Here is a 56,170-nt window from a genome sequence, read left to right on the forward strand (position 1 = left end):
GGTGCGTCCAGCACGGCGGTCTGGTTGCGTGAGCGACTGCGGTTGACCGTTCCCGCGGCCCGTCGGTTGGTCGATCTCGCGGCGTGCGTCGACGCGGCCCCGACGGCCGTGCGGGGCGCGCTGGCGGCCGGCGCGGTCAGCGTGGAGCAGGTGCGGGTCATCGCCGACACCGTGAGCATTGTGCAGTCGGCCGCTGGGTCGGAGGTGGCCGACAAGGCCGTCGGTGTGCTGGTCGACTGGGCCGGGCAGTTCGATCCCATGCTGCTGCGCAAGCTCGGCACCCGCATCCTCGACCACGTCGCCCCCGACATCGCCGACGCCGCCGCGGCGGCGGCTCTGGAAGCCGAGGCGGCCCGGGCGACGCGCGACCGGCACCTCACCATCTCCGAGCAGACCGACGGTCGGCTGCGCCTCACCGGCACCCTCGACGCGGAAACCGCCGCGCTGCTGCGCGCCGCCATCGACCCCCTCAGCGCACCCGCCGGCCCCGACGACAACCGCTGCGCCGGCCAGCGCCGCCACGACGCCCTCGCCGACGTGTGCCGCCTCGCCCTGCGCACCGGTGAGCTACCCGACAGCGGCGGCGACCCCGCCCAGATCGTCGTCACCACCAGCTACGACACGCTGACCCGGCAACTGGGCGACGGGGCGCTCGACATCGGCCTGCACCTCACACCGGAAACGGTGCGCCGACTCGCCTGCGACGCCGCGATCCTGCCCGCCGTGCTCGGCGGCACCGGTCAGGTCCTCGACGTGGGCCGGCAACGCCGCCTCATCACCGGCCCACTACGCCGGGCCCTCGTGCTGCGCGACGGCGGCTGCGCCTTCCCCGGCTGCGACCGACCACCCCGCTGGTGCGACGCCCACCACATCCACCACTGGGCCGACGGCGGCCCCACCAACCTCAACAACGCCGTCCTACTCTGCGGCCACCACCATCGACACCTCCACCACAACGACTGGACAGTCCGACTCGGCGACGACGGCCATCCGGAGTTCGTGCCGCCGGCCTGGCTCGACCCCGACCAGCTCCCGCGCCGCAACCACTACCACCGACGGACGTAGGCAACCGGCACCGGTCACCGGTGATCTGCGAGTGCGAGGTTCTCGTGGCTCATCCATGCATCCGAGCGCGTGCCTGCTCGATGTCGGAGGCGTGCGCGACTGCCCATTCGCCGACGGCGATGACCAGTGGCAGAAGTGAGCGGCCCAGGTCGGTGAGCGCATATTCGACACGCTCCGGTGTCTGTTGACGGCTGATCAGCCCGTCACTCTCCAGGGTGCGCAGTGTGCGGGTGAGGATGCGTCGGCTCAGACCGTGGATGGTGCGGTCGAGTTCGTTGAAGCCGTGGGGGCGTTCGCGGAGCACCGCGAGAACGAGAACGCTCCACTTCTCGCCTACGCGGCGCAGCACGTCGGTTGCCGGACACGCCGCGCGGTCGGCCGGGGTCACGGGTAGCTGCAGTGCCGGTGACATCGATGTGCCTTCTTTCGAGTGGGCCGACAGAAGCCAACGATGAAGTATGCGCACAGTGGTGATTGCGGGCGGGACACGTGGCATCGGCGGTGCCCTTGCCGACAAACTGCGGCGAGCCGGAGATCGGGTGGTCGCGATCGGCAGTGCCGACGCCGACCTCACCTCGGTCCGGCAGACCTCCGCACTGGCAGACCGGTTACCGGACAAGATCGACGTGTTGGTACTGGCGGCAGGGCGTTTCGACCAGCGGCGGATCGTCACCGGTGAGGGCTTCGAGCAGACCTTCGCGATCTACGTCCTCGGTCGCTATCTGCTCGCCGAACGGCTCCGCCCGGCATTGGAACGTGCTCAGACACCGGTCATCCTCAACCTCAGCGGCACCGGCGGAATCCGGGCCGGCCGAATCCACTGGGACGATCTGCAGCTGGTCAGCGGATACACCATGTTCAAGGCGACGATGCAGGGCGCGCGCGCCAACGACCTCCTCGGCGCCGGCTTCGCCGCGCACAACCCGAACAGCCCGATCCGATACGTGCTGTACAACCCGCTGTTCGTCGACAGCGGTATGCACCGCCAGTTCCGCCAACCGATGCGCGCCCTCGTAGGGGCGTCCGCCGCGCTCTTCGGATCCTCCACCGCTGACGCTGCCACCCTCCTGGCGGCCCTGCTGGCCGAGCCGCCGGCCGCTCGGCTGACGGCGCTGCGGCGCGGCGCGCCAGTCCCTCTCACGCGACCGGAGTTCGACCAGTCGGCGGCTGCCCGGCTCTACACGGTCCTTGCCGAGCTGACCGCTGCCGCGTGAGTCGCCCTCCAACGCCCGACAGCGCCCCGGCTCGCCGATTGACTTTCGATAGGTAACGAGCGAAACTCGATGCATGGTTACGGAGCATCGAGCGGTAGCCGCTCTCAGAGTCTTTCTCGTGGTGCTGTTCGGGGTGCTGGTCGTGTTCCAGACCCTCTCGCTGCCGGGGCAGTTCGCGTACATGGCCCAGGAGTCGCCGGAGGACGCCTACCTGCGATGGCCGGCGACCATCGTGACGGTGTTCTGGGTGCTGTGCGTGCAGGTGGTCATCGTCGCGACGTGGCAGTTGCTCAGCCTCGTCAAGAACGACCGCATCTTCACCGAAGCGTCCCTGAAATGGGTGGACGCGATCGTGTGGGCCATCGGCGCCGGGTGGGCTGTGCTCGTGGGCGTCTTCCTCTACGTCGGCTTCAACGCGGATGACCCGGGCGTGCCGCTGCTGCTGTTCCTGCTGACGGTGGGCGTCACCGTGCTGGGGCTCCTGATGGTGGTGATGCGTGCGCTGCTGCGGCAGGCGACCACGCTGCGGACCGACATGGAAGCGGTGATCTGATGCCCATCGTCGTCCGCATCGACGTCGAGTTGGCCAAGCGCAAGATGAGCGTCGGCGAGTTCGCCGAACGCGTCGGGCTCACTCCGGCCAACGTGGCGGTGTTGAAGAACGGCCGAGCCAAGGCCGTCCGCTTCAGCACCCTGGAAGCGATGTGCCGGGTGCTCGACTGCCAGCCCGGAGACCTGCTCGAGTGGGTTGAGGAGGAAACCTCATGAGGTACGTCCTGACCGTCGTCGCCGTCCTCGGCGTCGCGCTCGGTGTCGCCGGCATCGTGCACGGGGAGGCCGACGACTCGCCGGGGCTCCAACTCCTCGGCGTCGTGCTCGTGATCGGCGCGGTGGCGTTCGGCATCCGCAACGTTAGGGGCGGTAGCTGACCGTCCGAGGCGCACGGGCCGGCGTGAGCTGACCCTCTCGTAATAACGATCATGTAACGGGCGCGAACCTTTCCCGGGGGGTGGCCTGTCTTGATGGTCGTCGGCCCACCGGGGCCAGGGGAGGCGTCGGATGAAGCTGGTGTGGAGGCGGGCCCGCGAGGCGCGAGGGCTGCTGGTTGCCGCGGTGATCGCCGCCCTCGTCGCCGTCGCGTTGGTTACCGGGCTGTCCGACTACAACCGCCGGGCGGTGGACGCCGGGCAGCGTGCCCTGGTCGCCGCCTCGCCGGCCGAAGAACGCGGCCTGTTGGTCAATGGCTCAGGTGGGCGTGACGCGGCCGAGTTCGCCACCCGGGACCAGGCGGTCCGAGCCGAGTTCGCCAACGGGCTCGCCGGTGCCCCGGTCAGCGTCGCCGCCGCCCGCTACGGCACCGGCCGGGAGCTGACCGGCGATCTCGGGCAGGTCACCCGTCCGGACGACGAACCGGTCTTCGCGAACCTGGCCACGCTCGACGACCTCGCCGCCCACGCGGAGCTGACCAGCGGAGCCTGGCCCAGCCCGGGCGCGAACCCCGTCCAGGTGAGCCTGCCGGAGCGGGTCGCCGGCACGCTGGGCCTCAGCGTCGGCGAACGCATCCCGGTGCGTGACCGGGCCACCGAACGACGCGGTGAGCTGGTCCTCGCCGGCACCTGGCGGCCCCGCGACCCGACCGACGCGTACTGGCTGCTGGCCCCCGGAGTGGGGGCGGGCAGTGCCGGTTCCGGCACCTCGTACGGGCCGTTCACCCTCGACCCGGCCGACTTCGTCGCCACCTCGTCGGGGTCGGTGTCGGCGTCCTGGCTGGCCGAACCGGACCTCGCGGGCGTCGACACCGCCGATCTGCCCGCCGTGCGGAAAGCCCTCACCGAGGCGACCTCGGCCGTGCCCGAGGCCGCTCAGCTCGGTAGCTCCGGGCAGACGGTGACCAAGATGGAGACACTGCTGGACCGGATCGCCCGCGCCGACCTGGTGGGTCGTTCCTCGCTGGCCACCCCGCTGTTGCTGATCCTGGTGCTCGGTGGGTACGCGCTGGTGCTGGTCGCCGCGCTCCTGCACGAGGACCGGCGCCCGCAGACCGCGCTGCTGCGAGCCCGCGGCGCCGCCCGTCGGCAACTGGCCGGCCTGGCCGCTCGCGAGGCGACCCTGGTGGTCGCCCCGGCCGCCGTGCTCGGCCCGCTGATCGCCGGCGAGGCACTGCGGTTCGTCCGACCCGGCGGGTCGGCCGACCTCTCCACCGCCGGTGGCAACACCACACTGATCTGGGCGGCAGCGGCGGCCACCGCGGCCGGTTGCCTCGTCGCCATGGTTCTCCCGACGCTGCGCAACGCCGGCACGTACGTGGCCGACATGGCCGCCCGGTCCCGGCCGAACCGGTCGGCGAGCATCCAACGTGCCAGCGTCGACCTGGTCCTCGTGGCGCTCGCCGTGCTCGCCTGGGTGCAGCTACGCCGGTACGCCTCCCCGCTGGCCGGATCCGGCGGTCGACTCGGGATCGACCCACTGCTGGTCGCCGCCCCGACGCTCGGCGTGCTGGCCGGCGCCGTGCTGGCGCTGCGGGTGCTTCCGCCGCTCACCCGGTTCGCCGAGCGGTTCGTCGACCGGCGGCCCTGGACGGCCACCATGTTCGGTATGTGGCAGGCCGGTCGGCGTCCGCACGCCGGCCCGGTGCTCCTGCTGGCCCTCGCCGTCGGTGGCAGCACCCTGGCCTGGTCCCTGATCAGCACAGGGGAGCGGTCCCAGGTCGAGCAGGCCGGACACACGGTCGGCGCCGACCTGCGGGTCACCGAACGGACCGGCGCCGCTCCGCCGACCCGGGGCGACCAGCTCGCCGCTCTGCCGAGCGTCAAGCGGGTGCTCCCGGCGTGGCGGGACGAGATACGGGTCGGCCGGGAGGACCTCCAGGCGACCGTGATCGGTGTCGACGCGGCCAGCGCCGCCGGGGTCGTCCGTCTCGCCGACCGCCTGAGCGACGGAACCGCGTCGACACAGTTCGAGCGGATGGTCAAGGCGCGGGGAGCCTTCGCAGGCGTCGAGCTGCCCGCCGACGCGCGCGCGATCACCGGCACGGTCCGTACCCCGGTGAGCAACGCGAGCCGGCCGGTTCAGGTCGCGGTGACGCTGCTGGTCACCAGCTCCGACGGTCTCGCCCTGCGGCTGCCCGCGGCCAACTCCGCCAGCGACGGCCGGACCACCCGGTTCACCGTGCAGCTGCCCGACGCCCGCGGGGCACGGCTGCGGCTGACCGGATTCGAAGCTGACGGTGGGTTGGCGGCCGGCAACGCCTACCGACTCCAGATCGACGGGCTGACGGTGGTCAACGCCGACGGCACCACAGCGCCCGCCGGTCTGAGCGGTAGGTGGACGATGACGGCCCCCCGCGAGCAGCAGCCCACGCCGGTGCGGACCACTCCCACCGGGTTCGCCGCGGTGCACCCGGTGGACGTGATTCCTGGCGGGCAGTTCCTGTACCAGCCGCCGACCCGGTTCACGATCGTGCCCGGCGGGGAGAGCGAGCCCATCGCGGTCCTGATGACCCCCGGGGTCCGTGAGGCGCTGAGCCTGCGCGTCGGCGACACCGTCGACCTGACGCTTTCCGGGACGACGCTGCCGGTCCAACTGGTGGGCGAGCTGAGTGCGGTGCCGACCACCACCGGGGAAGGCATGCTGCTGGACCTGCCCGCGGCCGTCGACGCGCTGGTCCGGGGCAATGGCACGATGCGACCCGTACCGGAGTGGTGGATCGGCGCCGACGACGCGACGGCCGCCGCCCAGGCGGCCGGCGAGCTGTCGGGCGTCACAGTGCTCAACCGGGAAGCGGTGTACGAGTCGGCCGCCGACGACCCGTACTGGCAGGGCTCGCGTACCGGAATGCTCGCCGCCGCGCTCGGCGCGGTGCTGCTCGCCCTCGTCGGCCTGATGGTGGATGTCTGGGCCACCGCGCGACACCGGCTCGGCGAGTTCGCGGTGCTGCACACCCTCGGCGCCACGCCTGGGCTGCTGGCCCGGGCGTTGCTGGCCGAACAGACGTTCCTCGCCGGCATCGGCGTGGGGGTCGGGTTGTTACTCGGTGCCGGAGTCGGCGCCACCATGGCGCCACTGGTCATCCTCACCTCGGCCGCCGATCGGCCGATCCCTCCGGCGACGTTCGCGCTGCCCTGGGTGCCGATCGGCCTGACCGCGGTCGGCCTGTTGCTGGCGGCGCTCGCCTTCAGCGCGTTCATCGCCGCCGGCATCCGTCAGCGGGTGGCGGCGGTGCAGCTGCGAATCGGGGGAGAACGATGAGCGTCGGCGCGGCCGTCCGGCGGGTCCGGGCGTACGGCGGGCAGTTCCTGCTGCTGGCGGTGCTGACCCTGGTGGTCACGCTGCTGATCAGTGGGGTGCCCCGGTTGGTCAACCGGCTCGCCGAACAGGGCCTGCGGGCGCAGCTGAGCAGTGAGCCAGCCGCCCGCAGGGACATCTCGTACACCACCGGGGTGGTGGCCGCGACCTCCAGGAACACGGCCATGGGCGGCGCTGCCGAGCGGTTCGACCGCCTGGCCGCGGAGATGCCGCCGCAGGTGCGGTCGGCGGTGACCGAGCGGTGGTACAACGTGGACTCCCCGGCGGCCCGCGTGGTCGGCCCGGATCTCGCGGCTCGCAACCTGCTGGTCGACCTGGGCCTACGCGCTGTGCCGGACATCCAGGACGCGGGCACCCTCGTCGAGGGGGCGTGGCCGAGCGAGACCTACATTCCCGACCGGCCGATCGAGGTGGCGCTCGACGTCGACGTGGCCGGCAGGCTCAACCTGCGCGCCGGCAGCCAACTGCGTATCGGCAACGCCGATGACAAGGGAAAACTCTCGGACGCTGCCCCGATGGTGGTGTCCGGGCTGTTCCGCCCCGTCGACCCCGCAAACGGCATCTGGGACGGGCTGCCACAGCTGCTGCGGATCATCGAACCGCCCGGTGACGCCCAGGCGTTCGTCATCGTCGGCGTGGTCGCCCAGTCGGCCCTCAACAAGCGGGTCGCGGCGGGCTGGCCGGTCCAGTACAACTGGCGATACCGCCTGGGCGCCGACCGGATCGACGCACGCGAGCTGGACCAGATGATCGACGGTCTGCAGACGATGCAGCGCACCCGGCCGCAGGACCTCACGTTGACCCAGGGCGTCGACGTCCCGTTGCGCGCGTTCGCCGCCCAGGTCGATGCCGCCCGGACCCTGCTCGCGGTGATCGCCGCGGGGGTACTGGCCACTCTGGCCGGGCTCATCGTGCTCGCGGCCAGCCTCGCCACCCGACGGCGCCGTTCGGAGTTCGTGCTGCTGCGGGCCCGTGGTGGCGCGGCCACCGCCGGTGCTCGGCGCAGCCTCGCCGAATCGCTGCTGGTGGTGCCGGTCGCCGCCGCGCTGGGCTGGTGGCTGGGCACCCTGTTCCCCGGCGAGCCGGACCCGACCACGCCGTACGTCATCGCGGCGACCGTCCTGGTCACGCTCGCGCTGCCGTTGGCGACGCTGGCCGTACCGGTCGGTGCGGCGGCCCGCCGTGACCTGATCCGGGTGCGCCCCTCGGCCCGCCGGCTCACCGTCGAGGTCTCCCTGCTGCTGCTGGCCGGGCTCGCCGCGGTGCTGCTGCGCCGACGTGGCCTCACCCTCGGCGAGGTGGACCCGCTGCTCGTGTCGGTGCCGGTGCTGCTCGCGGTAGCGGCGGCAGTGCTCGCGCTGCGGGCGTACCCCTGGCCGTTGTTGCTGGTCAGCCGGCTTGCCGCGCGGACCCGGGGCAGCGTGGCCTTCCTCGGCACGGCGCGGGCCGGCCGGTCCGCCGTCGCCACCCCGCTGGTCGTCGTGGTGCTGGCGATCGGCACCGCGGCGTTCTGCGCGGTCGTCGCCGCCGGCGTCGACGCGAGCCGGGAACGGGCCGCCGAGCAGATCGTGCCCGCCGACGCGGTGATCCGCGGGGAGCGGTTCGCGCCCGACACCATCGACGAGTTGGGTCGTCTGCCGGGGGTTCGGGCCGTCACCCGGGTGCTGTACCAGGCGGACGAGCGGCTGGCGGTCGACGAGATCGGCACCGACGCGTGGGTCGCGCAGACGGACGTGCTCCTGGTCGACGGTTCGGGGCTGGATGCGGTGGCCCGCGAATCCGAGGTCGACCTGGCGGTGCCGCCCGCGCTGCTCGCCGCCCGGCCCGGGGCGGGTCCGCTGCCGGCGATCGTCTCCCCGGCGGTCGCCGCCGACCTGGCCAAGGCCGGGCTGAACGACTCGGCCTTCATCTCGGTGCAGGGCCAGCGGTACGAGTTCCGGGTGGCCGACACCCAGGAGGGTTTCCCGCTGTTGTCGGCGAACACCAGCCGGTTCGTGATCCTGCCCTGGCAGGCGCTGCCGGAACGCACCACCACACCCGTGCCGACCAGCCTGCTGGTCGCCGGGGACCCGCTGGACGCCGAGGCGCTGCGCGTCGCCGGTGACCAGGGGCAGGCACGCTACCAACGCGACGGAGCGGTCACCGGTCGGGACCGCCCACTCGGGGTCACCGTCGACACCCGCGCGGACGTCCGCCGGGAACTCGGTGACGGCGGTGCGAACGGGGTGCTGGCCTTCGGGTTCGTGGCCGGCGCCGTCGGCGGCACCGTGCTCGGGCTGCTGGCCATCGCGTTCACCGTGCTGGCCGGGGCGCGTGCCCGGGGTCAGGTGCTGTCCCGGCTGCGTACCCTCGGCCTGTCCCGCCGGCAGTGGCGAGGGCTGCTGCTGGTCGAGTTGACCCCGCTGGTCGCGGTGTCGGTGCTGACCGGTGCGCTGGTCGGTGCGGTGCTGCCCCTGCTGCTCAATCCGGTGCTCGGCCTGTCCGCGTTCACCAGTGGTGTGCCGGTCCAGGTGGCTTTCGAGCCCAGCCTGGTCGCCGCGGTGCTCGCGCTCGGGGCGGTCGCCCTCGGCTTCGCGGTCGCCGTCGAGGCCCTGAACAACCGCCGGTTGCGCCTCGGTGAGGTGCTTCGGCTCGGAGAGGAGAGCTGAGATGACCGCTACCGCCCAGACTCCACTGGTGCCGGACCTGGCCGCCCTGCAACAGCGCGCAGCGCAACGCGCCGCCGAGCGGGCCGGCGGGCAGGACCGCCTGCGCGGGCACATCGTCTGCGACGGCCTGGTACGCATCTTCAAGACCGAGGGGGTGGAGGTGGTCGCCCTGCAGGGGCTCGACCTGGTCATCGACCGGGGTGAGCTGGTCGCGATCGTCGGCGCCTCCGGCTCGGGCAAGTCGACCCTGCTCAACATCCTCTCCGGCCTGGACACGCCGACCGCCGGCATCGCCCGGGTGGCCGACTACGACCTGCTGTCGCTCTCCGCGAAGCGTCGGCTGAGCTACCGGCGGGAGCTGGTCGGGTTCGTCTGGCAACAGACCGGCCGCAACCTGCTGCCGTATCTGAGCGCGCTGGAGAACGTCGAGTTGCCGATGCAGTTGGCCGGCAAACTCAGCGGCAAGGCCCGTCGGCAGCGAGCCCGGGAACTGCTCGACATGGTCGGCGTGGGCTACTGCGCCGACCGGCGGCCGGGGCAACTCAGCGGCGGCGAGCAGCAGCGGTGTGCGGTCGCGGTGGCCGTGGCCAACGACCCGGAGGTGCTCTTCGCCGACGAGCCGACCGGCGAACTGGACGAGGCGACCGGCGCGGAGGTCTTCGCGGCGCTGCGCACCATCAACGCCGAGCTGGGCGTGACCATCGTGGTCGTCACCCACGACCACGCCGTGGCCACGCAGGTCCGCCGGACCGTCGCGATCCGCGACGGCCGGACCGCCTCCGAGGTACGCCGGACCGCTCGGGTCGGCGCGGACGGCAACACCGAGCTGGTCAGCGAGGAGTACGCGGTGCTGGACCGGAACGGCCGGATGCAGCTACCGGCCGCGTTCGTCGACGCGCTCGCGCTGAAGGAACGGGTCCGGCTCGACCTGGAGCCGGACCATGTGCAGGTACGGCCCGGCGATCGGGCCTCGGACGAGCGGGGGGCACGGGCATGAGCCAGCAGGACATGGTGGTGACCGGCGCGGCCGGGTTCGGCGGTGTGCCCTCGGCGCACCCCGCAGAGGTGGTCCGGGTCAGTGACGTCAGCCGGACCTTCGGCCGGGGCGAGCACGCCGTCCACGCCGTGCAGAGCGTCTCGTTCACGGCCAACCGGGGCGAACTGGTCGCCATCCGGGGCCGGTCCGGAGCCGGTAAGACCACCCTGCTGAACGTGATCGGCGGGCTGGACCGACCGGACAGCGGTCAGGTGGTGGTGGCCGGGCACGAGGTCACCTCGGCCGGGGAGGCGGAGCTGCTGCGGCTGCGCCGGGGCACCGTCGGGTTCGTGTTCCAGACCTTCGGGCTGGTGCCGATCCTCTCCGCCGCCGAGAACGTCGGAGTGCCGTTGCGGCTGGCGCAGGTGCCGGCGGCGGAACGGGAGCAGCGGGTCGCGGTGCTGCTGGAACTGGTCGGCCTGGGCGGGCACGCCCTGCAGCGCCCGTACGAACTCTCCGGTGGCCAGCAGCAGCGGGTCGCGGTGGCCCGGGCGTTGGCCAACGAGCCGGACCTGCTCATCGCCGACGAACCCACCGGTCAGCTCGACTCGGAAACCGGACGCTCCATCATGGACCTGCTGCGCGCGGTGGTGCACGCCCGTGGCATGACGGCCCTGGTGGCGACGCACGACCCGGCCCTGATCGACCTCGCCGACCGGGTGCTCGTGCTGCGCGACGGTCGCCTGGTCGACAGCTGACGCTGCCGGATAGTGGCCCGACGTTGGCCCACGCCGTCGCGGTGCGGCGCTTTGGCGCGTTGGTACGGCGGTAGGGCGAGGGCGTTCCCTACTGCGTCCGGTCGGGCCGGTCGTGCTCGGGCCGGTCGGCGCGTCTCTGGCCGTCAGGAAGGGACCCGGCGAGCGGGATCAGCAGGTAGCCCAGCAGGGCGAGGAGAAGACCGGCGCCCGGCCTGGTCGAGATCAACTCGTGTTTGACGTAGGGGTCTTCGGCCTCGAAATACCAGTACGCCCCGGTGAGGCTGCCGCAGGCGAGCACGTTGGAGATGAGCATTCCCAGGCTGGCTTGCCGCCAGACCCAGCGGGCCGGGCCGGTGTTGGCGAGCGACAGCACCGCGAACACGGCGGCTATCACCGCGAACGGTAGCGCCCAGACGAGCATCGTCGAACCCGGAGTGGTCTCCGTCCGAACCAGGTAGACGCTGTGCCACGCGGGCAGCCAGAACGCGACGACGACCAGGAGGACGCCGACCGCCAACAGCGCCGAGCCAGTCCGCCACCATGCCGGGCGCGATGCTGCGGCGCCGGGAATCGTCGGCCTGCTCATGGCAGCGAACGTAACCCGGTCGGGGCGACTCCCACTGCCCCGCCGGGTGAACGCGACGCCGGGTCAGAGCGCGAGCTTCATGCCCTCGTGGCTGGCCACGAAGCCGAGGCTCAGATAGAAGCGGTGCGCGTCCTCGCGGGTCTTGTCGGTGGTGAGCTGCACCAGCGCGCAACCCCGCTGCCGGGCCTGGTCGACCGCCCAGGTCATCAGCTCCCGGCCCAACCCCTGGCCACGCCGGTCGGAGCGGACCCGGACCGACTCGATCAGCGACCGCTCGGCACCGTGCCGGCCCAGCCCGGGGATGTAGGTGATCTGGAGGCAGCCGACCAGCTCGGCGTCCTGCTCGGCCACGATGAGCTGGTTGCGCGGGTCCGCGCTGATGTCCGCGAACGCCCTCTCGTAGGCCTCGTCGACCTCGGTGAAGTCGCGGGCCTTGCCCAGGACGTCGTCGGCGAGCAGGGCGATGACGGCGGGCAGGTCGGCCCGGACCGCCTCCCGGTAGGTCACGTCGGTCATGCCGACGAGCCTGGCACAGCGACGTCGACGGATGGGTCGGCGGCGGTTGCCACCACGGGGCAGCATGAGCGGCATGGAAGTCTTGCTGCTGCCGTTCCGGTGGATCTACCGGGCGTTGGTGTGGTTCGCGAACTCACCCCGAACGCTGATCACCTCGTACCTGCTGATGATCGTCGTGGCCGGGGTCATCTACGGGGAGGTCGAGCAGCGCAGCCCGGCGGACGCCGTCTGGTGGGCGGTGGTCACCGCCTCGACCGTCGGGTACGGCGACATCTCGCCGACCACCTGGGCGGGTCGTACGCTCGCCGCGCTGCTCATCTCGACCATGGTGCTGCTGGTCATCCCGCTGATCACCGCGCACTTCGCGAGCCGGCTCATCGTCGACGACGACGCGTTCGTGCACGAGGAGCAGGAGCAGCTCAAGACCGACGTGCGCCGGATGCGGGCGCTGCTGGAGGAGTTGGCCGCCCGGCAGGGAATCGAGGTGCCACCGCTGCCGCCGGTCCAGCCGGTCAACGGGCAGGGCAGCGCAGGCCCTCGCGGGGGACGGTCAGGTCGATCAGGTACGCGTCGACCGCGTCGGTGATGCAGGACGTCTGCGGGTAGGCGGTGTGCCCCTCACCCTCCCAGGTGAGCACCCGGCCGACGCCCAGCATCGAGGCGAGCCGGGGCGTCTGCTCGTACGGTGTCGCGGGGTCGCCGGTGGTGCCGACCACCACGATCGGCGGGGCACCGTTGGCTTTCCCGGTCGGGTAGGGGTCACGCCCGCCCGGCCACTCCACGCAGCTCAGCATGCCGACCGCCAGCGCCGGCCCGAACAGCGGGTATTTGCCGCGCCACTCCGACTGCAACTGCCGGATCTGCTCCCGGCTCGGCTTCTCCGTCTCGTCGGCGCAGTTGATGGCCAGGTTGGCGTCGAACAGGTTCGAGTAGTGCCCGTCGTCGGCCCGGCCGGCGTACGCGTCGGCGAGCCGGAACACGTCCTTCGGGTCACCCTCGCCCAGCCGGTCGATCGCCTGGGCCAGCTCCTGCCAGCCGGATTCGGTGTAGAGCGACGAGATGACCGCGTAGAACACCCAGCCGGCGGTGGCCTCCCGGCCGTCGGCGCCGCGGACCGGGGAGGCCTTGGCCTTGTCGATGGCCGAGGTGACAGCGGCGCGCGCGTCCGGGGCGATCGGGCAGCGACCGGCGTTCGCCGCGCACCAGCGGGTGAAGTTGGTGAAGGCCCGCTCGAAGCCGCGGGCCTGGCTCTCCGAACCCTCGACCAGCCGCTGCTGCGGGTCGACCGCGCCGTCGAGCACCAGCGCACGCACCCGCTGTGGGTAGAGCTGGGCGTACGTGGCGCCGAGCAGGGTGCCGTAGGAGTAGCCGAGGTAGGTGAGCTTGTCGTCGCCCACTGCGGCGCGCACCGCGTCCATGTCGCGGGCGGCCTGCTCGGTGCCGTACAGCGGCAACTGGTCGCCGTAGCGGTCGCCGCAGCCGCGCCCGATCCGCTGGCTCAGGCCGACGAAGCCGTCGAATGCCGACTGGCTCGTCGGGTCCGGGTCGAAACCGAAGCTGGCGTCCAGATTGGCGTCGGAGATGCACTTCACCGGGCTGGACCGGGAGACCCCACGCGGGTCGAAGCCGACGATGTCGAAGCGCTCGGTGATGGAGGCGGGCAGCCCGCCGAACTGAGGGCCGAAGGAGAGGTAGACGGCGGTGTCGACACCGGAACCGCCCGGGCCACCCGGGTTGACCACCAACGAGCCGACCCGGTCGCGCTGCTTGGTGGACCGGGCGCGCAGCAGGGCGATCTCGAACGTCTCCCCGGCGCCCGGGCCGGTGCTCGCTCCGGCCCCGGTGCCCCAGTCGCGGGGCACCGCGATGCGCGCGCACTCGTAACGCATGTCCGGTGCGCCACGCCCGACCAGCTCGTCGGGCACCTCCGGGCAGGGCCGCCACGTCGGGGTGCTCCCGGTCGGCGCGGCGGCACCCTCCACCTCGGTGCGCGGCGCGAACGCCGGCAGCGTGCAACCGGCGGTGAGCAGCGCGGCCGCCACGAAGGCGGCCAGGTGCCGACGGACCCGGCGAGTGGTCGCCATCCGGGGCTGACGGTCGGTGCGGGTCACGTGGTCCTCCGGGATCGGGTCGACGGCCAGGTTACGCCGGGCCGGTGGCGGCTCGGTCCACGGTGGCCGTCGGGTCGCCGCGCAGCACCTGGTCCACATCGAAGCGGATCGGGCGCTCAAGCTGGTCGTAGCGGCAGGAGCGGGGGTCGCGGTCCGGGCGCCAGCGGACGAACTGGGCGGTGTGCCGGAACCGCTCACCCTCCATCGCGTCGTAGCCCACCTCGGCCACCAGCTCCGGGCGCACCGGCTCCCACTCCAGGTTCTTCGTGCCGGTCCACCGGCTCACCCCGCCCGGGATGCGTTGGCCGCGTTCGTGGTCGCCGTGCACCCACGGGTGCTCGCCTCCGGTGTCCCGGTATGGCGCCAGCTCGTCGAGCAGCTCGGCGCGGCGGGCCATGCTGAACGACGCGCTCACGCCCACGTGGTGCAGGACCCCGGAGTCGTCGTACAGGCCGAGCAGCAGCGAGCCCACCACCGGGCCGGACTTGTGCCAGCGGAACCCGGCCACCACGGCGTCCGCGGTGCGGGCGTGCTTGACCTTGAACATCAGCCGCTTGCCCGGCTCGTACGGAAGGTCGGCCGGCTTGACGATCAGCCCGTCCAACCCGGCGCCCTCGAACACGTCGAACCAGCGGCGGGCAGTGTCCGGATCGGTGGTGACCTGGGTGACGTGCACCGGCGGACGCACCCCGGCCAGCGCCTCGACCAACCGCTCCCGGCGGCGCGGGTAGGGCTGGTCGAGCAGCGCCTCGTCGCCGATCGCCAACAGGTCGAACGCGACGAAGTCGGCCGGAGTGGTCTCGGCCAGCATCTTCACCCGGGACGCGGCCGGGTGGACGCGCTGGGCCAGCAGCTCGAAATCCAGCCGCGGCTGGCCGCTCGGCCCGTCACGCCGGATCACGATCAGCTCGCCGTCGACCGCGCACCGCTCGGGTAGCTGCCGGCGGGCCTGCTCGACCACCTCGGGAAAGTAGCGGGTCATCGACTTGCCGCCCCGGCTGGCCAGCTCGACCTCGTCGCCGTCGCGGAACACGATGCACCGGAACCCGTCCCACTTGGGCTCGTAGGTGACGCCCGGGGTGGTGGGCAGCTTGGGCACGCTCTTGGCCAGCATCGGCTCGACCGGCGGGTTGATCGGCAGGTCCACGGCGCCAGTCAATCAGACGGTTCCGACAGTCGTGAGGCAGATCACCGTGGGCGCCGGGGCGGCGTGTCCGCCGCTGCGCTGCTCGTCCCGACCGACCGGATCGGATAACCGCAGGTCAGAGCTACTTTCGCGGGATGTCCGAGTGGGTCTGTGACTGCTGTGGGCGGTGGCGGGTCAGCGTCGAGCTGATCCGGGGCCGCTACCGCTACCGGCTGACCCGGCGATACCCGGAGCGGTTCGGTGGCGGTCGCAACGTGCTCGGCGAGGTCGGTTCGGTGCCGGAGCTGGAGGAGCTGTTGCGCCGGCGTACCCCGCTGAGCCTGGCCGACCTGCGCGAAGCGGCCTGATCCCACCCAGCTTGCGCCCGGGTGTCACGATCCACCCGGAGGCCTCGTCCGCACCCTGGCGGTGCCGGCCGGCGCCGCCGGGAGGAGACACGATGCGGTTCGAAGCGGATACGGAAATCGCCGCCGACGTCGAGCAGGTCTGGGCGGTGCTGGTCGACGTGCCGCGCTGGCCGGAGTGGACGGCCTCGGTGTCGCGGGCCGAGCGGGGAGAGCCGGGACCGCTCGCCGTGGGCGCGACGGCCCGGCTGACCCAGCCGAAGCTGCGGCCGGCCGTGTGGCGGGTCACCGACCTGACCGAGGGCCGGGAGTTCACCTGGGCCTCCCAGACCCCTGGTGTACGCACCCGGGGCGAGCATCGTCTGCTGCCGCTGCCCGACGGGCGCACCCGGGTCGAGCTGGCCATCGCCCAGTCCGGGCCGCTGGCCGGCGTGATCGGCTGGCTCTACGGCGACCTGCTCCGGCGCTACCTGCGTCTGGAGGCCGACGGGCTCAAGCGTCGGAGCGAGCGGGGCTGACCACCGGCTTCTCCAGCACGGCCAACCGGATGCCGTTCGGGTCCGGCCGGTGCGCCACGATCCGGTAGCCGTGCCGCTCGTACAGCCGCAGGTTGCGGGCGCTGTCCGCGCCGGTGAACAGGGTGAACAGGGCGACCCGGCCGGCGCAGGCCACCTCGATCGCGGTGAGCAGCCGCCCGCCGACCCCGCGACCCTGCTGGTCCGGGGCCACCGAGAGTCGCCCGACGTGCGCGGTGTCCCCGGCCAGGTGGGCCCGCACCGAGCCGACCAGTCGGTGCCCCGACCGGGCCGCGAGGACGACGCCCGGGCCGGTCAACACCGCCCGGACCTCGTCCAGCGTCTCGGTCAACGGCGGCAGGAACGGGTCGCCGTAGTGCTGTGCCTCGGTCAGGTACGCGGCCCGTTGCACGGTGAGGATCTCGCCGGCGTCCGCGACACCGGCCGGGACGATGCTCGCCTCGACGCTCATCGGGGCAGCACACCACGACCGCCGATGTCCTCGGCGGGCGGCCCCGCCCGCGCCGGCCGTACGCTGGCCCGTGTCCAGCCGAGAACGAGGGGGGAGCGGTGGCCGAGCTGACGTACCCGGAGGTGGGGCGGACCCGGCACGGGGCGCTGCCCGGCGGCTACCACCACCTGCGCCACCGGTATCCGTTGCCGGCGGGCAGCTTCGACACCGCGGCCGAGGCGGTGCTGAGCTGGCGGCTGCACCGCGCCGCCGGGGTCCGGATGCGGACGACCGCCGCACGCGCCACCGAGGGGGTGCTGGTCACCGCCGGCCTGGGCGTCGGCCCGGCCCGCATCTGGGGGCCGTGTCAGGTGATCTGGAGCGAGGAGTCACCCACCCGCGCGGGCTTCGGCTACGGAAGCCTGACCGGGCATCCGGAGCGGGGCGAGGAGGCGTTCGTGGTCGGCCGCGAGGACGACGGCGCGGTCTGGTTCGAGGTACGCGCGTTCAGCCTCCCGGCCCGCTGGTTCACCCGTGCCGGCGGCCCGGCTGTCCGGGCGGTGCAGCACACCTACGCCTGGTGGCTCGGCCGTACCCTGCGGCGGCTCTGTGTGAGCCGCTGAGCGGCGGGCACGATCGCTCCGACGAGGCTCAGTAACCGGCGAACGAGCGGATCGGGGCGCGCGGGCCGTACTTCGGCGCGCGGATGCCGGCGGCCTCCAGGAGCAGGCAGACCCGGCCCCGGTGACCCCGGAACGGCTCCAGCAGGGCCAACATCCGGGCATCGTCGCCCCTCGGCTCGCCGGCGAGCGCCCAGGCGACAGTGTTCGGGATGTGGAAGTCGCCGACGCTGACCGCGTCCGGGTCCCCGTACGCGATCCGGACCACCTCCGCGGCCGTCCACGGCCCGATGCCGGGAATTGCGGTCAGCCGTCGGGTGGCGTCGGCGGCGTCGGTGCTGCGCTCCAGGCGGTCGGCGAGCGCCGCGGCGCGACGGAGTGTGTCGGCCCTGCGCTGTTCCACCCCGAACGGGTGGAACACCCAGTACGGGGCCGCGGCCACGGTGGCTGCCTCGGGCGGCAGGAGCAGCGGCTGCAACGGGCCGGGAGCCGGCTCCCGGAAGTGCCGCACCATCGCCGCGTACGCCCGGTAGGCCTCCTTGCCGGTGACCTTCTGCTCGAAGACCGCGCGCAGGAGTCGGGGGAAGACCTCCCCGGTGGCGGGCATCCGGAGGCCCCGGTGCTCCCGGGCCAGCCGGGCTACCAGCGGGTGCGCCGCTGCCAGTTCGGTGAAGCCGGTCAGGTCGTCGCGCAGCCCGGCGATCGCGTCGGCGCGAGCCAGGACGTGCTCGGCGCCCGGCCCGTAGCCCTCGGCGAGCAACTCGCCGCCGGCGGCGCGCAGGGCCAGGGTGGCCGGGCCGTCCGGGGTGCGGGTGGCCCACCAGAAGGTGCCGGCGGCGACCCGCGCACACGGGTCGTACGGGCTGAAGGTGAGTGCGCGCACAGAAGCCGCCAGCCGATAACCGACCGGAGGGCGCAACACCCTGCTCGCGGCGGGTTCGGTGTCGGTCACGCCGCCAACTCTGCCACGTACGGGCGGGACGTCGGCACCACCGGTGTGCCGACGTCCCGCGTACAACCGGTGGCCGGCCGCGCCCTCCCCGGCGACGACCGACCACCGCGTCCTGGTGGTGTGCCTGGCTCAGTACGAGTAGCCCGAGCCTCCGGCGTCGTTCGAGCCGCTGTCCGCCGGCGGTGCGACCGCCTTCGGCGTGGAGGTGGGCAGGCAGCTGAGGTTCTTCTTGCCGTCCGGCTGGACCACGAACCAGGTGCCACCAACGGCCTGGCCCTTCCACTGGCCGGGCTTCTTGTCGCCGATGTAGCGGTACACGGGCCAGCCGCCGACGGTGAGCTGACGGGTGCCGTCCTGGCGGGTCACGCTGCTGACCTTGTCGTCGGAGACGCCGGTGAGCTGCGGGTTGCCGTCGGTCAGCGCCGGGGGCCACACCTCGGCACACTTGTCGACGCAGTTCGACGACGGCGGGTCGGCGGTGTCCTTGTCGAAGCGGTACAGGATCCAACCGTCCTGGTCGGTGACCACCTTGCCCATCCGGGCGACGCTCTTGCCGACCAACTTCTCGGTCAGGTCCACGTTCGCGGGCGGCGCGTCGGCGGCGGGCGCCTCCGCGGACGCCGAAGCCTCGGGTACAACCGACGCGGTGGGCTCGGCCGCGGCGACGGCGACCGGCTCGGCCGCGCTCGAGTTCGCCCCGTCGTAACCTGCGGGAGCGCAGGCCGTTAGTGCGACCATCGCGCTCGCGACGATGACGGTCCGCTTCATCTGTGCCACGTGCCCTCCTCATTCTTGGCAGTTCACCCATAGGTACGGGAAGTGGGCTGTCAAGGTTGAAGTAGTAACAGTGGTCAATTTCACGTTCTTTGATTGAACCGATCGGGGCAGCGATACGTACGCCCCAAGCAGGGGAAGAATCCCCGCAACGACAGATCGGCGCCGGTCATTGTGACAATGACCGGCGCCGAAGCGTACGCGCGACTACAGGGGGACCGTCACCAGCGGGCTCGCCACACCATTGGCGTCGATCGACTGCACCTGGAGCTGTTTGATGTCACTCACCAGAGCAGACGTCGAGGCACTCAACTCAAGACCCTGCGGGCGGGTGTTGGTGCCATAGCCACCCTCCGGCACCGACCAGGTCGAAATCACCTCGGGGTCGGCGTTCTTGCGCACCACCACCAGCCGGCAGACGCGCGGGCCGGGCAGCTTCCGCAGGCTGAAATTGATCCGGGTGCCGTACTCCCGCTTGACCAGGAACACTGTCGTCTGCACGCCCGTGGTCGGGTCGGTCGCGTCGACCTGGTCGCCCTCCTCCTCCGTGCCGCCCACACCAGGGCCGCTCGGCGGAGCAGTCGGCCCGCTGGTCTGCGGGTCGATCGGTGCGTTCGACGTCGGGCCGGCGACCGGAGTCGAGCCGCTGTCGGTCACGCTGACGAACCCGTACCCGCTCAGCCCGCCGAAGACCACCACCGCGGCGGCCGTCGCCAACATCTGCCGGAACCGGGTACGCCGACGATCGGCCCGGACCGCGCCCAGCGTCCGGTTCAACAACGCCGGATCGGTCGCCGTCTGCTCCAGCGCCATCATCGTCTCGCCGTCGATGTCGGAGAGCAGCCCGACCACCGGCACCATCGTCTCCAACTCCGCCGCACACGCCCAGCAGGTCGCGAGATGCTCCTCGAACCGCTCGGTATCCTGCTCGTCGAGCACACCGAGCGCGTACGCCGCGACGTCCATGTGGTCCGGCCGGCTCATTCTGTCACCCCCCGCTCCTGCAGAGCCGTGCGCAGCGCGCGCAGCGCGTAGTAGACCCTCGACTTGGCGGTGCCGAGCGGCAGCCCCAACTCCTCGGCGGCCTCCGGGACCGTCCGCCCCCGGAAGTACGTCGAGATCAGAATTTCCCGGTGCGACTGACTGAGCGTACGCAGCGCGTCCGCCACCGTCATCGTGCGCAACACCCGGTCGGTGCTGTCCGCCTCGGCGAACGCGGTGAGGTCCCGGTCGTACGTCTCCGGTGGCCGGGCCTCCTGGCTGCGGTGCTCGTCGATGGCGATCCGACGGGCCACCGTGACGAGCCACGGCCGCAGCGAGCCCTGCCCCTGCGTGCCGAGGCGGTGCGCGTTGCGCCAGGCCCGCAGCAGCGTCTCCTGGACGATGTCCTCCGCACGCTGCCGATCCCCCCCGGTGAGACGCATCACGAACATCAGCAGCGGACCGGCGTGCTCGGCGTAGAGCTGACGGATCAACTGGTCGGAATGGCTGGCCTCGGTTGTCGTCGCCTGATGGCGCCCGGGCGCCGGTCGCGGCGTCACCGGACCATTCTGGCGAGACGTCGCGTGCGCGTCGACCCCACGAGCAGGGGGCGTCGGCCGCGACGAGGACCGCGCCGACAACCAGTCCGCGCGTACCGCGTCACCATGCCAACCGGCCGCCACCGCATGCATGCAGACCTCCGGGATGTCCGTCACCAACGCCGGCCCACGAGGTGGGCCGCCCGGTGGTACGCGCCAGCGCCCCGAACGGATCAACAAACCGCGAAGAAAAGTTCTGCGCCGGCGCCGGGTGGGCGGTCAGCGGCGAACCGAGAACAGCCCTGGAGGCGGGGGATCGGAGCCGGTCGCGTCGGCGTCCCGGACGACCTGGGACCCACCGGCGAAGCGGTCCAACTCGTCGCCGGCCACCACCCGACCCGGAAACCAGTCACCGGCCGCACGCCGGGTCAGCTCCGGCACCGGCGGTGTGACCCGCCCGGCGACCAGCACCAGATTGCCGTACCGGCGGCCACGCAACACCGCCGCGTCGCCCACCAGACAGGCCTGCGGCAGCACCGAGCGGACCGTGGCGACCTGCGCGCGGGCGTGCCGCAGCGGCGGGCCGTCGGCCAGGTTCGCCAGATACCAACCGGCGGGGCGCAGCACCCGGGCCACTTCCGCCGCGTACTCCACGGACGTGAGATGAGCCGGGGTACGGGCACCGGCGAACACGTCGGCGACCACCACGTCGTAGCTGGCGTCGCGGGTGGAGGTCAACACCGCCCGCGCGTCCTCCACCCGCACCCGCAGCCGGGTGTCGGACGGCCACGGCAACGCCCGTCGCACCAGTTCCACCAACGCGCCGTCCACCTCGGACACCCGCTGCGTCGACCCGGGACGGGTTGCGGAGACGTACCGGGGAAGGGTCAGGGCCCCACCGCCCAGATGCAACACCCGCAGCGGCTCACCGGCGGGCGCGATCAGGTCCAGCGCGGCGGCCAGCCGTCGCACGTACTCGAATTCCAGGTGGGTGGGGTCGGTCAGGTCGACGTGGGACTGCGGCGCGCCGTCCAGCAGCAGCGTCCACGAGCCCGCCCGGTCCGGATCCGGAACGAGCTCGGCCTGCCCGGTGTCGACCTGCTCGACCACCCGGTCAGCCGCCCGTCTACGTCCCATCGTGACCAGCGCCCGTCTACCGCGCGGCGCGAGCCGCGGCGGTCAACGCGCGGTGCAGCAGTCGGGAGTCGCCGAGCAGGGCACGCAGTCGGCGCTCCAGACCGGCAATCGGGATCAGGTTCTGTGGGGCGCGAGGATCCTTGTACGGGGTGGAGGCGAAACGCGGCAGGGTGACCAGCGACAGGTCGGCCAGCTCGATCGCCGCCTCGACGGGCAGATCAGCCGAGCACTCCACCCGGACGATGCCCGCCCACGGCGCACCGACCGCCACCGGCAACCGCAGATACCACGACCAGCCACCCCAGGCGGTGCCGAGCCGGAACACCGGCGAGCGCTCACCCGACGCCATACCGGTCACCACCGCGGTCAACCGGGCATCCAGGTACTGGCTGTGCTGCGTCTTGATGTAACCCAGTGTGCGCGGCAACTGCCGGCGACTCCGCAACGGGCCGTCCACCACCAGCAGGTCACCGTCGACCCGGGCGGCGTCGGACACCGCCACCTCCAGCGCGGTCAGCGGGCCCTGCACCGCGGCCGGCAACTTCGCCAGCTCACCGGTGCCACCCACCCGGTGCACCGGATAGCGGATCGCACCCGCCACCACGTCCTGCGCCGACGGGCTCGCGGTGAACAGACCCCGGCCAACCCGGGTGCCGGCCAACTGCGCCGCACCCCGGCCCAGGTCGCACCGGACCACCCCGGCAGCGTACGAGGCGGCCAACCCGGGAAACGACACGCCGTCGGTCTCGGCCGTCCAGATGCTCGCGTCGATCCGGCGAACCCCGTCGACCAGCAGCACCACGTCGGGCGCCCGCACCCCCGCCCGCACCCCGATCGCCCGCCAGTCGACAGCGGGCACCTCGGCGTCCGCGTCGACCTGCGCGCTGCTCGGCGCGGCCGGCCCGGCAGCGGACGCCTCGAACGACGCCCCGTACGCCGGATCCCACGAGTCGACGAAGAACGCGGCGTCGCTCACCGAGCTGGCCCTTCGTTCGCGACTGCGGGGCTCCGCTGCGCTGCACTCCTCGCGCTCACCGGCCCGTCCGCTCTATGCGCGCCGAACGCGCGTCCTTGCGCACCTCGAACCGGACCGGGATCCGCTCGGCCAGCGCCGGCACGTGGGTGACCACGCCTACCATCCGGTCACCCCGGGCGGCCAGGTTTTCCAGGGTGGCGGCCACCGTGTCCAGGGTGGCCGCGTCGAGCGTGCCGAAGCCCTCGTCCAGGACGATCGACTCCAGGCTGGCCGCCGTGGTCGACATCCCGGCAAGCTGCTCGGAGAGCGCCAGGGCCAGCGCCAACGACGCCTGGAACGTCTCACCCCCGGAGAGGGTGCGAACGCCCCGGCGCAGCCCCGCGTCGTGGTGGTCGACCACCACGAACTCGCCCTTGTCGTGCACCAGCTCGTACTGGCCGGAGGACAGCTCCCGCAGGATCCCCGACGCGCCGTCGACCAGCAAGTCCAACGCCTCCGCTAGCAACCACCGCTCGAAGTTGTTGGCCCGCAGGTGCCCGGCGAGCGCCCGCGCCACCTGCGCCTCCCGCTCGTGCCCGGCACGCTGCTCGCGCAGCGTCCCGGCCTGCTCCCGGCGCTCCCGCAGCCGGCGGAGGTCGGCGTCGGCCCGCTCCACAGCGACGGTCGCGGCGTGCACCGGGTCGTCGCCGACCGGCACGTCGGCGTCGGCGAAGATGCCGGCGATGCGCCGCCGCACCGCGTCAGCCACCGACTCGGCCTCGGCGACGGCGACCGCCCGGCTCGCCCGGTCTTCGCGGCGGCGGTCGGCCTCGGTCGTCGCCCAACCGGTCAACGCGGCCCACGCGGCGGCAACGTCGTCCCGATCGGTCGCCGGCGGGCCGAACCGCGCCAACCCGTCGCGGGACGTGTCGAAGGCCCGCCAGGCCGCCCGCAGCCGCTCCTCGGCGGCATCCACCCCGGCCCGGGCCTGACGTGCGGCCTCGCGGCCCGCCCGGACCGCTGTCGCCGCCTCCTCCAGGGCGCGCCGCAACCGGGCGTGCTCGGCCAACTCCCGGCGCAACACGGCCGGCTCCGCGGCCCCGGTGAGCTGCCCGTCCAGTTCGGCCAGCCGGGAGTCCACCTGCTCCTGCCGGGCCCGCGCCTGCACAAGCAGGCGCTCCAGGTCACGCGCCGCCTCGTCCCGCTGCCGCACCGCGGTCTGCGCGGCCTTGGTCGCGGCCCGCGCCGCCTTGCCCGCCGCCGTCGCGGCCGCCACCGCCGAATCGGCCGGCACCGCCGGCACCCGCGCCACTGGCTGCTCGCAGACCGGGCAGGGCGCGCCGGCATGCAGGTGCACCCGCAGACTGACCGCCAGGTCGGTGGCCTTCGCCTCCTCGTGCGCCCGGAAGGCCGCCTCCAGGTCGACCTCGGCCTGCTCGGCCGCCGCGCGGGCCACCGCCAGCGCGGCCACCGCCGTGGCATGCTCGTCGCTCGCCGCGCGCACCGCCGCCCGGACCGTGTCGGCCTCAGCGGACAGCCGGTCCCGATCGTCGTACGCCCGCAGCAGCAGCCGGGCCGCGCTCTCGTCGCCAGCGCCGGCCAGCTCCCCGCGCAGCTTCTCCTCGCGCTCCTCGGCCAACGACACGCCCGTCGCCGCGGCCTCGGCGTCGGCCCGCGCCGCAGTGACCGCGCGTGCCACCTCGGCCACCCCGCGCGGCGCGCGGATCCCGGTCAGCACGGACAACTCGTCGTCGAGAGCGGTCAGCGCCGCCGCCGCCTCGCGCGCGGTGGTCCGGGCCGCCGCCAGCTCCGGCACCGCGGCCGTCACCGCCGCCGCCAGCTCGGCCATCCGCTCGACCCGGGCCTCGGCCTCAGCCAACGCCTCGTCGTCCACGCCGGTGAGCCCGGCGAGCACCTGGTCGACCGCGTCGAGTCGGGCGTCCGCCTGCGCGGCACGCGCCGTCGCCTTCTTCTGCACGTCCTCGTAGACGCCGAGGCCCAGCAGGTTGACCAGGATCTGCTGCCGCGTCGCCGGCTTGGCATGCAGGAAATCGGCGAACTGCCCCTGCGGCAGCACCACACAGCTGGTGAACTGCTCGTACGGCAGCCCCACCGCCTCCAGCACCGCCTGCTCCATCTCGGCAGGGGTGCCGGCCACCACCTCACCGAGGTCGTCCGGGCTCAACCCGGTGTCCAGCTTGGTCACGTCGAAGCCGGCCGGCATCAGCTGCAACCCGGCGTTCGCGGTCTTCACGTTGCCCCGGCCGTCCCGCCGGACCACCCGGGTCGCCACGTAGCGGGCCCCGCCGGACTCGAAGACCAGCCGCACCCGGGCCTCGGTCGCCGACGGCGCTAGCGCGTTCGCCAGCCCCCGGGCGCCGACCCCAGCGGGGGACCATGCCGTAGAGCGCGAAGCAGATGGCGTCCAGCACTGTGGACTTGCCCGAACCGGTCGGGCCGATCAGGGCGAAGAAGTCGGCGTCGGTGAAGTCGACTGTGGTGTCGTCCCGGAAGACCGTGAACCCGGCCATGTCCAAGCGCATCGGACGCATCAGTGCTCGACCTCCTCGAAGAGCTCGTCGAAGAGTTCCTGCACGCCCTCGTCGGCGTGGCCCCGGCTGTCCAGGTAGTCGGCGAACAACTCCCGCGGCGAACGCCCCGAGCGCTGCGCGATGCGGGCACCGCTGCCCGGCGCGGCCAGCAGCTCCGGGTCGATGCGGATCTCCAGCGCCCGGGGGAGCAGCTCCTGCACCTCCTCGCGCAGGCCAGCGCGGGGTTGCTCCCGCACGTACACCCGCAGCCAGGCGTCCGGTGCCTCGATCTCGGCGAGCTGGGCCAGGGTGCCCCGGACCGTCCGCAGCGCGCTCGCCGCCGTCACCGGCACCTCCCGCACCCGTGCGGCGGTGCTGGCCGTCACCTCGACAATCGTCACGGAGGGGACGTTCTCCTGCTCACCGAAGTCGACGGCGAGCGGGCTGCCGCTGTAGCGCACCGGGCAGGGGCCGATGACCCGCTGCGCCCGGTGCAGGTGGCCCAGCGCCACGTAGTGCGCGGTGGCCGGGAAGACGGTGGCCGGGACGGCGTAGCCCAGCACCGTGTGCGCGTCGCGTTCGCCGCCGCCGGTGGTCGCGCCGGTCACCGTCACGTGCGCGGTGACCAGGTGCACCCGGTCCGGTTCGGTGAACCCCTCGGTCAGACGCCCGAGCACCCGGCCCAGGTGGTCGGCGTACGTCTGGTTGGTCTCCGCCGCGGTCAGCTCGTACATCTCCAGCGCGCGCACCGCGTACCGCTGGGACAGGAACGGCAGCGCGGCCAGCTGCCACCGCTCGCCGCCGGCGGTGGTGCCGTCGATGACGTGCTCGTCCGGATTTTCCCGCACTCCGCCGCGCAGCGTGATGCCGGCGGCATCGGCCCACGGCCGCAGGGCGTCCAGCGCCGGGCCGTTGTCGTGGTTGCCGCCGATCGCCACCACGTCCGCGCCGGTGCGGCGCAGCGCGGTCAGCGCCCGGGTGACCAGACGGGTCGCCTCCGAGGTGGGCGCGGCGGTGTCGTAGAGGTCACCGGCGACGATCACCAGATCCGGCTGCTCGGCACGGGCGATGTCGATCACCCCGGCCAGGACGGCCTTGTGTTCCTCGGCCCGGGACTGCCCCTTGAGCACCTTTCCCACGTGCCAGTCGGAGGTGTGCAGGATCTTCATTGCTGTGGCTGGCCCCTGCCTAGAACGGGATGTCGTCGTCGGTGCCGCCGCCGGAGCCCACCACGGCGAACGGGTCGGCGGACTGGGTGATCGAGCGCAGCGTCTCCGATGGTGCCCGGCCCGCCTCGGAGACCCGGGTGGCCCAGGCCGGGAAGGGGAACTCCAGACAGAGCGGCACCGGGATGTCCGGCTGGTTGACGAACATGGTGCCCGGCTTGGCCAGCAGCGCCCGCTGGCGCTGTGCGGGCGGGAGGAAGCCGTATTCCGGGCGGGACGCCTCGGCCGGGTCGAGCCGGCCGACCACCCGGATCGCCGAGTTGGTGACGATGCGCCGCTCCACCTCGCTCGCCGTCTGCTGCGCGCCGATCAGGATCACCCCGAGCGAGCGGCCCCGCTCGGCGATGTCGAGCAGCACCTCCTTGATCGGCGAGGAGCCCTCCCGGGGGGCGTACTTGTTGAGCTCGTCGAGCACGACGAAGAGCAACGGCTTGGCGGTGCCGGACTTCTCCTTGCGCTCGAACTCGCTCTTCAGCGTCACACCCACCACGAACCGCTGGGCGCGGTCCGGAAGGTTGTGCAGGTCGACGACGGTGACCTGCGCGGACTCGCTGGTGTTGATCGAGTGCGGGCGACGGGTGGCGAGGTCGCCGCGGATCAGCCGGGCCAGGTCCTTCTTGCTGCCGATCAACCGCCGGGCGAACGCGTTGACGGTGCCCAGACCGACCGCGCTGCCCGCCCAGTCAGAGCGGGTCTCGTCGTCGTTGAGCTGGTCGACGATGTGGTCGACCAGGTCGCCGTAGGAGCCGAGCCGGACCCCGTCGATGCTCACCCCGCCGTCGGCCGGCTGGGCGTAGCGGGCCAGGTGCGCGGTCACCGAGTGGACCACCATCGTGTACTGCTGGCGCTCGTCGTCGGCGTCGGCGAAGACGTACGGCAGGAGACGGTCGGCGCAGAACTCGTCCAGCGTCCAGTAGAACGAGTCCACCCCGGTGAGCCGGCTGCTCACATCCGGCGTGCCGGCCGCGTCACCGACCCGGGGCGGGGCGTAGACCCGCACGTCGGGGAAGGCGCCGGCACTCAGCCCGAGCTTCGCGTACGCCGCGCGGGTGGGATCGTCGAGGCGGGTGTTGGGGTGGTCCAGGAAGAGCAGGTCCTCACCCTTGACGTTGAAGATCAGCGCCTTGGCGTTGACCGCGTCGCCGCCCAGCACCCCGGAGCGGAAGACCGAGTAGAGCAGGAAGGTCGCGAAGCTGGTCTTGGTGGCCACCCCGGAGATGCCGGAGATCGAGACGTGCGCGCCCCGGCTGCCGTCGAGGAAGTCGGCGTTGAGATAGACCGGGACGCCGTCCCGACCCATCCCCATCGGGATGCGCCGCTCCATCCGGTCGAAGTGCAGCGCGCGCGCCCGGGCGTCGCCCTCGGCCCGGTGCACCACCGCGCCGGGGGTCGGCGGCACGTACAGCTCCGGATCGACCCGGGTGGTGGTGACCTCGGCGGCCTCCTGCACCTGCGCGGGCAGCGTGCCGTCGGCGATGGCGAACACGTCGGACTCGAACTGGGCGCCCTCGTGTCGAGCGCGGACCTGGGTGACCACGCCGGCGATCGTCACCGGCTCCCGGTCCGGCAGCTCCCGTCGGGTGACCACGACGTCGTCGAGCTGGAGATAGCTGCCGGGTGCCACGGCCGTCCAGAACTGCAACGGGGTGGCGTCGGCGGTGCCCAGCACCCGCCCGACCACCTCGCCCGGGCTGTCGAGCTCGGCGTCGGTCATCGGGCGACTCGGGTCGGTCGGGCAGCACGGTCGGGAACCATGAGGTGCATCCTGCCCGAGGAGTACGACAGGTCGCCACGCGACGCGGCGGACGACACCATGCGCCGTCACACCCGCGACGGTGGGTGTGTGGCCGGACGACGGCCCGTTACGGGCGGGCGTGGCGGAGCATGAGGACGCCGTCCTCGGCGGCCAGCACGTGCCGCAGTGGCAGGTGGCGCGGCGGCGCGGCGTCGCCTGCGCTGATCCGGCCCGGTCCGGGGCCCGCGAGAAGCGGCGCGACGGTGAGGCACAGCTCGTCCACCAGGTCGGCGGCGGTGAGCGCGCCGAGCAGGTGCGGGCCGCCCTCGCAGAGCAGTTGGGTCAGCCCGCGTCGGTGCAGTTCGGTGAGGCCGGCGGCCAGGTCGACCCGCCCGGTGCCGCAGCGCAGCAGGTCGGCGACGTCCGTCAGCCCGGGCGGTGGGTCGGCGTCGGCGTGGGTGAGCACGATCGGACGGGTGGGCGCGTCGGCGAAGGCGGCCTGCGCCGGATCGAGGTCGAGCGAACCGGAGACGACCACAAGCGTCGGATACTCGGTCAGCCCGTGCTCGCGTCGCCAGGCGCGGCGCCGCTCGTCGAGGCGGACCGCCCGGTATCCCTCGTGGCGCAGCGTGCCGGCGGCCACCACCAGCGCGTCGCAGACCATCCGCAGCACGCCGAACACCCGCTTGTCCGGCTGGCCGGAGAGCCCTGCGGAATAGCCGTCCAGGGTGACCGCGCCGTCCAGGCTGGCGACGAAGTTGACCCGCAGTCGGGGCTCGTCGGCGCGGCCGTAGAGGGCGGTCAGCGCGCCGTCGTCGAGTGGCTGCGTGGAGGGCTCGGGCCAGAGCCGTCGGATCGGAATTCCGACGCTCATTCGCCGGCCGGACCAGTGACGGGAGGGGTCGGTTCGGCGGTACGGTGCTGGCAGTCGCACCAGTTCCGGCCCGGGCAGTCGTCGTGTCGCCGGGCCCGGCACGCTCGGCAGATCATGCTCGCAGCCTAAGCCGCGGGAGGACAGGACAGCATGCCCCGTCAGATCTTCCAGCTGAAGATGTCCCTCGCCGGCGTCCGCCCGCCGGTGTGGCGCCGGGTGCTCGTGCCGGCCGGCTACACGCTGGACCGGCTGCACCGGGTGGTCCAGCACGCGATGGGTTGGCGCGACTGCCACCTGCACTCGTTCGAGATCGACGCCGTGCAGTACGGCGATCCCGACCCGGACGGGGAGTTGGCGCTGCACGACGAGCTGGACGTGCGGCTGGACGCGGTGCTCGGCAAGGGCAGCCGGTTCTCCTACACGTACGACTTCGGTGACTGGTGGGAGCACGACCTGGTCGTGGAGGACGCGCTGACCGCCGACCCCGACGAGCGGTACCCGGTCTGCCTGGACGGTGAGCGGGCCTGCCCACCGGAGGGCGTCGGCGGGCCGCTGGGCTACGGGGCGCTCCTGGTCGCGTTGGCCGACGAGGACGATCCGGTCGGGCCGGTCGATCCACGGCACGCGACGTTGCGCGACTGGGCGGGCTCCACCTTCGACCCGTCCCGCTTCGACCCGGACCAGACCACCACCCTGCTCCGCCGCTTCTGCTGAAGCTCCGCCGGTCCGAGGCGGAGTTTGCGAGGCGGAGTTGCCAGGTGAGCTGAGCGGTAACGATCTGGGAACGCTCCCATCGCCCTATTGACACTCCCGTTACCTGTCGGCAATCTCATGGGAGCGCTCCCGAGGGTGGCATGGGTCACTGACGCATCCCCGGCCAGGCGTGATGAGCACCCCACCACACACATCCAGCCTCACCACCGGAAAGAGGGGTCAGCGAATGAGTGTCACCACGCGGCGTACCCGCCTGGCGGCCGCTGCCCTGGCCGCGATCACCGCTATCGGCGGTCTCGCAGCCTGCGGCAACGACGACGACAAGCCGGCGGCCGGCGAGAAGCCAGCCAAGCTGGTCGTCGACACCTTCGGCGAGATGGGCTACGACGAGCTCGTCAAGCAGTACGAGAAGGACACCGGCATCAAGGTCGAGCTGCGCAAGACCGCGCAGCTCGCCGAGTACCGGCCGAAGCTGGTCCGCTACCTGGCCACCGGCAAGGGCGCGGCGGACGTCACCGCCCTGGAGGAGGGCATCCTCAACGAGTTCAAGCCCAACGCGCGCAACTGGTCCGACCTCGCGCCGCTGGTCTCGGACCACTCCAAGGACTACCTGCCCTGGAAGTGGGAGCTGGGCAAGGCGCAGGACGGTCGGCTGATCGGCCTGCCGACCGACGTCGGCAGTCTCGCCGTCTGCTACCGCAAGGACCTGTTCCAGGCTGCCGGCCTGCCCACCGAGCGCGACCAGGTGTCGGCGCTCTGGTCGGACTGGAACGGCTTCCACGAGGCCGGCCTGAAGTACAAGCAGGGCAGCGGCGGCAAGGCGTTCATCGACTCGATCACCGCCGTCTCCAACGGCGTGATGTTCCAGGGCAACGGTGACCTCTTCTACGACAAGGAAGACAACATCATCGCGGACACCAGCCCCGCGGTGAAGAACGCCTGGGACACCGCCACCTCGATGGCGGACATCTCCGCCAAGGCGCAGACCTGGTCGCCGGAGTGGTCCGGTGGCTTCAAGCAGGGCACCTTCGCGGCCACCTTCTGCCCGTCCTGGATGCTCGGCATCGTCACGGAGAACTCCGGTCCGGCCAACAAGGGCAAGTGGGACGTGGCGTCCGTGCCGGGCGGCGGCGGTAACTGGGGCGGCTCGTGGCTCGCGGTTCCGGCGCAGAGCAAGTACCCGAAGGAGGCGGCGAAGCTCGCCGAGTACCTGACCAACGCGAAGAGCCAGGTGGAGGCCTTCAAGGCCAAGGGCCCGCTGCCCACCAACCTGGAGGCGCTGAAGAACGAGGCGTTCATCAGCTACACCAACGAGTACTTCAGCAACGCGCCGACCGGCAAGATCTTCGGGGAGAGCGTCGCCAAGATCCAGCCGACCTACCTGGGTCCGAAGCACCAGGCGATCAAGGAGAACGCGCTCGAGCCGGCCCTGCGGGCGTTCGAGAGCGGGCAGGCCGACAAGGCGAAGGCCTGGGAGCAGTTCACGAAGGACGCCAAGACTCAGGGTGCCTTCTGAGTGATTCCCTGCCGGTGGCGTTCGGGGCTTCCCGGACGCCACCGGCCGGTCCCCTCCGCGTAGCGCCCTGCGCGAGGGCCCCCGGGCCTCGCCGGAAAAGGAAATTCGCATGAGCCTGTCGGCCACGACGGCACCGCCGTCGCCAGCAGCACCGCCTTCTCCCGATCTCCCTTCCCGGCAGCGCCGTGGAAGGCTACTCAACCGCCTCGATGTCAAGTACTCGCCGTACCTCTACATCGCCCCGTTCTTCCTGATCTTCGGTGCGTTCGGGCTGTACCCGATGGTGCGTACCGCCTGGATGTCTCTGCACGACTGGGACATGATCGGCGATCACTCGTTCATCGGCTTCGACAACTACACCCGGCTGTTCTCCGACGAGTACTTCTGGAACGCGCTGGTCAACACGTTCGGCATCTTCGCCATGTCGACCATCCCGCAGCTGTTGCTCGCCCTCTTCCTGGCGAACCTGCTCAACCGGACCTTCCTGCGCGCCAAGACCTTCTTCCGGATGGCCATCTTCATGCCGAACGTGGTGTCGGTGGCCGCGGTCGCGATCGTCTTCGGGATGCTGTTCCAGCGAGAGTTCGGCCTGTTCAACTGGCTGCTCAGTTTCGTCGGTGTCGACCCGGTCGACTGGGACGGGCAGCGGTGGAGCTCGTGGTTCGCCATCTCATCGATGGTCAACTGGCGGTGGACCGGTTACAACACCCTGATCCTGCTCGCCGGCATGCAGGCGATCCCGAAGGACCTCTACGAGGCCGCGGAGATCGACGGCGCCGGACCGTGGCGGCAGTTCTGGCAGATCACCCTGCCCATGCTCAAGCCCACCTTCACCTTCGTGGTCATCCTGTCCACGATCGGCGGCATGCAGCTCTTCACCGAGCCGCTGCTCTTCGCCAACGGCAACATTCTCGGCGGCAGCCAGCGGGAGTTCCAGACGCTGGCCATGTACATGTACGAGATGGGCATCGCGAACCTGAACACCGCCGGCTACGGAGCCGCGGTCGCCTGGGCCATCTTCATGATCATCGTCGTGGTGTCGCTGGTCAACTTCCTACTCGTCCGCCGCTCGGCGAAGTGAGGAGAGATCGATGATCTCGGCTTCCCAGCGCCTGTGGCGCACCAGCCCGCTGACCTACGTGGCGCTCATCCTGGCGGCACTGCTGTCGATCTACCCGTTCTACTACATGCTGGTGATCGGCAGTCGCAGCCTGGACAACATCAACGACGTGCCGCCGCCGCTCACGCCGGGCGGGGCGTTCGGTGACAACTTCGGGCGAGTGCTCGACAACGACGCCGCCAACTTCCTCACCGGCATGATGAACTCGATCATCGTCTCCTCGGTGGTCACCCTGTCGGTGGTGCTCACCGGTTCGCTGGCCGGGTTCGCCTTCGCCAAGCTGAAGTTCCGGGGCAGCAACGCTCTCCTGCTGGCGATCATCGTCACCATGATGATCCCGACCCAGATGGGCCTCATCCCGCTCTGGTCCATGATGCAGGACCTGGGGTGGTACGACACCCTCTACGCGGTCACCGTGCCGTTCCTGGTCAGCGCCTTCGGCGTGTTCATGATGCGGCAGTACGCCAGCCAGGCCATCTCCGACGAGCTGATCGAGGCCGGCCGCGTCGACGGGGCGAGCACGTTCCGGATCTACTGGAGCATCGTGCTGCCCGCGCTACGTCCCGCCGCCGGCGTGCTCGGTCTGCTGACCTTCATGGAGACCTGGAACTCGTTCATCTGGCCGTACGCAATCCTCACCCCGGAGAACCCGACCCTCCAGGTCTCGCTCTCCTTCCTCTCGTACGCCTACTACACCGACTACTCGCAGGTGTTCGCCGCCACGGCGATCGGCACCATCCCCCTCGTGCTCGTCTTTCTCGTGTTCGGCCGCCAGATCATCGGCGGGATCATGGAAGGTGCCGTCAAGTCGTGAGCAACCCCGCCAGCCCACCCGCCGTCGACGTCCTCGACGAGCGCCCCGGGCTGACCTTTCCACCCGGATTCCTCTGGGGGGCCGCGACTGCGGCGTACCAGATCGAGGGGGCCGCGGCCGTGGACGGTCGCACCCCGTCGATCTGGGACACCTTCAGCCACACCGAGGGTCGGGTCGTCGCCGGGCACACCGGGGACGTCGCGTGCGACCACTACCACCGGCTCGGCGACGACGTCGCGCTGATGGCGGAGCTCGGCCTCAAGTCGTACCGTTTCTCGGTCTCCTGGCCCCGGGTGCAGCCCGGCGGAACGGGCGCGGCCAACCCGCAGGGCCTGGACTTCTACCGGCGGCTGGTCGACGAGCTGTTGGCCAACGGCATCGAGCCGTGGCTCACCCTGTACCACTGGGACCTGCCGCAGCCGCTGGAAGATGCCGGCGGCTGGCCGGCCCGGGACACCGCGGCCCGCTTCGCCGACTACACGACGCTGCTGGCCGACGCGCTCGGTGACCGGGTGCGTTACTGGACCACGCTGAACGAGCCGTGGTGCTCCGCGTTCCTCGGCTACGGCTCCGGTGTGCACGCCCCCGGCCGCACCAACGGGGCGGACGCGGTTCGCGCCGGGCACCACCTGATGCTCGGTCACGGCCTGTCCGTGCAGGCGTTGCGGGCTGCCCGGCCGACCGCCGAGGTGGGCGTGACCGTCAACCTCTATCCGGTCGACCCGGCCAGCGACACCCCTGCTGACTCCGACGCCGCCCGGCGGATCGACGGGCTGGCCAACCGGTTCTTCCTGGACCCGCTGCTGCGCGGGTCGTACCCGGAGGACCTCGTGGCCGACCTGCGCACGGTGACCGACTTCGGCCACGTGCGCGACGGCGACCTGGCGACCATCTCCACGCCGCTGGACCTCGTCGGGGTCAACTACTACAGCCGGCACGTGGTCGCCGCACCGACCGAGGGTGTCGCGACCGACAGTGCTCCCTCGTGCTGGCCGGGCAGCGAGGACGTACGGTTCGTCACCCGGGGCGTCCCGGTCACCGACATGGGCTGGGAGATCGACGCCCCGGGCCTGACCGAGACGCTGCGGCGGGTGCACGACTACACCGACCTGCCGCTCTACGTCACCGAGAACGGGTCCGCGTTCGTCGACTCGGTGGTCGACGGGCAGGTCGACGACGTCGACCGGCTGGCCTACTTCGACGCGCATCTGCGCGCCGCGCACGAGGCGATCAACGACGGAGTTCCCCTGCGGGGATACTTTGCCTGGTCGTTGATGGATAATTTCGAATGGGCCTGGGGTTACACCAAGCGGTTCGGCATGATCCACGTCGACTACGACAGCCAGGCCCGCACCCCCAAGTCCAGCGCCAAGTGGTACGCCTCGGTGATCCGGCGCAACGGTCTGGCCGCACAATAGGTTCGGGCCAGCCATCAGGACGGTCCTGGCGTCCACCTCCCGCAGGTGGCGCCGGGTCCGTCCGCCGTCGGAGGAGCAGACGATGACAACGCAGCGCACCCGGTCGCTCGGGCGCCCGACCCTCGACGCGGTCGCGGCGCGTGCCGGCGTCGGCCGGGGCACGGTCTCCCGCGTGGTCAACGGCTCGCCCCAGGTCAGCCCGGAGGCCCGGGCCGCGGTCCAACAGGCCATCGCCGAGCTGGGGTACGTGCCGAACCGGGCTGCCCGTGCGCTCGTCACCCAACGCACCGACTCCGTCGCCCTGGTGGTGTCCGAGTCCGGCGAGCGGGTCTTCACCGAGCCGTTCTTCGCCTCGATCGTGCGGGGCATCAGCTCCGCGCTGCTGGAGACGCCGATGCAGCTCTGGCTGGCCATGGCGCAGTCGCCGGTCGAGCGGGAGCGGGTCGAGCACCACCTGACCAACCAGCACGTCGACGGGGTGCTGCTGCTGTCGTTGCACGACTCCGACCCGCTGCCGACCCTGCTGGAGGAGCGCGGCCTGCCCGCCGTGCTCGGCGGTCGGCCCGCCCGGATGCTGCAACCCGGCGCCCAACCGGCCTGGTTCGTCGACGTGGACAACGTTGGCGGGGCGCGGCAGGCGGTGGAATACCTGACCGGGTTGGGGCGCCGACGCATCGGCACCATCGCCGGGCCACAGGACATGGGCGCCGGCCTGGCCCGCCTGGCCGGCTACACCGAGGCGGTCAAGGCCACCGGGGGCGGCGTCAACCCCGACCTGATCGCGTACGGCGACTTCAGCGAGGGCAGCGGCGCGGCCGCCATGCGCCGGCTACTGGACTCCTGCCCGGACCTGGACGCGGTCTTCGTGGCGTCCGACCTCATGGCGTTCGGCGCGCTGCGTACCCTGCGCGAGGCCGGCCGGCGCGTGCCCGAGGACGTCGCGGTGATCGGCTTCGACGACGCCACGATCGCCCAACAGGCGGAGCCGCCGCTGACCACCGTCTTCCAGCCGGTGGAGGAGATGGGTCGACAGATGGCCCGCCTGCTGGTCGCCCGCATCCGAGGCGACGACCTCCCGGCCCCGCACATCCTCCTGGACACCCAGCTGATCCACCGCGCCAGCGCCTGACCCCCACCTCGGGGGCGGCGCTGGGCGGGTTACGGGGCCCAGCGGCGGAGTTCCCGCTTGGCGAGGGAGTTGCGGTGCACCTCGTCGGGGCCGTCGGCCAGGCGCAGGGTGCGGGTCTGCGCCCACAGGGCGGCCAGTGGCGTGTCCTGGCTGACGCCGGCGCCGCCGTACCCCTGGATGGCCTTGTCGATCACCCACTCCGCCATCGCCGGGGTGCCGATCTTGATGGCCTGGATCTCGGTGTGCGCGCCCTTGTTGCCGACGGTGTCCATCAGCCAGGCCGTCTTGAGCACCAGCAACCGGGCCTGCTCGATGCGCACCCGTGACTCGGCGATCCACTCCCGGACCACGCCCTGCTCGGCCAGCGGTCGGCCGAACGCGACCCGCTCGAGCGCCCGCTTGCAGAGCAGTTCCAATGCCCGCTCAGCCATTCCGATCAATCGCATGCAGTGGTGGATCCGGCCGGGACCCAGCCGGGCCTGGGCGATGGCGAAGCCGGTGCCCTCGGCGCCGATCAGGTTCTCCGCGGGCACCCGGACATCGGTGAAGTCGATCTCGGCGTGCCCACCGTGGGAGCCGTCGGTGTAACCGAAGACGCTCATGCCCCGACGGACGTTCACCCCGGGGGTGTCCCGGGGGACCAGCACCATGCTCTGCTGGCGGTGCCGGTCGGCGTCCGGGTCGGTCTTGCCCATCACGATGAAGATCTCGCAGCGCGGGTCCATCGCGCCGGACGACCACCACTTGCGCCCGTTGATCACGTACTCGTCGCCGTCGCGGGTGATCCTGGTGGCGATGTTGGTGGCGTCGGAGGATGCCACGTCCGGCTCGGTCATGCAGAACGCGGAACGGATCTCGCCCTCCAGCAGCGGCATCAGCCAGCGCTTCTGCTGCGCTTCCGAGCCGAACTCGGCCAGCAGTTCCATGTTGCCGGTGTCCGGTGCCGCGCAGTTGACCGCCTCGGGCGCCAGGTGCGGGCTGCGCCCGGTCAACTCGGCCAGCGGCGCGTACTGGAGGTTGGTCAGGCCGGCGCCGTAGCGCGGGTCGGGGAGGAACAGGTTCCACAGGCCGCGTTTGCGGGCCTCCGCCTTCAACTCGGCCAACACCGGGGTACGCGACCACGGGTCACCGGTGGCGACCTGCTCGGCGTGCACGGCCTCGGCCGGGTAGACGTGCTCGGTCAGGAACCGGGTCAGCTCGCCGCGCAGTTCCTCGGTCCGGCTGTCGAATGAGAAGTCCATCACCGCTCCCTGGCGGCGGTCAGCCCGTGTGCGACCAGCGGTGCCACCATCTCGCCGATCCGGTCGAAGCCCTCGCCGAGCGTCTGCCCGAGCGTGTGGCGGTAGTGGATGCCCTCGCAGATGACCGCGAGCTTGAAACAGCCGAGTGCCACGTGCCAGTGCAGCGGCCCGACGTCCACGTCGCTGCGCCCCGCGTACCGGTCGATCAGCTCGGCGCCGGTGGGGAAGCCGGCGCGCGGCCCGAGCCCGTCGGCGACCGGGTTGCCGTCGGCCGTGTCGCTGCCGCCGAGCACGTCCCAGTACGTCAGGAGCAGCCCCAGGTCGGCGAGGGGGTCGCCGAGGGTGGCCATCTCCCAGTCGAGGACGGCGTGCACGGCCACCGGGTCGGCCGAGGCGAGAAGGTTGTCCAGTCGGTAGTCGCCGTGCACGATCCGGCCGGCGTTCGCGCCCTCCGGGGCGGTGGCCGCCAGCAGGTCACGCAGCTCGTCGATGCCGGGCAGATCACGGCTGCGTGAGCGGTCGAGTTGCCCGCCCCAGCGGCGGACCTGCCGGGCCAGGTAGCCCTCCGGGCGGCCGAAGTCGCTCAGCCCCACCGAGGACGGCTCGACGCTGTGCAGCGTGGCGAGAGTGTCCATCATCGCCATGGCGAGGGCGCGGCGTCGCTCGTCGCCCAGTGGGTCGGTCTGTGCGCGGGTGCGGAACACCTCACCGGGCATCCGCTCCATGAGGTAGAACGGCGCGCCGATCACCTCCGGGTCGGTGCAGAGCAGCAGCGCACCGGGCACCGGCACCTCGGTCGGCGCCAGCGCCGAGATGACCCGGAACTCCCGGGCCATGTCGTGCGCGGTCGCCAGCACGTGCCCCAGCGGCGGGCGGCGCAGCACGACCTCACGGTCACCGAGGCGCAGCAGGTAGGTGAGGTTGGACTTGCCGCCCGCGATCAGGTTGGCGCGCAGTGGCCCGACGGCCAACTCGGGTCGGTGCTGGGCCAGATAGTCGGCGAGTCGGTCCAGGGCGAGCCCGGTGGGGGAGCCTGGGACGGCCTCCGGCCGCAACGCATCGATGGCCGGATCACTCATCCGACTAGTTGATGGCAGCCGGTTCACGTTGTCAATATGAGATTTTCCGCTCGGGACATGCCTTTGCAACAGGGACGAAATGGTCAACGACCAGGCTGGGGCCAGCCTGCCGGTCGCACTCTGCCGGCCCGCCGAGCGGAAGGACAGACATGTTGCTGCGAGTTCGGGTCACCCTGCCGGACCGTCCAGGCACGCTCGGCCAGGTCGCCCGCACGCTGGGCGTCTCCGGCGCGGACATCGTCCAGGTGGTGGTCCTCGAACGCCTCGGCGGGCGCGCGGTGGACGACTTCACGGTGGTCTGGCCGGGCGCGGCGCGGGTGGAGCGGCTGCTGGCCGGTCTCGCGGCGATCCCCGGCGTGCGGGTGGACGGCGTGTGGCGGGCGATCGGCGCGCCCACCACCACCGGCCAGGACGCGGAGCTGCTGGCGCAGGTCGCGGCCAACCCGGCCGACGGGCTTGCCACCCTGGTCGACGCGGTTCCCGGGCTGCTGGCAGCCGACTGGGCCGTCGCCGCCGGGGTGCCGGTCGACTGGGCCTCGCGGACCGGGGGCGGCGGGGCGACAGTGGGGCACGCGAGCTGGCGTGCACCCGTACCCCTGCGGTTGCCGGAGGTGACCCCGCTGCGCGGCCGGTCGATGACCACGCCCGACGGCACGCACCACGCGGTCGCGCCGTTCGGACGGGCGGGCCTGGTGCTGGTGGTGGCCCGCGAGCACAGCGAGACCCTCTCCGCCGCCGCGTTCCACAGCACCGAGGTGGATCGTCTCACCCAGCTCGTCCGGGCCTGCGCGGTGATCCTCGGTGACCGGCTCGACCTGGTCGGCGCGCCCCCGGTGGTCGCCAGCCCCTGAGTCGCTACAGTCGGGAGACCGGTGGTCCGCGGGTCCGAAATCGTTGATCTAGTCTCGTCAAATGGACTCGTCTCCTGCGTCAGCGGGCAAGCGTCGTGCCGGCACCCAGATGGAACCCACCTACGCCGACTTCGGCACCGAGCCGCCGCGCCTCGGGAACGTCACCATCACCGGCGTCCACCGGTCCTCTGTTCCGGGCGATCACCTGGCCCTCCACTCCGGCGGCTCCGTCGAACTGGAGTTCGACGTGCCCGACCCGACCATCGTCCGCGAGGCGTGCGTCACCCTCGTGGCGCTCGCGTCGATGCTCTCCGGGGGGCCCGGACACGCCCCGCTCACCGTTCGCCTCAACGGCAGGTCGCTGGCCGACCGGCTGCGGATCCCGAATGGTGGTGGACTCCCGCAACGGCTGGTCTTCGCGGTCCCGGCCGAGGAACTGGTGGCCGGCCGGAACACGGTGCGGATCGAGAGCGGTAACGACGCCCGGAGCATGTTGTGGTTGTACCGGGTGACGGTCGACCCGATGAACGCCCACGATCAGGCGGGCCTGGCCCTGGTCCGACAGGCGGTCGCCGAGCCGGTGCTGCGGTACGCGAGTGACGTCGGCGAGGTCACCATCTTCGTCGACCGCGGCGAGCAGGCTGTCCTCGACCAGGTGGCGTGGGCGGATGCGTCCGGCGCCGAGTACGCGATGATGTTCGAGCAGCAGCAGGCCGCCTTCTACGGCTGGAGCCGACAGCCGGGTGAGCGGCCGCGGGAGTTCCGCGGCCGGCTGATCGAGCGCGGCTCGGTGGCCCGGAATGCTCAGCACTTCACCACCGAGGACGGCTGGGGCGGTGGGTGGCATCGCTCCGGTGACCTGCGGGTCGCGGTGGGTGTGCCCGGCCACCCGGTCACCAGGCTGAACTGGCGCGACCTCCGGGGCAACAACGGCACAGTCGCCTTCGGCGACGGCGGCTTCCTGGGGATCTACCAGCGGGTCGGCGAGGGCCCCATCGGTTACCGCGGCCGCCCGGCATAGGGCGATCCGGTCCGCCGCACGGTCTGGCTCTGCCGGTGGTGTCCAGCGGGCCACCAGCCGTCAGGTGCCCCTACCCGACCCGATTCCTGAGCGAAACCCGTGACCGCCGAGCAACAGGGTGGCAACAGCGGGGGACGAGGGTGGTACCCGGGGAAGGGAGCCAACCATGACGTTGTGGCGGATCAGGGCCACCGTGGACGACCGGCCGGGTTACCTGTCGGTGCTCACGGCGAGCCTCGCGTTGCGCGGGGTCAACATCCTCACCGTGCAGGTGCAGCCCACCGAGCAGGGCGCGGTGGACGACTTCCTGGTCGACGCGCCGGACGCGCTGGACGAGGCCGGGCTGATCGCCGCCGTCGAGCGGGGTCGGGGCCGGGACTGCTGGGTGGCGCGCAGCGAGGCGCGCGGCCTGGCCGACCAGCCCACCCGGGTGCTCGGGCTGGCCAACCGGCTGGTGCGTGACCCGGACGCGACGGGCGCGGCGCTGCGTACCCTGCTCGGTGCCGACTCGGTCAGCTGGCGACCCGCGTCGACCGGCGTCGAACGGGGGATCACCGGCGCCACCATGCTGCTGGCCGACCCGGCGGGCGGTTCGTTCTCGCTGCGTCGGGTCGCGCCCGCCTTCACCCCGGCGGAGTACGCCCGGGCGCAGGCCCTGGTCGAGCTGGCCGCCACGGTGGTCCGTCGGGCCGCCGAGCAGATCACCCTGGTGCTGCCCGACGGTGCCGAGGTTGCCGTGCGGCCCGCCTGCGCTGACGATCTGTCCGGTGTCGTGGAGCTGCACGAGGCGTGCTCGCCGCGCAGCCGGCACCGGCGTTACCTGGGCGGGGCGGGGTTGCCGCGGCCGGCCCGGCTGCGTCGGCTGCTGGAACCGAGCCGAGGGCTGACCCTGGTGGCCACGGCCACCGGCGCCGACGGTGAGGCGGAGTCGGTGGTCGCCCTGGCGAACCTGCTCGGCGAGGGTGACGAGGCCGAGGTGGCGCTGCTGGTGCGCGACGACTGGCAGCGGCGGGGGCTCGGCTCAGCGCTGCTGCGCCGGCTGGCCCAGCATGCCGACCGATCCGGGTACGCGGCGCTGGTGCTGCACGTCCAGGCCGACAACGCCCCGATGCTGCGGACGCTGCGCCGGCTGAACCGGTCCAGCTCGGTGGAGCGCGACGGCAGCCTGCTCACCCTCACCGTCCCGCTCGCCGCGGACCGGAAGGGCACCCTCTCGACGCCTGGTTCGTAGGACGGGCCCTGTCACCGCGCGGGGCGTTCCCGGCGGCCGGACACGCAGAACCGGTTGCCCTCCGGGTCGGCGAGCACGACGTACGGGGGTTCGGTCGGGTGCGGGTCGGTGGGGTAGTGCCGCCAGTCCACCCGTTGGGCGCCGAGCGCGAGCAACCTGTCGAGTTCCTCGTCGAGGCTGCGTTCGCCTGCGTCCAGGTCCAGGTGGAGGCGGGGAAAATCCTGCACCGGGCTTTCGCTCAGGTCCATCGCGATCGCCATGCCCGGCGCGCCCGGCTGGGGCTCCAGCACGATCCACTCGTCGCCGTCGAATCGCGGTGCCCGGCGACGGTAGTCGAGGGCCGCGGCCCAGAACCTCGCCGCACGTTCGGCGTCGGACACACCCAGGGAGAGCTGCTCGATCGTCGCCATCTCGCGACGGTACGCCGCCGGCCCCCTGTCACACGCGCCGGGCGTCGACAGGGGGCCGGCGACGACCTCAGGTGGCGGGGTAGCTGTTGTAGTCGGGGAAGTTGCCGTAGAGACGGCTGTCGCCGCCCACTGTGACCGCCTGCACCAGCAGGTCGCCGCCGACGAACGCGCCCTTCCAGGAGGCGCCCCGGCCGCCGAACGGCTCGTCCCGGTCCCCCCGTGAACGCGGCTTGTTGATGCCCACCTTGAACGCCTGGAGGTCCACCGCGAGCTTGCTGGCCTCGTCGGTGTCGTCACAGGCCAGGGAGGCGACCAGTGCCCCGTTGGAGGCGTTCATCGCGGCCAGCAGCTCGTCGGTGGTGTCCACCACGACGATCGTGTCGACCGGCCCGAACGGCTCGGCGTGCATCAGCCGGGACCGGCCGGGCGGGGCGAGCAGCACCGACGGCGCCACGTACGCCGAGGTGTCCTGCCCGGGCAGGAACGGCGCGCCGGTGAGCTTGCCCCGGTGCAGCGGCACCGCTCCACCGCGGACCGCCTCGTCGACCTTGCGGTGCAGCTCGTCGGCCTTGGCCGCGCTGATCAGCGGCCCGAAGTCCAGCTCGGGCAGCGGGTCTCCCGCGGCCCAGTCGTCGCCGACGGCGAGCGGGTGACCGAAGCGGACAGAGCGAACGACGGGCAGGTACATGTCGAGGAACTCGTCGACCAGGTCACGTTGCACCACGAACCGGGGGTACGCCGTGCAGCGCTGCTTGCCGTACTCGAAGCCCTTCTTCAGGTGGGCGGCGAGCAGGTCCCACTGGGAGAAGTTCCAGATGCCCCAGGCGTTGAGGCCCTCCTGCTCGATGAAGTGCCGCTTGTCGGTGTCGAGCAGTGCGGCCGCGACCTTGCCGCCGTTGGAGCGTCCGCCCACGAACGCGACGGCACCGATCTCGGGTGCGCGAACCAGCACCTCGGACAACTCCTCGCCACCGCCGCTGACGAGGGTCGCGGGCAGGCCGGCGCGGCGCATCAGCGCGTGTGCGACGGTCAGGCAGACGGCACCGCCCTGGGACGGGGTCTTGGCGATGACCGCGTTGCCGGCCAGCAGCTGCACCAGCTCGGCGTGCACGAGGACGCTCATCGGGTAGTTCCACGACGCGATGTTGCTGACCGGGCCGGGCAGTGGCTCGCGACCGCCGGCGAGCATCCGGTCGATCTCGTCCGCGTACCAGCGGACGCCGTCGAGCGCGCGGTCCACGTCGGCGCAGGCGAGCCGCCAGGGCTTGCCGATCTCCCAGACCAGCAGCATGGCGAGCAGGTCGCGGTGGGCGGTGAGCGAGTCCAGTGCGTCGGCGACGCGGGCCTTGCGGTCGGCGAGCGGGGTCCGGGCCCAGGTCCGGTGCTCGGCGGCGGCGTGCAGGACCGCGGCGCGGGCGGTGTCGGCGTCGAGCCGGCGCAGGTTGATGACGACGGTGTTGTCCACCGGGGTGCGGACGGGGGCGGGCTGACCGGTGGCCCGCCATTCGCCCTCGACCAGGTTGTGCAGGGTGGTGACGCCGTCCACCTCGGCGCCGAACGCTTCTCCGGTGGCGGCCACCGCGCGGGCCAGGACGTCGGACCAGGCGGTGCCGTCGGCGAGTCGTAGTGCCATCGCTTCTCCTCAGGGTCGACCGGGGAGCGGCGGCGTCGATGACACCGCTGATGAGCCGTACTGTCTCGCGGCGGGTAGCGGGTCGGCAACAGTACGTTTGTCTGACAGGGGTCGCGACGCTCGCGCGGCCCCGTTGTCGGCCCGGCGACGGCTGGCCTGAACAGCGGCGATGCGACTTCCTCCATCGAAGATCATCGATGATGTGAGATGGTTTTAGGGGTCCTCTGGCGCGGGCCTTGACGCAGGTCGCGGTCGCGACGACGGGGTGGGCCCGGGTGCCTCTTCACAAAGCAGTGACGAGCGCATTACATTGTCGCTTATCCATGGGAGCGCTCCCGCGCTTCCGGTTCCACCACCACAGCCGCCGGCAGCCCGCACCACCCGACACCGTCCCGCGTCCAGGTCGGTGCTGACCGGCGGCGCCACCGACAGGAGCCCGCCATGCACCGACCGCAGCGGTTCCGCTTCCGATCTCGGCGACCGGTCGTTGACCAGCCCTGGCCGCGGCGGTTGCTGGCCGCTGGCGTCGCCCTGCTCACGGGTCTCGCCCTCGCGGTCGCCGGGCCGACGTCGTCGCCCGCCTCCGCCGCGCCAGCGGCCTACAACTACGCCGAGGTGCTGCAGAAGTCGCTGCTCTTCTACGAGGCGCAGCAGTCCGGCCGGCTGCCCGACTGGAACCGGGTCTCCTGGCGCGGCGACAGCGCGCTCACCGACGGCGCCGACGCTGGGCTGGACCTCACCGGCGGCTGGTACGACGCGGGTGACCACGTGAAGTTCGGCTTCCCGATGGCGTTCAGCGCCACCATGCTCGCCTGGGGTGCTGTGGAGTACCGCAGCGGCTACACGGCGTCCGGCCAACTGCCGCACCTGCTCAACAACCTGCGCTTCGTCAACGACTACTTCATCAAGGCGCACCCGTCCGCCAACGTCCTCTACGGACAGGTCGGCAAGGGCGACGACGACCACAAGTGGTGGGGTCCGGCCGAGGTGATGGCGATGGCGCGGCCCGCGTACAAGATCGATGCGAGCTGTGGCGGCGCGGACCTGGCGGGGGAGACGGCGGCCGCGATGGCCGCGTCCTCGATGGTCTTCCGTCCCACCGACGCGGCCTACGCCGACCGGCTGCTCGGGCACGCCCGGCAGCTCTACACCTTCGCCGACACGGTGCGGAAGTCCTACCACGAGTGCATCACCGACGCGACCAGCTTCTACCGCTCGTGGAGCGGCTGGCAGGACGAGCTGGTCTGGGCGGCGATCTGGCTGCACCGGGCCACCGGCGAGGCCAGCTACCTGGCCAAGGCCGAGAGTGAGTACGACAAGCTCGGCACCGAGAACCAGTCCACCACCCGCTCCTACAAGTGGACGATCGCCTGGGACAACAAGCAGTTCGGGGCGTACGTGCTGCTGGCCAACCTGACCGGCAAGCAGAAGTACGTCGACGACGCCAACCGCTGGTTGGACTACTGGACCGTCGGGGTGGACGGGCAGCGGGTGCCGTATTCACCCGGTGGGATGGCGGTGCTCGACTCCTGGGGTGCGTTGCGCTACGCGGCCAACACCTCCTTCGCCGCGCTGGTCTACAGCGACAAGACCACCGACACCACCCGTAAGGCGCGTTACCACGACTTCGCCGTCCGGCAGATCAACTACGCGCTGGGCGACAACCCGCGCAACTCCAGCTACGTCATCGGGTTCGGCGCCAACTCGCCGCGCAACCCGCACCACCGCACCGCCCACGGCTCCTGGTGGGACAGCCAGACCGTGCCCGTCGAGACCCGGCACACCCTCTACGGCGCGCTGGTCGGCGGCCCGTCCTCGGCCAACGACGCGTACAGCGACAGCCGGTCGGACTACGTGATGAACGAGGTGGCCACCGACTACAACGCCGGCTTCACCTCCGCGGTGGTCCGGCTGGTCTCCGAGTACGGCGGCACGCCGCTCGCCAACTTCCCGGTCGCCGAGACGCCGGACATCGACGAGCTGACAGTGGAGACCACTGTGACGCAGGCCGAACCGCGGGCCACCGGGCTCAAGGTGATGGTCTACAACAAGTCGGCGTTCCCGGCCCGGGCTCTGACCGACGGCCGGTTCCGGTACTACTTCCGGCCCGACGGCACCGGCCCGGTGCAGGTCACCGCCGGCTACACCCAGGGCTGCCCGTCCCCGACGACGGCCAGGCAGTTCAGCGGTGACATCTGGTACGTCGAGGTGGACTGCACCGGGCACACCATCGCCCCGGCCGGGCAGTCGCAGCACCGGATGGAGGTCCAGTTCAAGATCGGTGTGCCGGAGGGTGGCACCTGGGACCCGACCAACGACCCGTCGTACCAGGCCACCGCCGGGCCCAACCGGAAGGTGCCGCTCTACTCCGGCACCACCCGCGTCTGGGGCGAGGAGCCGGGCCCGGTGGTGCCGGACACCACCGCGCCCACAGTGCCCGGCACGCCCGTCGCGTCCGCCGTCACGTCCAGCGGGCTCACGCTGACCTGGACCACGTCCACCGACACGGGCGGCAGCGGGTTGGCCGGCTACGAGGTGACCCGCACCTCGGCCGGCGCCGACCCGGTCGTCACCGCCTCGACGGGGGCCTCCCTGGCCGTGACCGGCCTGGCACCCGAGCGGACGTACCAGTTCACCGTGCGGGCGCTCGACGGTGCCGGCAACCGTTCGGCGGCATCGGCCGCCCTCAGCGTCACCACGCCGGCCGGTCCGGCGCCGGACACCACCCCGCCGACCGCACCCGGTACGCCCACCGCCGCAGCGGTCGGCCCGACCGGCCTGACCCTGACCTGGGGCCCGTCCACCGACGCGGCGGGCGTCACGGCCTACCGCGTCTACCGGGGCGGGAACGTCCTGGTCGGCTCGGCCACCGGCACCACGCTGGCCGTGACCGGGCTGACCGCCTCCACCACGTACACGTTCACGGTGGAGGCGGTGGACGCGGCCGGAAACGTCTCGGCCGCGTCGCCCGGCGTCACGGTCACCACCACGGCCCCGCCCGCCGGCGGCGGCTGCGCGGTGACCTGGACAGCGAACAACTGGGACACCGGGTTCACCGCGAACATCACGATCGCCAACACCGGAACGACGCCGATAAACGGCTGGACGCTCGCGTTCACGTTCCCGAGCAGCGGGCAGAAGATCGGGCAGGCCTGGTCAGCGAACGTGACCCAGACCGGCACCGCGGTGACCGCGTCGAACCTGTCCTACAACGGGACACTGGCGCCGGGTGCGTCGACGAGCTTCGGCTTCAACGGCACCCACACCGGCAGCACCACCAGGCCGGCCGCCTTCACCCTGAACGGCACCGCCTGCACCGTCTCCTGACTCATCGACGCGGCGTGGCGTGGTCGGTACCGCGCCCGGGCGACCGGCCACGCTACGCCGCGCGCGGCACAGCATTTCCGAAACTTTTCCGTAACACATTGTCCGGACCGACACGTGGTGTAAGCATCGACTGGATTAGATGTCCAAATCGAGACGTCCGGTCGTCCCCGCCTCGGCGGCCCGGGTGTTGGCCAGTAAGGAGGCTGAGATGGCAATGAGCCCATCCGTTCATCGCGGCGCGACTGGGCGACGGCGATCGCCCGCCGTCCGAGCGCTGCTCGCCGGCGCGTTCAGCGTCGTGACCGTGGCCGCCGTCGCTGTGATGATGCCCTCGGCGAACGCCGCCGCGAGCACGCTCGGCGCGGCCGCCGCACAGTCGGGCCGGTACTTCGGCACCGCCATCGCGGCGGGCCGGCTCGGCGACTCGACATACAGCACGATCGCCGCGCGCGAGTTCAACATGATCACGGCTGAGAACGAGATGAAGCCGGACGCGACGCAGCCCCAGCGGGGCCAGTTCAACTTCAACTCCGGCGACCAGATCTACAACTGGGCGACCCAGCGCGGCCTGAAGGTCCGTGGGCACACCCTGGCCTGGCACGCGCAACAGCCGGGGTGGATGCAGAGCCTGAGCGGCAGCAACCTCCGTCAGGCGATGATCGACCACATCAACGGCGTGATGGGCCACTACCGGGGCAAGCTCGCCGCCTGGGACGTGGTCAACGAGGCGTTCAACGAGGACGGCAGCCGTCGCCAGTCCAACCTCCAGGGCACCGGCAACGACTGGATCGAGGTCGCGTTCCGCACCGCGCGGGCGGCCGACCCTTCGGTCAAGCTCTGCTACAACGACTACAACATCGAGAACTGGTCGTACGGCAAGACGCAGGGCGTCTACCGCATGATCCAGGACTTCAAGTCCCGTGGCGTGCCGATCGACTGCGTCGGGTTGCAGACCCACTTCACCGGCGGCAGCTCGCTGCCGAGCAACTTCCAGACCACGCTGTCCAGCTTCGCCGCGCTCGGCGTGGACGTGGCGCTGACCGAGGTCGACGTCACCAACTCCTCCACCACTCAGTACGCCGGGCTGACCCAGGCGTGCCTGAACGTGCCGCGCTGCATCGGCATCACCGTCTGGGGCGTACGCGACAGCGACTCCTGGCGCTCCAACGAGAGCCCGCTGCTCTTCGACGGCGGCGGCAACAAGAAAGCCGCCTACAACTCGGTCCTCAACGCGCTCAACGCGGCCCCCCCGACCTCGAGCCCGACCGCGACCCCGACGGTGAGCCCGACCACGAGCCCGCCACCGAGCGGCGGCGCCGGCCGGATCGTCGGCGTGCAGTCGGGCCGGTGCATCGACGTGCCCAACGCCACGCAGACCAACGGCACCCGCGTCCAGCTCTACGACTGCAACAGTCAGTCGAACCAGCAGTGGACGTACACCAGCGGCAAGCAGTTGAGGGTCTACGGCAGCAAGTGCCTCGACGCGAACGGCGCGGGCACCGCGAACGGCACCGGAATCATCATCTGGGAGTGCAACGGCCAGCCGAACCAGCAGTGGAACATCAACTCCAACGGCACCATCAGCGGCGTGCAGTCCGGCCGGTGCCTGGACGTCTGGGGCACCGGCAACGGCCAGCAGGTCCAGCTGTACGACTGCCACGGACAGACCAACCAGCAGTGGCGGACCGACTTCGGCGGCGACACGCCGCCGACGTCGACCCCGCCGACCACCACGCCGCCGCCGACGGGTGGCTGCGCGCTCCCGTCGACCTACCGGTGGTCGTCGACCGGCGCGCTGGCGAACCCGCAGAACGGCTGGGTCTCGGTCAAGGACTTCACAAACGTGGTCTACAACGGCAAGCACCTGGTCTACGCGTCCAACGTCAACAGCAGCGGCCAGTACGGATCGATGAACTTCAGCCTGTTCACCAACTGGTCCGACATGGCCTCGGCCGGCCAGACCGGAATGAGTCAGGGCACCGTGGCACCCACGCTGCTGTACTTCGCCCCGAAGAACATCTGGGTGCTGGCGTACCAGTGGGGACCGACCTCGTTCAGCTACAAGACGTCGAGCGACCCGACGAACGCAAACGGCTGGTCCTCGGCGCAGACGCTCTCCACCGCCACCCTCTCCGACGCCCCGTACGGGGTGATCGACCAGACCCTCATCGGCGACGACCAGAACATGTACCTGTTCTTCGCCGGGGACAACGGCAAGATCTACCGGTCGAGCATGCCGCTGGGGAACTTCCCGGGCAGCTTCGGCTCGACCTATACGACGGTCATGACCGACTCGACGAACAACCTGTTCGAGGGCGTCGAGGTCTACAAGGTGCAGGGCCAGAACCAGTACCTCATGATCGTCGAGGCGATCGGGAGTCAGGGACGCTACTTCCGGTCGTTCACGTCCACCAGTCTGAACGGCTCGTGGACCCCGCAGGCCGCCACCGAGAGCAACCCCTTCGCCGGCAAGGCCAACAGCGGCGCGACGTGGACCAACGACATCAGCCACGGTGACCTGGTCCGCACCAACCCCGACCAGACCAAGACCGTCGACGCCTGCAACCTGCAGTTCCTGTACCAGGGCAAGAACCCCAGTGCGGGCGGCGACTACAACCTGCTGCCGTGGCGGCCGGGTGTGCTGACTCTCCAGCGTTAGGCGTCACTCCGTTCGCGGAGAACCGGGGCGTGCCCGGCACCGTGCGGTGCCGGGCACGCCCGTCCGAGATCTGCGTCCGGGTACCCACACCGTCGTACCCGGGATGATCATCCTGCTGACCGGCGCCCTCTCCGTCGCGCTCGCCACGAGCGCTGCCCGGCGGGTGCCCCAGCGGCACTGACCCCCGGCATGCCATTGAGTGGCATCGCTCGCCCGTACCCAAGATCCCGCCAAGGCCGGGGGATAAGCAGGCGGGATTCGGGGCAAGGCAGCAGTGTGATTGAGCTGCTGACCGTTGGACACGGCACAGCCGACCGGGTGCGGCTGGGAGAACTGCTGACCGGGGCCGGGGTGGCGCTGCTGGTGGACGTGCGACGCTACCCGGCCAGCCGCACCAACCCCGACGTGCACCGCGAGGAGCTTGAGCGGTGGTTACCCGAGTACGGCATCGACTACCGCTGGGAGCCGCACCTGGGCGGCCGGCGGCACGTCCCGGCCGGGGAGCCCGAGCCGGACACCTGGTGGAAGGTCGCGGCGTTCCGGGCGTACGCCGCCTACACCCGCACGCAGGACTTCGACACGGCGCTGACCGGGGTGCTGGCCGACGCGGCCGAACGCACCACCGCTGTCATGTGCAGCGAGAGCCTCTGGTGGCGCTGCCACCGCCGGCTGATCGCCGACGTCGCGGCGCTCGGCCGCGGGACGCCGGTGGCCCACCTCATGCCGGAGGGGCGGCTCAGCCCTCACCAGCCCGCCGAGGGTGCCCGTCGACTCCCCAACGGGCACCTCTGCTGGGCCGGTTGAGGTGGCCGCTCACTCCACCAGGTCGTCGGCGAGCAGGTCCATCAGCAGACCGTCGTGCCAGCGCCCGTCCTCGCCACGCTCGTAACGGCGCAGCACCCCCACCGGGCGGAAACCCACCTTCGCGTACGCGCGGATCGCGGCGCTGTTCGCCGCCGCCGGGTCGATCGTGAAACGGTGGTGGCCGTACTCGTCGATGAGGTGCCGGGCCAGGGTGCGGATCGCGTCCCCGCCCAGGCCGGCACCGCGGGCCGCCGGTTCGAGGAAGACGTCCAGGCTGGCGTGGCGGTAGTCCGGGTCCGCCTCGGCATACCACTGGATGGCGCCGACCACCCGGCCGTCGTGCTCGATCGCGTACACGTGCAGGTCGTCGTCGCCGAGGTCGGCGCGGACCGAACCGGTCAGGTCGTCGCCGCCCCGCCACCACCGGCGGACCTCCGGGTCGGCCCGGATCGCGACGAGGGCCTCCACGTCCGCGGCCGTCGCCGGTCGCAGGACAACCGCCCGCCCGCGCAGCACCGGCTCAGCCCCGAACTTCGCCGTGCTCGACGCAGACCGCCGACCAACCAACCGGCAGCACCTGCACCTTCATCCGGCGCCGGCACCGGGGACAGAACCGGGGCGGCTCCAACTCGCGAGCGGACGCGCAGGCCGCATGGGCGGTGGCCGTCGCCGACTCACCGCATCGGTCGCACCACAGCTCCGTCGTCGTCACGGTCGTCACAGCGTGTCGGAGAGCGCCTTGACCGGCATCTTCAGCTCGGCCAGCAGATCCAGGTCGGCGGTCGCCGGTCGACCCAGCGTGGTCAGGTAGTTGCCGACGATCACCGCGTTGATGCCGCCGAGCAGACCGTCACGGGTGCCCAGGTCACCGAGGGTGATTTCCCGGCCGCCCGCGTACCGCAGGATGGTGCGCGGCATGGCCAGCCGGAACGCGGCGATGGCCCGCAGCGCGTCCTTGCCCTCCACCACCGGGCGGTCGCCGAGCGGGGTGCCGGGGCGCGGGTTGAGGAAGTTGAGCGGCACCTCGTGCGGGGCCAGCTCGGCGAGCTGCGCGGCGAACTCGGCCCGCTGCTCGACGGTCTCGCCGAGGCCGAGGATGCCGCCGCAGCACACCTCCATGCCGGAGTCGCGGACCATCCGCAGCGTCTCCCAGCGCTCCTCCCAGGAGTGCGTGGTGACCACGTTGGGGAAGTAAGACCTGCAGGTTTCCAGGTTGTGGTTGTAGCGGTGCACGCCCATGTCGACCAGGTCGTCGACCTGCTCCTGGGTGAGCATGCCCAGGGACGCGGCGACCTGGATGTCGACCTCCGCCCTGATGGCGGCGACGCCCTCGCGCATCTGCTTCATGAGCCGGGCGTCCGGGCCGCGCACGGCCGCGACGATGCAGAACTCGGTCGCCCCGGTCTTGGCGGTCTGCTTCGCCGCCTCGACCAGCGACGGGATGTCCAGGTAGACCGAGCGCACCGGAGAGGTGAACAGGCCGGACTGGGAGCAGAAGTGGCAGTCCTCCGGGCAGCCGCCGGTCTTCAGCGAGACGATTCCCTCGACCTCGACCTCCGGGCCGCACCAGCGCATCCGCACGTCGTGGGCGAGCTGCAGAGCGGCGGGCAGGTGCTCGTCGGGCAGGTTCAGCACGGCGAGGATGCCGGCCTGGTCGAGGCCGACACCGTCACCGAGGACCTGGGTCCGGGCCTGGTCGAGGATCGCTGGCATGGCTCGTACCTTACAAGGCGCCCCGATCAGCCGGAATGACCTAACAGCCGTCGATGCCTCGCAGCGAGTGGATCCGCCGGGCGTCGGCGGCGGGTGGTAATTTCGCCCGGCGGGTGTCGGGCTGACCGGCGCGGACGGCGGTGAAGGGGTGACGTGGCGGACTGGCTGGCGGCGCTCGACCGCCGCGCGGAGTTGCGGGCGAAGGCCGGGTTGACCCGGCGACTCAATCCGCGTCCCGCCGACGATCAGATGACCGATCTGGCCGGCAACGACTACCTCGGTCTGGCCACCCATCCGCAGGTCACGGCCGCTGCCGCGGCTGCGCTGTCGGCGTACGGGCTGGGGGCGACCGGGTCGCGCCTGGTGCGTGGCTCCACCGACGCGCACCAGGCGTTGGAGGACGAGCTGGCGCAGTGGCTGGGCACCGACCGGGCACTCGTCTTCTCCTCGGGCTACCTGGCCAACATCGGCGCGCTGCGGGCACTCGTCCAACCTCGGACGCTGCTCGTCTCCGACGCGCACAACCACGCGTCCCTGATCGACGGCTGCCGGATCTCCGGTGCGGAGACGGTGGTCACCCCGCACGCCGACGTGGACGCGGTGGCTGCCGCACTCGCGGCGGCTCCGGGTCGCCCGGCGGTGGTGGTGACCGAGTCGGTCTTCTCGGTCGACGGTGACCTCGCCCCGCTGGCCCGGCTGCACGCGGTGGCCCGCCGGCACGGTGCGCTGCTGCTGGTCGACGACGCGCACGCGCTGGGCGTGATCGGTCCAGCCGGCGCGGGCGGGGTGGCCGCCGCGAAGCTGTCCGGTGAGCCGGACGTGGTGGTCACCGCCACCCTGTCCAAGGCGCTCGGCGGCGCGGGTGGGCTGGTGGCCGGCCCGGCCGAGTTCGTCAGGCACCTGGTCGAGACCGGGCGTACGTTCATCTTCGACACGGCCCTGCCGCCGGCGGTCGCCGCCGGTGTGCACGCCGCGCTGGGGCTGGTCCGGGCTGGCGACGACCTGCGTGCGGAGCTGTCCGACCGGGTGGGGTTGGCGGTCGACCGGCTGCGTGCGGCCGGGCTGACCGTCTCCGCGCCGGACGCGGCGGTGATCTCGGTGACGGCGCCCGGGCCGGAGGCGGCGACCACCTGGGCCGCCGACTGCCGGGACCGGGGCGTCGCGGTGGGCTGCTTCCGGCCACCGTCCACCCCGGACAGCCGCTCCCGTCTGCGGCTCACGATCAGCGCGGGGGTGCCCCGGGCGGCGTTCGAGCGGGCTGTGGACGTCATCGTGGAAACTGCCCCATGACCGCGTGGGAGGGCCCGGTTTTGGTTACCGGGACTGACACCGAGGTCGGTAAGACCGTGGTGACCGCGGCGATCGCGGCCGCCGCGCAGGCCGCCGGGTTGCGGGTGGCGGTGGTCAAGCCGGGCCAGACCGGTACGGCCAGCGGTGAGCCCGGCGACGTGGACGCGGTCAACCGGCTGGCCGCCCCGCTGACCGGGCGGACCTTGGCCAGTTATCCCGATCCGCTCGCCCCGCTGGCCGCCGCCCGGGTGGCGGATCTGCCGCCCCTGGAGTTGTACGCGGTGGTGGACGCCGTCCGCGCGGAGGCGGACAAGCACGACCTGGTGTTGATCGAGGGCGCGGGTGGGCTGCTGGTGCCGATGGGGCTGCGCCCGTCGGGCGAGCCGTGGACGATGGCCGACCTGGCGGTGTCGCTCGGCGTACCCGCGGTGGTGGTCGCCCGCGCCGGGTTGGGCACGCTCAACCACACCGCGCTGACCCTGGAGGCACTCGACCGGCGTGCCGTGCCGGCCGGCGTGGTGATCGGCGCCTGGCCGACCAGACCGGAGCTGGTGCACTGGACGAACCTCACCGACCTGGTGCCGAATCTGCTCGGCGCGTTGCCTGACGGCGCCGGTGCGATGGACCCGGGGGTGTTCCGGCGGTCCGCGCCGGGTTGGCTCACCCCGGCCCTGCACGGCGTGCTCGACGACTGGCGGGTCTGGGCCGAGGAGAGCGGCTGAACACCTGACTTTCGTCGGTGTCCGCCCAGGTCGGACGTGGGTAGCCTGACCGCCGTGCCGATTTTCGACTTCTCGCCGCCGGGTTGGTCGGACCGGTGGCGTCGGCTGCTGCGGGACGTGCTGCTCTGGGCGGTGGTCGCCGCCCCGGTCGGCTATGCCGGGTTCAGCCCGCCCTATCCGCGGTATGAGTTGCCGCTGGTGGTCGGCAAGTTGGTGCTGCTCGGCGTGGCGGTGGTGCTGGCGGGTCGGCGCGCACCGTTGTTGGCCCTCGTGCTGGTGGTGCTCGGGTCGGTCATCGACGGCAACTTCGTGTTCGCGATCCCGGTCTTCAGCTATCTCGCCGGGCGGCGCAGTGCCTCCGCGGGCCGGGCGGCCGGGGTCTTCGTGTTGATCGCGGCGGGCGGCACGGCGCTCAACCTGGGCGTGCTCGGCACCGGCCCGGCCACCTGGTTCCTGCTCGCCTCGGTGCTGCTCTTCGCCGCGGTGTTCCCCTGGTTGGTCGGGCGGTACCGCCGTCAGCAGCAGGAATTGGCTGACGCCGGTCGACGGCACGTGGAGGCGCTGACCCGCGAGGAGCGTGGTGCCGCCGAGCGGATCCGGCTGCGGGAACGGGCCCGGATCGCCGGGGAGATGCACGACTCGCTCGGTCACGACCTCAGCCTGATCGCGTTGCGGGCCGCCGCCCTGGAGGTCGCCGCCGACCTGGACGACCGGCACCGGGCTGCCGCGGGGGAGCTGCGGGCCAGCGTCTCCGCCGCCACCGAGCGACTACACGAGATCATCGGGGTGCTCCGGGAGGAGGGCGGCGCTTCGGTGCGTCCGAGCGGGGAGACCGTCGCCGATCTGGTCGAGGGTGCCCGGGAGGCCGGCATGGCGGTACGCATGGAGGCCGGCCCGGCGGTCGCGGAGTTGCCGGCGATGACAGGTCACGCGGCCCACCGGATCGTCCGTGAGGCGCTGACCAACGCCGCCCGCTACGCACCGGGCGCCCCGGTGGAGGTGCGCCTGACCCGGGACGCTGATCGGGTCGAGGTCGCCGTCGTCAACGGCGCCGCGCCGGCCGGGCCGCTGCCCGCCCCACCGTCGCAGGGCAGCGGGCTGCTCGCCCTCGCCGAACGGGTCCGTCTCTCCGGTGGGACGCTGCACGCCGGCCCGCGTACCGAGGGCGGCTTCGTCGTGCGGGCGGTGTTGCCGGCGACCGCGCCGCCGGTGGAGGCGATCGAGGGCGGCGACCAGCCCGGCCCGGTGGAGCGGCCGGTGGACGCCGAGCGGCGGCTGCACGACGCCCGCCGACGGGTGCGCCGCAGCCTCCTGGTGGCGCTGGCGGCGCCGGTCGGCTTCGCCCTCGTGCTCTCCCTCGTCTACTACCCGGTGGCGACCGCCGGGACGGTGCTGGACCGGGCCACCTTCGACCAGATGCGGGTCGGCGCGGCCCGGTCGGAGCTGGCCGGGCTGCCCCGGCGGCAGTTGGATCGCCCCACGCCGGCCGACCGGGCGGACTGCGAGTACTACACCGACGGCAACTTTCCCCTCGCGCAGCCGACCTGGCGGCTGTGTTTCACCGATGGCCGGCTGGTCAGCAAGGAGTGGATCGCGTAGTGAACACCGACACGACCGGGGCAGCGCCGGTCCGGGTCGTCCTGGCCGACGACGAAGCGATGATCCGGGCGGGCGTCCGGGCCATCCTCGCCACCGATCCCGGCATCGAGGTGGTCGCCGAGGCCGGCGACGGGCACGCGGCGGTGGAGCTGGTCCGTGCGCACCGACCTCGGGTCGCGCTGCTGGACATCCGGATGCCGCGGATGGACGGGCTGGCCGCCGCCGCCGAGATCCGCCGGGTCGTGCCGGAGACCGCGACGATCATGCTGACCACGTTCGGCGAGGACGACCACGTGGCCCGGGCGCTGGGGCACGGCGCCAACGGGTTCCTGCTCAAGGCCGGCGACCCACGTGAGCTGATCGCGGGCGTGCACGCCGTCGCCGACGGTGGTGCGTACCTGTCGCCGCAGGTGGCCCGCCGGGTGATCGAGCTGGGCGCCGGTCGGTTGGCCCGCCGGCCCGCCGCACGGGACCGTACGGCCGGGCTGACCGAGCGGGAACGGGAGGTGCTGGCCCTGGTCGGGGCGGGGTTGTCCAACGCCGAGATCGCCCGCCGGCTGCACCTGGTGGAGGGCACCGTGAAGAGCTACCTGACCAGCATCTTCACCCGGCTCGACGTGCGTAACCGGGTGCAGGCGGCGATCCTCGCGTACGAGGCGGGGCTGGTCGACGGCTGAGCGGGGGCGGCGCGGCCCCCGCTCAGCCGCCGACGTCACGCGTCGCGGCGGCGCAGCGCGGCCCGGCCCAGCAGGAGCGCGGCCCCCGCCCAGCCGGCGAGCAGCAGCAGCCCGACGAGGCTGGGGTACGGCTCGGTGTCGCCGGCCAGGAAGTGCGCTCCGGCCACGCCGGGGAACACGTCGGCGATCCGGTTCAACACGTCGATGTCCGGCTCCTGAAGCGACAGCGGCACGATCATCAG

Annotated in this window: 52 protein-coding genes and 1 pseudogene (2 of these 53 running past the window's edge); 29 read left to right on the top strand and 24 right to left on the bottom strand. The window is 72.0% G+C overall.

The genetic code is table 11. The annotated features are described in order from the left end of the window. Nucleotides 1–1,065, top strand: the 3' portion of a protein-coding gene (locus tag AC3CF1_RS27460) for an HNH endonuclease signature motif containing protein (RefSeq protein WP_488451579.1). 186 nt of this gene lie to the left of the window's left edge; the window shows 1,065 of its 1,251 coding nt (coding positions 187–1,251); its start codon lies off the left edge, out of view; the stop codon is at nucleotides 1,063–1,065. A 49-nt stretch (nucleotides 1,066–1,114) separates the two neighbouring features. On the opposite strand, the gene AC3CF1_RS27465 is transcribed toward AC3CF1_RS27460, so the two are convergent. Further along, nucleotides 1,115–1,453, bottom strand: a complete 339-nt coding sequence (locus AC3CF1_RS27465) for a winged helix-turn-helix transcriptional regulator (protein WP_307871521.1) — start codon at nucleotides 1,451–1,453, stop codon at nucleotides 1,115–1,117. A gap of 70 nt (nucleotides 1,454–1,523) precedes the next feature. On the opposite strand from AC3CF1_RS27465, the gene AC3CF1_RS27470 reads away from it, so the two are divergent. The 8 genes from AC3CF1_RS27470 (at nucleotide 1,524) to AC3CF1_RS27505 (ending at nucleotide 10,966) form a co-directional block, all read left to right on the top strand. Then, on the top strand, nucleotides 1,524–2,279 hold the full coding sequence (locus AC3CF1_RS27470) for a Rossmann-fold NAD(P)-binding domain-containing protein (RefSeq protein ID WP_488451580.1): 756 nt from the start codon (nucleotides 1,524–1,526) through the stop codon (nucleotides 2,277–2,279). Between the two features lie 118 nt (nucleotides 2,280–2,397). Then, nucleotides 2,398–2,832 (top strand): DUF2975 domain-containing protein, encoded by a 435-nt coding sequence (locus tag AC3CF1_RS27475; protein WP_231927257.1) that lies wholly within the window; start codon nucleotides 2,398–2,400, stop codon nucleotides 2,830–2,832. Next, nucleotides 2,832–3,047 (top strand): helix-turn-helix domain-containing protein, encoded by a 216-nt coding sequence (locus tag AC3CF1_RS27480; RefSeq protein ID WP_088946848.1) that lies wholly within the window; start codon nucleotides 2,832–2,834, stop codon nucleotides 3,045–3,047. Before AC3CF1_RS27475 ends, AC3CF1_RS27480 begins: the two co-directional genes overlap by 1 nt. Beyond that, nucleotides 3,044–3,208: a hypothetical protein gene (locus tag AC3CF1_RS27485; RefSeq protein WP_172861973.1), complete on the top strand. Its 165-nt coding sequence runs from the start codon at nucleotides 3,044–3,046 to the stop codon at nucleotides 3,206–3,208. Before AC3CF1_RS27480 ends, AC3CF1_RS27485 begins: the two co-directional genes overlap by 4 nt. A 130-nt stretch (nucleotides 3,209–3,338) precedes the next feature. Next, nucleotides 3,339–6,527, top strand: a complete 3,189-nt coding sequence (locus tag AC3CF1_RS27490; protein ID WP_354980210.1) for an FtsX-like permease family protein — start codon at nucleotides 3,339–3,341, stop codon at nucleotides 6,525–6,527. Continuing rightward, nucleotides 6,524–9,232 (top strand): FtsX-like permease family protein, encoded by a 2,709-nt coding sequence (locus AC3CF1_RS27495; RefSeq protein WP_488451581.1) that lies wholly within the window; start codon nucleotides 6,524–6,526, stop codon nucleotides 9,230–9,232. Before AC3CF1_RS27490 ends, AC3CF1_RS27495 begins: the two co-directional genes overlap by 4 nt. A gap of 1 nt (nucleotide 9,233) precedes the next feature. After that, nucleotides 9,234–10,229: an ABC transporter ATP-binding protein gene (locus AC3CF1_RS27500; RefSeq protein WP_088946851.1), complete on the top strand. Its 996-nt coding sequence runs from the start codon at nucleotides 9,234–9,236 to the stop codon at nucleotides 10,227–10,229. Between the two features lie 11 nt (nucleotides 10,230–10,240). After that, complete coding sequence (locus AC3CF1_RS27505) at nucleotides 10,241–10,966, top strand: ABC transporter ATP-binding protein (protein WP_488452139.1); 726 nt, start codon at nucleotides 10,241–10,243, stop codon at nucleotides 10,964–10,966. Nucleotides 10,967–11,054: 88 nt separating this feature from the next. Here the strand turns inward: AC3CF1_RS27505 and AC3CF1_RS27510 are convergent, their stop codons facing one another. Beyond that, the gene (locus tag AC3CF1_RS27510; protein WP_488451582.1) at nucleotides 11,055–11,552 is read right to left on the bottom strand and encodes a hypothetical protein; all 498 of its coding nucleotides are present in this window, start codon (nucleotides 11,550–11,552) and stop codon (nucleotides 11,055–11,057) included. Nucleotides 11,553–11,615: 63 nt separating this feature from the next. Further along, nucleotides 11,616–12,068 (bottom strand): GNAT family N-acetyltransferase, encoded by a 453-nt coding sequence (locus AC3CF1_RS27515; RefSeq protein ID WP_141908376.1) that lies wholly within the window; start codon nucleotides 12,066–12,068, stop codon nucleotides 11,616–11,618. Between the two features lie 73 nt (nucleotides 12,069–12,141). On the opposite strand from AC3CF1_RS27515, the gene AC3CF1_RS27520 reads away from it, so the two are divergent. After that, on the top strand, nucleotides 12,142–12,654 hold the full coding sequence (locus AC3CF1_RS27520; RefSeq protein WP_355162473.1) for a potassium channel family protein: 513 nt from the start codon (nucleotides 12,142–12,144) through the stop codon (nucleotides 12,652–12,654). On the opposite strand, the gene AC3CF1_RS27525 is transcribed toward AC3CF1_RS27520, so the two are convergent. Further along, nucleotides 12,581–14,152: an alpha/beta hydrolase gene (locus tag AC3CF1_RS27525; RefSeq protein WP_355162478.1), complete on the bottom strand. Its 1,572-nt coding sequence runs from the start codon at nucleotides 14,150–14,152 to the stop codon at nucleotides 12,581–12,583. The two genes, AC3CF1_RS27520 and AC3CF1_RS27525, sit on opposite strands and share 74 nt — an antisense overlap. Nucleotides 14,153–14,210: 58 nt before the next feature. After that, nucleotides 14,211–15,326: an ATP-dependent DNA ligase gene (locus tag AC3CF1_RS27530; protein ID WP_354980216.1), complete on the bottom strand. Its 1,116-nt coding sequence runs from the start codon at nucleotides 15,324–15,326 to the stop codon at nucleotides 14,211–14,213. A 134-nt stretch (nucleotides 15,327–15,460) separates the two neighbouring features. Here AC3CF1_RS27530 and AC3CF1_RS27535 point away from each other — a divergent pair, with 134 nt between their 5' ends. Continuing rightward, nucleotides 15,461–15,673, top strand: a complete 213-nt coding sequence (locus AC3CF1_RS27535) for a hypothetical protein (protein WP_099851492.1) — start codon at nucleotides 15,461–15,463, stop codon at nucleotides 15,671–15,673. 92 nt (nucleotides 15,674–15,765) lie between these two features. After that, nucleotides 15,766–16,188, top strand: a complete 423-nt coding sequence (locus AC3CF1_RS27540; RefSeq protein ID WP_099851494.1) for an SRPBCC family protein — start codon at nucleotides 15,766–15,768, stop codon at nucleotides 16,186–16,188. On the opposite strand, the gene AC3CF1_RS27545 is transcribed toward AC3CF1_RS27540, so the two are convergent. Next, entirely contained in the window at nucleotides 16,163–16,657 is a 495-nt protein-coding gene (locus tag AC3CF1_RS27545; RefSeq protein ID WP_354980217.1) for a GNAT family N-acetyltransferase, read from the bottom strand. The genes AC3CF1_RS27540 and AC3CF1_RS27545 overlap by 26 nt on opposite strands. 98 nt (nucleotides 16,658–16,755) lie before the next feature. Here AC3CF1_RS27545 and AC3CF1_RS27550 point away from each other — a divergent pair, with 98 nt between their 5' ends. After that, the gene (locus AC3CF1_RS27550) at nucleotides 16,756–17,259 is read left to right on the top strand and encodes a DUF1990 domain-containing protein (RefSeq protein ID WP_210928291.1); all 504 of its coding nucleotides are present in this window, start codon (nucleotides 16,756–16,758) and stop codon (nucleotides 17,257–17,259) included. Between the two features lie 28 nt (nucleotides 17,260–17,287). On the opposite strand, the gene AC3CF1_RS27555 is transcribed toward AC3CF1_RS27550, so the two are convergent. From AC3CF1_RS27555 to AC3CF1_RS27600, 10 genes and pseudogenes are all read right to left on the bottom strand, one after another. Continuing rightward, complete coding sequence (locus AC3CF1_RS27555) at nucleotides 17,288–18,208, bottom strand: DNA-3-methyladenine glycosylase family protein (protein ID WP_355162715.1); 921 nt, start codon at nucleotides 18,206–18,208, stop codon at nucleotides 17,288–17,290. Nucleotides 18,209–18,337: 129 nt separating this feature from the next. Then, a complete protein-coding gene (locus AC3CF1_RS27560; protein ID WP_088946860.1) occupies nucleotides 18,338–18,985 on the bottom strand; it encodes a hypothetical protein in 648 nt (215 codons plus the stop codon). Between the two features lie 204 nt (nucleotides 18,986–19,189). Next, a complete protein-coding gene (locus AC3CF1_RS27565; protein WP_088946861.1) occupies nucleotides 19,190–19,966 on the bottom strand; it encodes an anti-sigma factor family protein in 777 nt (258 codons plus the stop codon). Continuing rightward, nucleotides 19,963–20,655, bottom strand: coding sequence for a sigma-70 family RNA polymerase sigma factor (locus AC3CF1_RS27570; protein WP_088951545.1), 693 nt, complete (start codon nucleotides 20,653–20,655; stop codon nucleotides 19,963–19,965). Before AC3CF1_RS27570 ends, AC3CF1_RS27565 begins: the two co-directional genes overlap by 4 nt. Nucleotides 20,656–20,781: 126 nt before the next feature. Then, nucleotides 20,782–21,639, bottom strand: coding sequence for a spermidine synthase (locus AC3CF1_RS27575; protein ID WP_354980220.1), 858 nt, complete (start codon nucleotides 21,637–21,639; stop codon nucleotides 20,782–20,784). 16 nt (nucleotides 21,640–21,655) lie between these two features. Further along, on the bottom strand, nucleotides 21,656–22,615 hold the full coding sequence (locus AC3CF1_RS27580; protein WP_088946863.1) for a hypothetical protein: 960 nt from the start codon (nucleotides 22,613–22,615) through the stop codon (nucleotides 21,656–21,658). A 55-nt stretch (nucleotides 22,616–22,670) separates the two neighbouring features. Continuing rightward, nucleotides 22,671–25,146, bottom strand: a pseudogene (locus AC3CF1_RS27585) (AAA family ATPase). Further along, a complete protein-coding gene (locus AC3CF1_RS27590; protein ID WP_099851514.1) occupies nucleotides 25,146–26,294 on the bottom strand; it encodes an exonuclease SbcCD subunit D in 1,149 nt (382 codons plus the stop codon). Before AC3CF1_RS27590 ends, AC3CF1_RS27585 begins: the two are co-directional and overlap by 1 nt. A gap of 19 nt (nucleotides 26,295–26,313) precedes the next feature. Beyond that, nucleotides 26,314–28,065, bottom strand: coding sequence for an ATP-binding protein (locus tag AC3CF1_RS27595; protein ID WP_328532663.1), 1,752 nt, complete (start codon nucleotides 28,063–28,065; stop codon nucleotides 26,314–26,316). Between the two features lie 148 nt (nucleotides 28,066–28,213). Further along, a complete protein-coding gene (locus AC3CF1_RS27600; RefSeq protein ID WP_354980223.1) occupies nucleotides 28,214–28,960 on the bottom strand; it encodes a pyrimidine reductase family protein in 747 nt (248 codons plus the stop codon). Between the two features lie 150 nt (nucleotides 28,961–29,110). Here AC3CF1_RS27600 and AC3CF1_RS27605 point away from each other — a divergent pair, with 150 nt between their 5' ends. The 6 genes from AC3CF1_RS27605 (at nucleotide 29,111) to AC3CF1_RS27630 (ending at nucleotide 35,671) form a co-directional block, all read left to right on the top strand. Then, nucleotides 29,111–29,674: a plasmid pRiA4b ORF-3 family protein gene (locus tag AC3CF1_RS27605; RefSeq protein WP_088946868.1), complete on the top strand. Its 564-nt coding sequence runs from the start codon at nucleotides 29,111–29,113 to the stop codon at nucleotides 29,672–29,674. Between the two features lie 226 nt (nucleotides 29,675–29,900). Beyond that, the gene (locus AC3CF1_RS27610; RefSeq protein ID WP_354980224.1) at nucleotides 29,901–31,190 is read left to right on the top strand and encodes an ABC transporter substrate-binding protein; all 1,290 of its coding nucleotides are present in this window, start codon (nucleotides 29,901–29,903) and stop codon (nucleotides 31,188–31,190) included. Nucleotides 31,191–31,299: 109 nt separating this feature from the next. Continuing rightward, nucleotides 31,300–32,271 (top strand): carbohydrate ABC transporter permease, encoded by a 972-nt coding sequence (locus tag AC3CF1_RS27615; protein ID WP_088946870.1) that lies wholly within the window; start codon nucleotides 31,300–31,302, stop codon nucleotides 32,269–32,271. Between the two features lie 10 nt (nucleotides 32,272–32,281). Further along, entirely contained in the window at nucleotides 32,282–33,124 is an 843-nt protein-coding gene (locus AC3CF1_RS27620) for a carbohydrate ABC transporter permease (protein ID WP_088946871.1), read from the top strand. Further along, a complete protein-coding gene (locus AC3CF1_RS27625) occupies nucleotides 33,121–34,542 on the top strand; it encodes a GH1 family beta-glucosidase (protein ID WP_141908396.1) in 1,422 nt (473 codons plus the stop codon). Before AC3CF1_RS27620 ends, AC3CF1_RS27625 begins: the two co-directional genes overlap by 4 nt. An 82-nt stretch (nucleotides 34,543–34,624) precedes the next feature. Then, a complete protein-coding gene (locus tag AC3CF1_RS27630) occupies nucleotides 34,625–35,671 on the top strand; it encodes a LacI family DNA-binding transcriptional regulator (protein WP_328365690.1) in 1,047 nt (348 codons plus the stop codon). A gap of 29 nt (nucleotides 35,672–35,700) precedes the next feature. Here AC3CF1_RS27630 and AC3CF1_RS27635 read toward each other — a convergent pair whose 3' ends face one another. Further along, entirely contained in the window at nucleotides 35,701–36,912 is a 1,212-nt protein-coding gene (locus AC3CF1_RS27635) for an acyl-CoA dehydrogenase family protein (protein ID WP_355160668.1), read from the bottom strand. Then, nucleotides 36,912–37,991 carry a phosphotransferase family protein gene (locus AC3CF1_RS27640; protein WP_488451583.1) on the bottom strand — a complete coding sequence of 360 codons (1,080 nt, stop codon included), beginning with the start codon at nucleotides 37,989–37,991 and terminating at the stop codon, nucleotides 36,912–36,914. The genes AC3CF1_RS27635 and AC3CF1_RS27640 overlap by 1 nt, the downstream gene beginning before the upstream one ends. A gap of 149 nt (nucleotides 37,992–38,140) precedes the next feature. On the opposite strand from AC3CF1_RS27640, the gene AC3CF1_RS27645 reads away from it, so the two are divergent. The 3 genes from AC3CF1_RS27645 (at nucleotide 38,141) to AC3CF1_RS27655 (ending at nucleotide 41,094) form a co-directional block, all read left to right on the top strand. Further along, complete coding sequence (locus AC3CF1_RS27645; RefSeq protein ID WP_488451584.1) at nucleotides 38,141–38,842, top strand: ACT domain-containing protein; 702 nt, start codon at nucleotides 38,141–38,143, stop codon at nucleotides 38,840–38,842. A gap of 61 nt (nucleotides 38,843–38,903) precedes the next feature. Then, entirely contained in the window at nucleotides 38,904–39,863 is a 960-nt protein-coding gene (locus tag AC3CF1_RS27650) for a hypothetical protein (protein WP_488451585.1), read from the top strand. A gap of 166 nt (nucleotides 39,864–40,029) precedes the next feature. Then, complete coding sequence (locus AC3CF1_RS27655; protein WP_354980225.1) at nucleotides 40,030–41,094, top strand: GNAT family N-acetyltransferase; 1,065 nt, start codon at nucleotides 40,030–40,032, stop codon at nucleotides 41,092–41,094. A gap of 11 nt (nucleotides 41,095–41,105) precedes the next feature. On the opposite strand, the gene AC3CF1_RS27660 is transcribed toward AC3CF1_RS27655, so the two are convergent. Then, complete coding sequence (locus tag AC3CF1_RS27660; RefSeq protein WP_088946879.1) at nucleotides 41,106–41,504, bottom strand: VOC family protein; 399 nt, start codon at nucleotides 41,502–41,504, stop codon at nucleotides 41,106–41,108. Between the two features lie 67 nt (nucleotides 41,505–41,571). Continuing rightward, nucleotides 41,572–43,137, bottom strand: coding sequence for an aldehyde dehydrogenase family protein (locus AC3CF1_RS27665; protein WP_328532659.1), 1,566 nt, complete (start codon nucleotides 43,135–43,137; stop codon nucleotides 41,572–41,574). Nucleotides 43,138–43,578: 441 nt separating this feature from the next. Between AC3CF1_RS27665 and AC3CF1_RS27670 the strand changes: the two genes are divergently transcribed. The 3 genes from AC3CF1_RS27670 (at nucleotide 43,579) to AC3CF1_RS27680 (ending at nucleotide 49,927) form a co-directional block, all read left to right on the top strand. Further along, nucleotides 43,579–46,464, top strand: coding sequence for a glycoside hydrolase family 9 protein (locus AC3CF1_RS27670; RefSeq protein ID WP_355160665.1), 2,886 nt, complete (start codon nucleotides 43,579–43,581; stop codon nucleotides 46,462–46,464). Between the two features lie 208 nt (nucleotides 46,465–46,672). Beyond that, nucleotides 46,673–49,123, top strand: coding sequence for a non-reducing end alpha-L-arabinofuranosidase family hydrolase (locus AC3CF1_RS27675; protein ID WP_088946884.1), 2,451 nt, complete (start codon nucleotides 46,673–46,675; stop codon nucleotides 49,121–49,123). 276 nt (nucleotides 49,124–49,399) lie between these two features. Further along, nucleotides 49,400–49,927, top strand: coding sequence for a DUF488 domain-containing protein (locus AC3CF1_RS27680; RefSeq protein WP_488451586.1), 528 nt, complete (start codon nucleotides 49,400–49,402; stop codon nucleotides 49,925–49,927). 9 nt (nucleotides 49,928–49,936) lie between these two features. Here AC3CF1_RS27680 and AC3CF1_RS27685 read toward each other — a convergent pair whose 3' ends face one another. The 3 genes from AC3CF1_RS27685 to bioB are packed head-to-tail and all read right to left on the bottom strand — an operon-like array spanning nucleotide 49,937 to nucleotide 51,640. Continuing rightward, nucleotides 49,937–50,443 (bottom strand): GNAT family N-acetyltransferase, encoded by a 507-nt coding sequence (locus AC3CF1_RS27685; RefSeq protein ID WP_179782772.1) that lies wholly within the window; start codon nucleotides 50,441–50,443, stop codon nucleotides 49,937–49,939. A gap of 4 nt (nucleotides 50,444–50,447) precedes the next feature. Continuing rightward, a complete protein-coding gene (bsaP, locus tag AC3CF1_RS27690; protein ID WP_099851538.1) occupies nucleotides 50,448–50,648 on the bottom strand; it encodes a biotin synthase auxiliary protein BsaP in 201 nt (66 codons plus the stop codon). Then, on the bottom strand, nucleotides 50,645–51,640 hold the full coding sequence (gene bioB / locus AC3CF1_RS27695; protein ID WP_099851540.1) for a biotin synthase BioB: 996 nt from the start codon (nucleotides 51,638–51,640) through the stop codon (nucleotides 50,645–50,647). The genes bsaP and bioB overlap by 4 nt, the downstream gene beginning before the upstream one ends. Before the next feature lie 153 nt (nucleotides 51,641–51,793). On the opposite strand from bioB, the gene AC3CF1_RS27700 reads away from it, so the two are divergent. Genes AC3CF1_RS27700 through AC3CF1_RS27715 form a run of 4 tightly spaced genes read left to right on the top strand, consistent with a single transcriptional unit; the run spans nucleotide 51,794 to nucleotide 55,928 of the window. Beyond that, entirely contained in the window at nucleotides 51,794–52,930 is a 1,137-nt protein-coding gene (locus tag AC3CF1_RS27700) for an 8-amino-7-oxononanoate synthase (protein WP_354980232.1), read from the top strand. After that, nucleotides 52,927–53,652: a dethiobiotin synthase gene (gene bioD / locus AC3CF1_RS27705; protein ID WP_099851543.1), complete on the top strand. Its 726-nt coding sequence runs from the start codon at nucleotides 52,927–52,929 to the stop codon at nucleotides 53,650–53,652. The genes AC3CF1_RS27700 and bioD overlap by 4 nt, the downstream gene beginning before the upstream one ends. Nucleotides 53,653–53,706: 54 nt before the next feature. Beyond that, nucleotides 53,707–55,251: a sensor histidine kinase gene (locus AC3CF1_RS27710; protein WP_354980233.1), complete on the top strand. Its 1,545-nt coding sequence runs from the start codon at nucleotides 53,707–53,709 to the stop codon at nucleotides 55,249–55,251. Beyond that, nucleotides 55,251–55,928: a response regulator gene (locus AC3CF1_RS27715; protein ID WP_088946892.1), complete on the top strand. Its 678-nt coding sequence runs from the start codon at nucleotides 55,251–55,253 to the stop codon at nucleotides 55,926–55,928. Before AC3CF1_RS27710 ends, AC3CF1_RS27715 begins: the two co-directional genes overlap by 1 nt. A gap of 35 nt (nucleotides 55,929–55,963) precedes the next feature. On the opposite strand, the gene AC3CF1_RS27720 is transcribed toward AC3CF1_RS27715, so the two are convergent. Continuing rightward, nucleotides 55,964–56,170, bottom strand: partial view of an ABC transporter permease gene (locus AC3CF1_RS27720; RefSeq protein WP_488451587.1) — the end only. Its footprint extends 564 nt past the window's final position; the window shows 207 of its 771 coding nt (coding positions 565–771); its start codon lies beyond the right edge, outside the window; its stop codon occupies nucleotides 55,964–55,966.

This window comes from Micromonospora sp. MGP-C2 (assembly GCF_057766525.1).

Excerpts from the sequence above, each read along its gene's own strand:
- AC3CF1_RS27470 (WP_488451580.1), top strand. The coding sequence starts at position 1,524 with ATGCGCACAGTGGTGATTGCGGGCGGGACACGTGGCATCGGCGGTGCC.
- AC3CF1_RS27480 (WP_088946848.1), top strand. The coding sequence starts at position 2,832 with ATGCCCATCGTCGTCCGCATCGACGTCGAGTTGGCCAAGCGCAAGATG.
- AC3CF1_RS27485 (WP_172861973.1), top strand. The coding sequence starts at position 3,044 with ATGAGGTACGTCCTGACCGTCGTCGCCGTCCTCGGCGTCGCGCTCGGT.
- AC3CF1_RS27490 (WP_354980210.1), top strand. The coding sequence starts at position 3,339 with ATGAAGCTGGTGTGGAGGCGGGCCCGCGAGGCGCGAGGGCTGCTGGTT.
- AC3CF1_RS27495 (WP_488451581.1), top strand. The coding sequence starts at position 6,524 with ATGAGCGTCGGCGCGGCCGTCCGGCGGGTCCGGGCGTACGGCGGGCAG.
- AC3CF1_RS27500 (WP_088946851.1), top strand. The coding sequence starts at position 9,234 with ATGACCGCTACCGCCCAGACTCCACTGGTGCCGGACCTGGCCGCCCTG.
- AC3CF1_RS27505 (WP_488452139.1), top strand. The coding sequence starts at position 10,241 with ATGGTGGTGACCGGCGCGGCCGGGTTCGGCGGTGTGCCCTCGGCGCAC.
- AC3CF1_RS27510 (WP_488451582.1), bottom strand. The coding sequence starts at position 11,552 with ATGAGCAGGCCGACGATTCCCGGCGCCGCAGCATCGCGCCCGGCATGG.
- AC3CF1_RS27515 (WP_141908376.1), bottom strand. The coding sequence starts at position 12,068 with ATGACCGACGTGACCTACCGGGAGGCGGTCCGGGCCGACCTGCCCGCC.
- AC3CF1_RS27520 (WP_355162473.1), top strand. The coding sequence starts at position 12,142 with ATGGAAGTCTTGCTGCTGCCGTTCCGGTGGATCTACCGGGCGTTGGTG.
- AC3CF1_RS27525 (WP_355162478.1), bottom strand. The coding sequence starts at position 14,152 with ATGGCGACCACTCGCCGGGTCCGTCGGCACCTGGCCGCCTTCGTGGCG.
- AC3CF1_RS27535 (WP_099851492.1), top strand. The coding sequence starts at position 15,461 with ATGTCCGAGTGGGTCTGTGACTGCTGTGGGCGGTGGCGGGTCAGCGTC.
- AC3CF1_RS27540 (WP_099851494.1), top strand. The coding sequence starts at position 15,766 with ATGCGGTTCGAAGCGGATACGGAAATCGCCGCCGACGTCGAGCAGGTC.
- AC3CF1_RS27545 (WP_354980217.1), bottom strand. The coding sequence starts at position 16,657 with ATGAGCGTCGAGGCGAGCATCGTCCCGGCCGGTGTCGCGGACGCCGGC.
- AC3CF1_RS27565 (WP_088946861.1), bottom strand. The coding sequence starts at position 19,966 with ATGAGCCGGCCGGACCACATGGACGTCGCGGCGTACGCGCTCGGTGTG.
- AC3CF1_RS27570 (WP_088951545.1), bottom strand. The coding sequence starts at position 20,655 with ATGCATGCGGTGGCGGCCGGTTGGCATGGTGACGCGGTACGCGCGGAC.
- AC3CF1_RS27575 (WP_354980220.1), bottom strand. The coding sequence starts at position 21,639 with ATGGGACGTAGACGGGCGGCTGACCGGGTGGTCGAGCAGGTCGACACC.
- AC3CF1_RS27590 (WP_099851514.1), bottom strand. The coding sequence starts at position 26,294 with ATGAAGATCCTGCACACCTCCGACTGGCACGTGGGAAAGGTGCTCAAG.
- AC3CF1_RS27595 (WP_328532663.1), bottom strand. The coding sequence starts at position 28,065 with ATGACCGACGCCGAGCTCGACAGCCCGGGCGAGGTGGTCGGGCGGGTG.
- AC3CF1_RS27600 (WP_354980223.1), bottom strand. The coding sequence starts at position 28,960 with ATGAGCGTCGGAATTCCGATCCGACGGCTCTGGCCCGAGCCCTCCACG.
- AC3CF1_RS27605 (WP_088946868.1), top strand. The coding sequence starts at position 29,111 with ATGCCCCGTCAGATCTTCCAGCTGAAGATGTCCCTCGCCGGCGTCCGC.
- AC3CF1_RS27610 (WP_354980224.1), top strand. The coding sequence starts at position 29,901 with ATGAGTGTCACCACGCGGCGTACCCGCCTGGCGGCCGCTGCCCTGGCC.
- AC3CF1_RS27615 (WP_088946870.1), top strand. The coding sequence starts at position 31,300 with ATGAGCCTGTCGGCCACGACGGCACCGCCGTCGCCAGCAGCACCGCCT.
- AC3CF1_RS27620 (WP_088946871.1), top strand. The coding sequence starts at position 32,282 with ATGATCTCGGCTTCCCAGCGCCTGTGGCGCACCAGCCCGCTGACCTAC.
- AC3CF1_RS27630 (WP_328365690.1), top strand. The coding sequence starts at position 34,625 with ATGACAACGCAGCGCACCCGGTCGCTCGGGCGCCCGACCCTCGACGCG.
- AC3CF1_RS27635 (WP_355160668.1), bottom strand. The coding sequence starts at position 36,912 with ATGGACTTCTCATTCGACAGCCGGACCGAGGAACTGCGCGGCGAGCTG.
- AC3CF1_RS27640 (WP_488451583.1), bottom strand. The coding sequence starts at position 37,991 with ATGAGTGATCCGGCCATCGATGCGTTGCGGCCGGAGGCCGTCCCAGGC.
- AC3CF1_RS27645 (WP_488451584.1), top strand. The coding sequence starts at position 38,141 with ATGTTGCTGCGAGTTCGGGTCACCCTGCCGGACCGTCCAGGCACGCTC.
- AC3CF1_RS27650 (WP_488451585.1), top strand. The coding sequence starts at position 38,904 with ATGGACTCGTCTCCTGCGTCAGCGGGCAAGCGTCGTGCCGGCACCCAG.
- AC3CF1_RS27655 (WP_354980225.1), top strand. The coding sequence starts at position 40,030 with ATGACGTTGTGGCGGATCAGGGCCACCGTGGACGACCGGCCGGGTTAC.
- AC3CF1_RS27660 (WP_088946879.1), bottom strand. The coding sequence starts at position 41,504 with ATGGCGACGATCGAGCAGCTCTCCCTGGGTGTGTCCGACGCCGAACGT.
- AC3CF1_RS27665 (WP_328532659.1), bottom strand. The coding sequence starts at position 43,137 with ATGGCACTACGACTCGCCGACGGCACCGCCTGGTCCGACGTCCTGGCC.
- AC3CF1_RS27670 (WP_355160665.1), top strand. The coding sequence starts at position 43,579 with ATGCACCGACCGCAGCGGTTCCGCTTCCGATCTCGGCGACCGGTCGTT.
- AC3CF1_RS27675 (WP_088946884.1), top strand. The coding sequence starts at position 46,673 with ATGGCAATGAGCCCATCCGTTCATCGCGGCGCGACTGGGCGACGGCGA.
- bioB (WP_099851540.1), bottom strand. The coding sequence starts at position 51,640 with ATGCCAGCGATCCTCGACCAGGCCCGGACCCAGGTCCTCGGTGACGGT.
- bioD (WP_099851543.1), top strand. The coding sequence starts at position 52,927 with ATGACCGCGTGGGAGGGCCCGGTTTTGGTTACCGGGACTGACACCGAG.